This window comes from Pseudomonas sp. IT-P44, from assembly GCF_949768225.1.
Lineage (GTDB): Bacteria > Pseudomonadota > Gammaproteobacteria > Pseudomonadales > Pseudomonadaceae > Aquipseudomonas > Aquipseudomonas migulae.
In genome coordinates this window covers 1-47,624 of the sequence record NZ_CATKQM010000032.1, presented here as the reverse complement: position 1 = coordinate 47,624, position 47,624 = coordinate 1, and the positions used below count along the sequence as shown (strand labels likewise).

General features: G+C 58.8%; 50 protein-coding genes. 26 read left to right on the top strand and 24 right to left on the bottom strand.

Going from position 1 to position 47,624, the window contains the following annotated elements; all coding sequences use genetic code 11:
* Nucleotides 1-178: 178 nt before the first annotated feature.
* Nucleotides 179-1,765: a winged helix-turn-helix domain-containing protein gene (locus ACM6IO_RS17695; RefSeq protein ID WP_414911950.1), complete on the bottom strand. Its 1,587-nt coding sequence runs from the start codon at nt 1,763-1,765 to the stop codon at nt 179-181.
* A 233-nt stretch (nt 1,766-1,998) separates the two neighbouring features.
* On the opposite strand from ACM6IO_RS17695, the gene ACM6IO_RS17690 reads away from it, so the two are divergent.
* The 4 genes from ACM6IO_RS17690 to ACM6IO_RS17675 all read left to right on the top strand — a co-directional run bounded on the left by ACM6IO_RS17690 (nt 1,999) and on the right by ACM6IO_RS17675 (nt 5,986).
* Nucleotides 1,999-2,742 carry an SDR family oxidoreductase gene (locus ACM6IO_RS17690; protein ID WP_414911949.1) on the top strand — a complete coding sequence of 248 codons (744 nt, stop codon included), beginning with the start codon at nt 1,999-2,001 and terminating at the stop codon, nt 2,740-2,742.
* A gap of 45 nt (nt 2,743-2,787) precedes the next feature.
* Entirely contained in the window at nt 2,788-3,198 is a 411-nt protein-coding gene (locus tag ACM6IO_RS17685; protein WP_008042324.1) for a cupin domain-containing protein, read from the top strand.
* A gap of 98 nt (nt 3,199-3,296) precedes the next feature.
* Nucleotides 3,297-4,394, top strand: a complete 1,098-nt coding sequence (locus tag ACM6IO_RS17680; RefSeq protein ID WP_008042326.1) for an HlyD family secretion protein — start codon at nt 3,297-3,299, stop codon at nt 4,392-4,394.
* Nucleotides 4,391-5,986, top strand: coding sequence for a DHA2 family efflux MFS transporter permease subunit (locus tag ACM6IO_RS17675; protein WP_192228796.1), 1,596 nt, complete (start codon nt 4,391-4,393; stop codon nt 5,984-5,986). Before ACM6IO_RS17680 ends, ACM6IO_RS17675 begins: the two co-directional genes overlap by 4 nt.
* 83 nt (nt 5,987-6,069) lie before the next feature.
* Here ACM6IO_RS17675 and ACM6IO_RS17670 read toward each other — a convergent pair whose 3' ends face one another.
* Nucleotides 6,070-6,510, bottom strand: a complete 441-nt coding sequence (locus ACM6IO_RS17670; protein ID WP_145316151.1) for a phage infection protein — start codon at nt 6,508-6,510, stop codon at nt 6,070-6,072.
* Nucleotides 6,511-6,729: 219 nt separating this feature from the next.
* On the opposite strand from ACM6IO_RS17670, the gene ACM6IO_RS17665 reads away from it, so the two are divergent.
* Both ACM6IO_RS17665 and ACM6IO_RS17660 read left to right on the top strand, forming a co-directional pair.
* On the top strand, nt 6,730-8,277 hold the full coding sequence (locus ACM6IO_RS17665; protein WP_414911951.1) for a T6SS phospholipase effector Tle1-like catalytic domain-containing protein: 1,548 nt from the start codon (nt 6,730-6,732) through the stop codon (nt 8,275-8,277).
* Nucleotides 8,277-8,936: a DUF2931 family protein gene (locus ACM6IO_RS17660; protein ID WP_414911948.1), complete on the top strand. Its 660-nt coding sequence runs from the start codon at nt 8,277-8,279 to the stop codon at nt 8,934-8,936. The genes ACM6IO_RS17665 and ACM6IO_RS17660 overlap by 1 nt, the downstream gene beginning before the upstream one ends.
* 65 nt (nt 8,937-9,001) lie before the next feature.
* On the opposite strand, the gene ACM6IO_RS17655 is transcribed toward ACM6IO_RS17660, so the two are convergent.
* Nucleotides 9,002-9,694 carry an RES family NAD+ phosphorylase gene (locus ACM6IO_RS17655; RefSeq protein WP_414911947.1) on the bottom strand — a complete coding sequence of 231 codons (693 nt, stop codon included), beginning with the start codon at nt 9,692-9,694 and terminating at the stop codon, nt 9,002-9,004.
* Nucleotides 9,688-10,092, bottom strand: a complete 405-nt coding sequence (locus ACM6IO_RS17650) for an antitoxin Xre-like helix-turn-helix domain-containing protein (protein WP_414911946.1) — start codon at nt 10,090-10,092, stop codon at nt 9,688-9,690. Before ACM6IO_RS17650 ends, ACM6IO_RS17655 begins: the two co-directional genes overlap by 7 nt.
* 132 nt (nt 10,093-10,224) lie before the next feature.
* On the opposite strand from ACM6IO_RS17650, the gene ACM6IO_RS17645 reads away from it, so the two are divergent.
* Nucleotides 10,225-10,617 carry a GFA family protein gene (locus ACM6IO_RS17645; protein WP_414911945.1) on the top strand — a complete coding sequence of 131 codons (393 nt, stop codon included), beginning with the start codon at nt 10,225-10,227 and terminating at the stop codon, nt 10,615-10,617.
* A 395-nt stretch (nt 10,618-11,012) separates the two neighbouring features.
* On the opposite strand, the gene ACM6IO_RS17640 is transcribed toward ACM6IO_RS17645, so the two are convergent.
* Entirely contained in the window at nt 11,013-11,870 is an 858-nt protein-coding gene (locus ACM6IO_RS17640; RefSeq protein WP_253402867.1) for a hypothetical protein, read from the bottom strand.
* A 118-nt stretch (nt 11,871-11,988) separates the two neighbouring features.
* Nucleotides 11,989-13,167: a GGDEF domain-containing protein gene (locus tag ACM6IO_RS17635; RefSeq protein WP_414911944.1), complete on the bottom strand. Its 1,179-nt coding sequence runs from the start codon at nt 13,165-13,167 to the stop codon at nt 11,989-11,991.
* A 193-nt stretch (nt 13,168-13,360) separates the two neighbouring features.
* On the opposite strand from ACM6IO_RS17635, the gene ACM6IO_RS17630 reads away from it, so the two are divergent.
* Both ACM6IO_RS17630 and ACM6IO_RS17625 read left to right on the top strand, forming a co-directional pair.
* Nucleotides 13,361-13,975, top strand: a complete 615-nt coding sequence (locus tag ACM6IO_RS17630; protein WP_192228804.1) for a dihydrofolate reductase family protein — start codon at nt 13,361-13,363, stop codon at nt 13,973-13,975.
* A 32-nt stretch (nt 13,976-14,007) separates the two neighbouring features.
* Entirely contained in the window at nt 14,008-14,487 is a 480-nt protein-coding gene (locus ACM6IO_RS17625) for a VOC family protein (RefSeq protein ID WP_008035586.1), read from the top strand.
* A 29-nt stretch (nt 14,488-14,516) separates the two neighbouring features.
* Here the strand turns inward: ACM6IO_RS17625 and ACM6IO_RS17620 are convergent, their stop codons facing one another.
* From ACM6IO_RS17620 to ACM6IO_RS17610, 3 genes are all read right to left on the bottom strand, one after another.
* A complete protein-coding gene (locus ACM6IO_RS17620; protein WP_414911943.1) occupies nt 14,517-15,860 on the bottom strand; it encodes an MFS transporter in 1,344 nt (447 codons plus the stop codon).
* 116 nt (nt 15,861-15,976) lie between these two features.
* Nucleotides 15,977-18,106, bottom strand: a complete 2,130-nt coding sequence (locus ACM6IO_RS17615) for a TonB-dependent receptor family protein (RefSeq protein ID WP_414911942.1) — start codon at nt 18,104-18,106, stop codon at nt 15,977-15,979.
* Nucleotides 18,107-18,322: 216 nt separating this feature from the next.
* Nucleotides 18,323-18,805 carry an isochorismatase family protein gene (locus ACM6IO_RS17610; protein ID WP_414911941.1) on the bottom strand — a complete coding sequence of 161 codons (483 nt, stop codon included), beginning with the start codon at nt 18,803-18,805 and terminating at the stop codon, nt 18,323-18,325.
* A gap of 110 nt (nt 18,806-18,915) precedes the next feature.
* On the opposite strand from ACM6IO_RS17610, the gene ACM6IO_RS17605 reads away from it, so the two are divergent.
* Nucleotides 18,916-19,068 (top strand): hypothetical protein, encoded by a 153-nt coding sequence (locus ACM6IO_RS17605; RefSeq protein WP_414911940.1) that lies wholly within the window; start codon nt 18,916-18,918, stop codon nt 19,066-19,068.
* Here ACM6IO_RS17605 and ACM6IO_RS17600 read toward each other — a convergent pair.
* The gene (locus tag ACM6IO_RS17600; protein ID WP_008035576.1) at nt 19,065-19,682 is read right to left on the bottom strand and encodes a LysE family translocator; all 618 of its coding nucleotides are present in this window, start codon (nt 19,680-19,682) and stop codon (nt 19,065-19,067) included. The genes ACM6IO_RS17605 and ACM6IO_RS17600 overlap by 4 nt on opposite strands.
* A 147-nt stretch (nt 19,683-19,829) precedes the next feature.
* Between ACM6IO_RS17600 and ACM6IO_RS17595 the strand changes: the two genes are divergently transcribed.
* From ACM6IO_RS17595 to ACM6IO_RS17570, 6 genes are all read left to right on the top strand, one after another.
* Entirely contained in the window at nt 19,830-20,282 is a 453-nt protein-coding gene (locus tag ACM6IO_RS17595) for an Lrp/AsnC family transcriptional regulator (RefSeq protein WP_414911939.1), read from the top strand.
* 178 nt (nt 20,283-20,460) lie between these two features.
* Nucleotides 20,461-20,802 (top strand): hypothetical protein, encoded by a 342-nt coding sequence (locus ACM6IO_RS17590; protein ID WP_414911938.1) that lies wholly within the window; start codon nt 20,461-20,463, stop codon nt 20,800-20,802.
* Nucleotides 20,803-20,901: 99 nt separating this feature from the next.
* Nucleotides 20,902-22,158: a TolC family protein gene (locus tag ACM6IO_RS17585; protein ID WP_414911937.1), complete on the top strand. Its 1,257-nt coding sequence runs from the start codon at nt 20,902-20,904 to the stop codon at nt 22,156-22,158.
* Nucleotides 22,155-23,453 carry an efflux RND transporter periplasmic adaptor subunit gene (locus ACM6IO_RS17580; RefSeq protein ID WP_414911936.1) on the top strand — a complete coding sequence of 433 codons (1,299 nt, stop codon included), beginning with the start codon at nt 22,155-22,157 and terminating at the stop codon, nt 23,451-23,453. Before ACM6IO_RS17585 ends, ACM6IO_RS17580 begins: the two co-directional genes overlap by 4 nt.
* A complete protein-coding gene (locus ACM6IO_RS17575; protein ID WP_414911935.1) occupies nt 23,450-26,608 on the top strand; it encodes an efflux RND transporter permease subunit in 3,159 nt (1,052 codons plus the stop codon). The genes ACM6IO_RS17580 and ACM6IO_RS17575 overlap by 4 nt, the downstream gene beginning before the upstream one ends.
* The gene (locus ACM6IO_RS17570; RefSeq protein ID WP_414911934.1) at nt 26,605-26,952 is read left to right on the top strand and encodes a copper-binding protein; all 348 of its coding nucleotides are present in this window, start codon (nt 26,605-26,607) and stop codon (nt 26,950-26,952) included. Before ACM6IO_RS17575 ends, ACM6IO_RS17570 begins: the two co-directional genes overlap by 4 nt.
* Before the next feature lie 59 nt (nt 26,953-27,011).
* On the opposite strand, the gene ACM6IO_RS17565 is transcribed toward ACM6IO_RS17570, so the two are convergent.
* Complete coding sequence (locus ACM6IO_RS17565) at nt 27,012-27,437, bottom strand: hypothetical protein (RefSeq protein ID WP_414911933.1); 426 nt, start codon at nt 27,435-27,437, stop codon at nt 27,012-27,014.
* Nucleotides 27,438-27,566: 129 nt separating this feature from the next.
* Here ACM6IO_RS17565 and ACM6IO_RS17560 point away from each other — a divergent pair, with 129 nt between their 5' ends.
* From ACM6IO_RS17560 to ACM6IO_RS17550, 3 genes are all read left to right on the top strand, one after another.
* Nucleotides 27,567-28,223 (top strand): TetR/AcrR family transcriptional regulator, encoded by a 657-nt coding sequence (locus ACM6IO_RS17560; protein ID WP_414911932.1) that lies wholly within the window; start codon nt 27,567-27,569, stop codon nt 28,221-28,223.
* Between the two features lie 294 nt (nt 28,224-28,517).
* Complete coding sequence (locus ACM6IO_RS17555) at nt 28,518-28,901, top strand: hypothetical protein (protein ID WP_414911931.1); 384 nt, start codon at nt 28,518-28,520, stop codon at nt 28,899-28,901.
* Nucleotides 28,902-29,151: 250 nt separating this feature from the next.
* Nucleotides 29,152-29,631, top strand: coding sequence for a hypothetical protein (locus tag ACM6IO_RS17550; RefSeq protein ID WP_414911930.1), 480 nt, complete (start codon nt 29,152-29,154; stop codon nt 29,629-29,631).
* 603 nt (nt 29,632-30,234) lie between these two features.
* Here the strand turns inward: ACM6IO_RS17550 and ACM6IO_RS17545 are convergent.
* The 3 genes from ACM6IO_RS17545 to ACM6IO_RS17535 form a co-directional block, all read right to left on the bottom strand.
* Nucleotides 30,235-30,534: a MafI family immunity protein gene (locus tag ACM6IO_RS17545; protein WP_192228818.1), complete on the bottom strand. Its 300-nt coding sequence runs from the start codon at nt 30,532-30,534 to the stop codon at nt 30,235-30,237.
* A 116-nt stretch (nt 30,535-30,650) separates the two neighbouring features.
* Nucleotides 30,651-31,112, bottom strand: coding sequence for a hypothetical protein (locus tag ACM6IO_RS17540; RefSeq protein ID WP_414911929.1), 462 nt, complete (start codon nt 31,110-31,112; stop codon nt 30,651-30,653).
* 180 nt (nt 31,113-31,292) lie between these two features.
* Nucleotides 31,293-32,327 carry a GlxA family transcriptional regulator gene (locus ACM6IO_RS17535; RefSeq protein ID WP_414911928.1) on the bottom strand — a complete coding sequence of 345 codons (1,035 nt, stop codon included), beginning with the start codon at nt 32,325-32,327 and terminating at the stop codon, nt 31,293-31,295.
* 118 nt (nt 32,328-32,445) lie between these two features.
* On the opposite strand from ACM6IO_RS17535, the gene ACM6IO_RS17530 reads away from it, so the two are divergent.
* From ACM6IO_RS17530 to ACM6IO_RS17515, 4 genes are all read left to right on the top strand, one after another.
* Nucleotides 32,446-33,087, top strand: coding sequence for an HD domain-containing protein (locus ACM6IO_RS17530; RefSeq protein WP_414911927.1), 642 nt, complete (start codon nt 32,446-32,448; stop codon nt 33,085-33,087).
* 113 nt (nt 33,088-33,200) lie between these two features.
* Nucleotides 33,201-34,082, top strand: a complete 882-nt coding sequence (locus ACM6IO_RS17525; RefSeq protein WP_414911926.1) for an NmrA family NAD(P)-binding protein — start codon at nt 33,201-33,203, stop codon at nt 34,080-34,082.
* An 89-nt stretch (nt 34,083-34,171) separates the two neighbouring features.
* Nucleotides 34,172-34,795, top strand: coding sequence for a glutathione S-transferase family protein (locus ACM6IO_RS17520; protein WP_414911925.1), 624 nt, complete (start codon nt 34,172-34,174; stop codon nt 34,793-34,795).
* Between the two features lie 286 nt (nt 34,796-35,081).
* The gene (locus ACM6IO_RS17515) at nt 35,082-35,831 is read left to right on the top strand and encodes a hypothetical protein (RefSeq protein ID WP_414911924.1); all 750 of its coding nucleotides are present in this window, start codon (nt 35,082-35,084) and stop codon (nt 35,829-35,831) included.
* 216 nt (nt 35,832-36,047) lie between these two features.
* On the opposite strand, the gene ACM6IO_RS17510 is transcribed toward ACM6IO_RS17515, so the two are convergent.
* The gene (locus tag ACM6IO_RS17510) at nt 36,048-36,689 is read right to left on the bottom strand and encodes an FMN-dependent NADH-azoreductase (protein ID WP_414911923.1); all 642 of its coding nucleotides are present in this window, start codon (nt 36,687-36,689) and stop codon (nt 36,048-36,050) included.
* A gap of 96 nt (nt 36,690-36,785) precedes the next feature.
* On the opposite strand from ACM6IO_RS17510, the gene ACM6IO_RS17505 reads away from it, so the two are divergent.
* Nucleotides 36,786-37,640, top strand: coding sequence for a LysR substrate-binding domain-containing protein (locus ACM6IO_RS17505; RefSeq protein ID WP_414911922.1), 855 nt, complete (start codon nt 36,786-36,788; stop codon nt 37,638-37,640).
* 156 nt (nt 37,641-37,796) lie between these two features.
* Here the strand turns inward: ACM6IO_RS17505 and ACM6IO_RS17500 are convergent, their stop codons facing one another.
* The 5 genes from ACM6IO_RS17500 to ACM6IO_RS17480 form a co-directional block, all read right to left on the bottom strand.
* The gene (locus ACM6IO_RS17500) at nt 37,797-38,195 is read right to left on the bottom strand and encodes a hypothetical protein (RefSeq protein ID WP_414911921.1); all 399 of its coding nucleotides are present in this window, start codon (nt 38,193-38,195) and stop codon (nt 37,797-37,799) included.
* 350 nt (nt 38,196-38,545) lie between these two features.
* Nucleotides 38,546-39,082 carry an AAA family ATPase gene (locus ACM6IO_RS17495; protein ID WP_414911920.1) on the bottom strand — a complete coding sequence of 179 codons (537 nt, stop codon included), beginning with the start codon at nt 39,080-39,082 and terminating at the stop codon, nt 38,546-38,548.
* 110 nt (nt 39,083-39,192) lie between these two features.
* Nucleotides 39,193-39,822, bottom strand: a complete 630-nt coding sequence (locus ACM6IO_RS17490; RefSeq protein ID WP_192420910.1) for a LysE family translocator — start codon at nt 39,820-39,822, stop codon at nt 39,193-39,195.
* Nucleotides 39,823-39,981: 159 nt separating this feature from the next.
* On the bottom strand, nt 39,982-40,200 hold the full coding sequence (locus tag ACM6IO_RS17485) for a DUF4287 domain-containing protein (RefSeq protein WP_192228828.1): 219 nt from the start codon (nt 40,198-40,200) through the stop codon (nt 39,982-39,984).
* A gap of 154 nt (nt 40,201-40,354) precedes the next feature.
* Entirely contained in the window at nt 40,355-40,591 is a 237-nt protein-coding gene (locus ACM6IO_RS17480; protein ID WP_008035512.1) for a hypothetical protein, read from the bottom strand.
* A gap of 209 nt (nt 40,592-40,800) precedes the next feature.
* On the opposite strand from ACM6IO_RS17480, the gene ACM6IO_RS17475 reads away from it, so the two are divergent.
* Nucleotides 40,801-41,142, top strand: a complete 342-nt coding sequence (locus tag ACM6IO_RS17475; RefSeq protein ID WP_008037788.1) for a hypothetical protein — start codon at nt 40,801-40,803, stop codon at nt 41,140-41,142.
* A 389-nt stretch (nt 41,143-41,531) separates the two neighbouring features.
* Here the strand turns inward: ACM6IO_RS17475 and ACM6IO_RS17470 are convergent, their stop codons facing one another.
* Entirely contained in the window at nt 41,532-42,044 is a 513-nt protein-coding gene (locus ACM6IO_RS17470; RefSeq protein WP_414911919.1) for a GNAT family N-acetyltransferase, read from the bottom strand.
* 220 nt (nt 42,045-42,264) lie between these two features.
* On the opposite strand from ACM6IO_RS17470, the gene ACM6IO_RS17465 reads away from it, so the two are divergent.
* Nucleotides 42,265-45,162 (top strand): EAL domain-containing protein, encoded by a 2,898-nt coding sequence (locus ACM6IO_RS17465; RefSeq protein WP_414911918.1) that lies wholly within the window; start codon nt 42,265-42,267, stop codon nt 45,160-45,162.
* An 8-nt stretch (nt 45,163-45,170) separates the two neighbouring features.
* Here ACM6IO_RS17465 and ACM6IO_RS17460 read toward each other — a convergent pair whose 3' ends face one another.
* The 3 genes from ACM6IO_RS17460 to ACM6IO_RS17450 all read right to left on the bottom strand — a co-directional run bounded on the left by ACM6IO_RS17460 (nt 45,171) and on the right by ACM6IO_RS17450 (nt 47,300).
* Nucleotides 45,171-45,332: a DUF2986 domain-containing protein gene (locus ACM6IO_RS17460; protein WP_008037782.1), complete on the bottom strand. Its 162-nt coding sequence runs from the start codon at nt 45,330-45,332 to the stop codon at nt 45,171-45,173.
* Nucleotides 45,333-45,519: 187 nt separating this feature from the next.
* Complete coding sequence (locus ACM6IO_RS17455; protein ID WP_008035503.1) at nt 45,520-45,810, bottom strand: hypothetical protein; 291 nt, start codon at nt 45,808-45,810, stop codon at nt 45,520-45,522.
* Nucleotides 45,811-46,022: 212 nt separating this feature from the next.
* Nucleotides 46,023-47,300, bottom strand: coding sequence for a flavohemoglobin expression-modulating QEGLA motif protein (locus tag ACM6IO_RS17450; RefSeq protein WP_008037779.1), 1,278 nt, complete (start codon nt 47,298-47,300; stop codon nt 46,023-46,025).
* Nucleotides 47,301-47,624 lie beyond the last annotated feature (324 nt).

The following is a 47,624-nucleotide window of genomic DNA, read 5'->3' as shown; positions in this document are numbered from 1 at the left end:
GCCCACGGAGCAGGACCGGAGCGAGGGCATGGCGAGCCTTAGCGAACCACCGAACGAAAGGGGCAAGAGCCCTTGGTTACTTGGGGCTCTTCCAAGTGACTCGCCGTAAGGGCGAAACCATAAGTGGCCGTTACCGCAGAAACGGATATACCCCCAAGCGAAGTAACCCGCACCACACTCACTCAGGCAACCCAGCCATCCGCAACCCCTGCGCAAAACGAGCAAGATCCTCTGGCCGCTGAATAGGCAGCCATTCTTTCAAATTGGAAACACGCAATGCAGGATCCAGCTCGCGCAAGCGCTGCATCGCCTGTTTCGCATTATCCATTTGTCCCCTCAGCGCATGACTGGCCGCCAGCAGCGCGACCGGAGGCAGCAGGGTGGGCAGGTTGCGTAATGCCTTATCCGCCCAGTCCGTCGCACAGTCATAGCGCCCGGCAACGAAGTGCGCGAGCGCCATGCCCACCTGCATCCTGAACATCTCCGGGTCCAGCGGGCTCAAGCGCACGGCATGGGTCAAAAACTCGATGGCGGCGTCTGTTTCACCGCGCAGTGCACGCAAAATACCGCCCAAAAACCAGGCAGGAGCGAGGTTCGGATTGAGCAGGCGCGCCCTGTCGAGCAGGGCAATGCCGCCATCGACATCACCAGTGAGATGGGCCAGCGCATGCCCGCTTCGCGTCAACGCCACCGCATCGTCCCGACCGAGCGCCATGGCCAGTCGCGCCAGCCGCGCACCTTCGGCGATCTCTTGAGGTCGATCGGTCATCCAGCCATTCAACTTGCGCCAGAAATGACACCACGCCGCCATGCCATAGGCCGACGCAAACTCCGGGTCGAGTTCGATGGCCTTGTAGAACATCACCAGCGCCTCCTCGATGGCTTCCCGTGTGCCGTTGTGCAGTTTCGCCATTCCCCGCAGGTAATAGTCGTAGGCACAAAGGCTTTCCGTCGGCTTGCGCTTGGCCCGTTCGATTTCCGCCCGTTCGAGCTGTGGCGCGATGGCACCGACGACGCTTTCAGTGATTTGATCCTGTAACTCAAAGATGTCGTCGAGCGTGCCTTCGAAGCGCTCCGCCCAGAGATGGGTTCCGGTCGTTGCATCAATCAGTTGCCCGGTGATGCGCACCCTGTCGCCGGACCTGCGCACGCTGCCTTCCAGCACATAACGCACGCCGAGCTCCTGGCTGACACCCTTGACGTCCACGGAGCGGCCTTTGTACGTGAAGCTCGAATTGCGCGCGATCACGAACAGCCAACGGATCCGCGACAGGGCAGCGATGATGTCCTCAACCACGCCGTCGGCGAAGTAATCCTGCTCCGGGTCGCCGCTGAGGTTCTGGAAGGGCAGGACAGTGATCGAGGGTTTGTCCGGCAGCACGAGGGGTTCATTCCGGTCGGCGGGCATGCCTGCGTCGATATCGTGTCCGTCAGGTTGCCGGGCCTCGGCGGTCTCGCCTGCCTCGACCAGGCCAATGAAGCGGTAACCCTTGCGCGGCACCGTGCGAACCAGACGCTGTTCCTCACCGGTATCGCCGATGGCCTTGCGCACCGCATTGATGTGGCTGGTGATCGTCGATTCCGAAACCACCCGGCCGCTCCACACTGCCCTGAGCAAGTCATCCTTGCTGACGACGCGATCGCGCTGGCTGACGAGCTGCAGCAATAAATCGAAAACCTGTGGCCCGATGGGCACGACTTGCCCGCGCAAGGTGAGTTCCCGGCGCTCTTGATCGAGTACGTAGTCTTCAAACACGAATGGCAAGGTAAATATCCCCTGGTCGAGCGGGTAATGGGTACGAGCAGTCGATAATACGGCAGCGCGTAACCGGCTGCACCGCCGAGTCAGGATGACATTCAAACGGCGGTTTTTTTGGACGAAAAACCAAGCGTGAGCGAAGGTAAATCCAAGGCCTGCGCAAGGACTTCGCTTACGCACGGGGGCACTCTTTGCTCATACCGACAGCAATGGTTGCCGTCGTGAAGCGGAGAGAACCCATGAAGATCGTCGTCATTGGAGGCACTGGCCTCATCGGATCGAAACTTGTGAACAACCTCCGCGAGCGCGGCCATGACGTGCTCGCAGCCGCCCCCAGTACCGGCATAAACAGCATCACCCGCGAAGGCCTGGCCGAAGCGATGGATGGCGCTGATATCGTCGTCGATGTGGCGAACGCACCGTCGTGGGAAGACCAGGCCGTCCTCGACTTCTTTGAAACCTCGAGCCGCAACCTGCTGGCGGCTGAAGCGGCCGCCGGCGTTCGTCATCACGTGGCCCTGTCAATCGTCGGTAGCGAACGGCTTCCCGAGAATGGCTATTTCCGGGCCAAGGTCGCCCAGGAAAACTTGATCAAGGCGTCCGGCATTCCTTACACCATTCTGCGGGCTACGCAGTTCTTCGAATTTGTCGGCGGTATCGCGCAATCGGCCGCCGTCGGTGAGGAGATTTGCCTTTCGCCTGCGCTGATCCAGCCAATGGCGTCCGACGACGTAGTGGCGGCGCTGACGGAGGTCACGCTGCAAACACCGGTCAACGGCACGCTCGAAGTCGCGGGGCCCGAGGCCATGCCGCTGGACGAACTGGTCAGGCGCTTTTTGCGGGCAACCGGGGACTCCCGCAAAGTCGTTCCGGACGTGCACGCACGCTACTTCGGCGCGGTGCTCGACGATCAATCGCTGACCCCCGGCACGCACCCGCGCCTGGGCGCGATTCGTTTCGAGGACTGGCTCGCCCGGTCCTGACACCGGGTTGCGCCCTCATCAAACAGACGCATAAGGAGATTTGCCATGTTCACCCGATATCTTCTGGCCGCTGCTTTCGCAGCGCTCTCGATCACCGCGTCGGCCGACGACAAGCCCGCGGGCAAGGTGACGGTCGTGTTCGACCGGCCCATTCCCAATATCCCCGGCAAGAGCATGAAAGGCGTGGTTGTCGAATATGGGCCTGGTGCCGCGTCGCCGGCCCACACCCATCCGAAAACGGCCTTCATTTATGCAACGGTCCTGGAAGGCTCGTTTCGCATCAAAATCAAAGACAAGCCGGAAAAGATCTACAACGTCGGCGAAAACTTCGTAGAGGAGCCTGGCTCCGTGCACGAAGTCAGCGCCAACGCCAGCGATACCCAACCTGCGCGTTTGCTGGCGGTGTTCGTCCTCGACTCCGATGAAAAGGTGCTCGTCACGCCCATCGGCAAGTGACCTCACACACGCGCTGATCGACGCGCGATAGCCGGGCGGCAGGCCACTGCCGCCCTTTGGCTGCTGCGTTTCCCGGCATTGAACAGGTAATGAGAGAAATGAACTCGCTCCAGGACAAGGCCGCCATTGCCGCCGGCGCAAGCGCCGAAATCCCTGTCGCCGTGACGCGCCGCAGCAAGAAAAAAATCATTGGCCGATTGCTGTGCGTCGCCGCCGTTCTGGTCCTGGCTGCCGGAGGGGCCGTGGCTGTTTTCAGCGGCGCGACCTCCACCGATAACGCTTATGTGCGCGGCGACGTGACCTCGCTCGCCGCCAAAGTGGCCGGGTACATCACGTCGGTAGAGGTCGAGGATAACCAGACCGTCCGGGCGGGTGATGTCCTGTTTCGCATTGATGATCGAGACTACCGCGCTCGGCTGGCGCAAGCCGTGGCGAATGTCAGTGCGGCCCAGGCTCGCCTGAGTCATGTCGATGCCCAGACCCAGCTTCAGCGTGCCCTGATCCGCCAGGCCGAAGCCCAGCGGCGTTCAGCTTCCGCCGAGATGAATCTGGCGACCAAGACCCATGATCGCAATCGCAAACTGATCGTCAGCAACGCGGTCAGCCACGCCCTTGTCGATGAAACCGCCGCCGCACAATCCAGAGCCGAGGCGACGGTATCGGCCGCCTCGGCATCGGTCGAGGCGCAACAGCAACACATCGCCGTGCTGGTCACCGAGCGCGAAGCAGCCGTTGCGGCGGTGAATCAGGCGCAGGCGGCGCGGGATCTCGCCCAGATCGATTTCGACAGCACCGTGGTCCGCGCGCCTGTCGATGGCGTTATCGGTAACCGCCAGGTTCGCGTGGGTCGGTATGTGACGACGGGCGTGTCGTTGCTCGATATCGTGCCGGTTCATGATGTGTGGGTCGTGGCGAACTTCAAGGAAACCCAACTCGAGCATATTCGCCCCGGTCAACGCGTGCGCATCACAGTTGACGGCTATCCGAACGAGGCACTTGAAGGCGTGGTCGACAGCTTTGCACCGGGCAGTGGTTCGGCATTCAGCCTGCTGCCCACGGATAATGCGACCGGCAACTTTGTTCGTGTCGTCCAGCGAGTGCCGGTGAAAATCCTGTTGGCCCACAACCCGTTGCCGGGCCGCATCGTGCCGGGCCTGTCAGCGCGGGTCGAGGTTGCGCAAGGAAGTGGCTCGTGAGCACGGTGGCCACCGCCACGCCGGGCAATGCCAGCGTGACGAACGGCCTCCTGCTCATGGCGGGCATTCTGCTTGCCGCGCTGACGGAAGCGCTCGCCGGCACCGTCCTGTCGCTTGGACGCAGCGACATCATCGGCGATACCTATGCAACCCCCGATGAGTTCGCCTGGCTGGACATTGGCTACACCGCGTTCAAGCTGATCGGGTTCGTGACCGCTCCTTGGTTGGTGAACCGTTTCGCTCCGCGTCAGGTCCTCATCAGCGCCACTTTGGTCATGGGTCTGGCGTGCGCCGTTGCCGCCATGACGGCTCGGCTGGATCTGCTGGTAGCGCTTCGAATTATCCAGGGCTTCGCCGGCGGCGCGCTGCTCGTCGGCGGGCAAGTGATCATCTTTCGCGCCTGGCCGCGATCACATCAACCCATCCTTCAGGCGCTGTTCGCCATGGGCGCGGTTGTCGCGCCCGCCACCCTCGCGCCGGCCCTTCAAGGGTGGTTGATCGATAGCCAGTCCTGGGCCTGGATTTTTTTCAGCGTTGTTCCGCTCGCCCTGGCGGCCAGTGGACTTTTGCTGACCGCCGACGCCCCGATGCCGACCAAGACACGGCATCGTCCGTTTGACGGGGTCGGCTTCTGCCTGGTCTGCGTCACCTTGTTGTGTTTTACCTATGTGCTCAGCCAGGGCAGCCGATGGGACTGGTTCGAGGAACCGCGCATCCTGTGGCTGACCGTGATGGGTGCAGCCGCGCTGCTGGCTTTTCTTGGCCAGCAACTGTTGACCCAAGGCCAGGGTGTGCTCGATTTCACCCTGTTCAAATCGAACGATTTTACCTTCGCCTTTATCGTCAGTTTTGTCGCCGGTGCGGCCTTGTTCGGCAGTGCGTTCCTGATTCCGGCGTTTGCACTGTCAGTCCTCGCGTTCACACCCACCGATGCCGGCCAGCTGCTGTTGCCCAGTGGTGCCTTTTTTATCGGGGCGTTGCTCATTTCGGCCTGGCTCATGCAGGCCCGCCGCGTTCCGCCGTTCGCTACCGTGCCCTTCGGCATCCTGATGATCATGGTTGCGATGTGGATGCTGTCCGGTTCCACCCATGAAAGCGGCGCCGACGACATGATGGCGGCCATCCTGTTGCGCGGGTTGGGTCTTGGTTTTCTGTTTCTGTCGATCACCCTGATCGCGTTCAGTGACCTCAACAGGCGCAACCTCGCCAGCGGCATAGGGCTTTTTAATACGGGGCGCCAGTTGGGTGGCCTGATGGGCGTCGCAGGGCTTCAGACGCTGATCGAGCATAACGTTGTCGCCAACTCGGTGGTCCTTGGCGCCAGCGTCACTCCGGGCGGGGGCGCGGTCATCGAACGGCTGACCACCACGACAGCGATGTTGTCGGCCAAAGGAATGGACGCAGTGGCTGCGGGTAGGGCGGCGATGAGCCTTCTGGGTCGTACCGTTACGGGTCAGTCCACCGTGATTGCGTTCGACAGCGCATTTGTTGCAGTGACGCTGCTTTTCGCAGTCGCCGCGCCCATGCTGGTCGGCATCAAAATCGGGTTGGGGCGATACGCGAAGCGGCGTGCTGCGGTGTCAACTCAATGAAGGCCCCTCATTTGTTTGACGCAAGAAAAAGCCCGGCTGATTAGGCCGGGCTTCTCGTTGAGTACCGCGATAGAGCCATTCATTCATACAGCGCGGCTTTCGATCAGACGGTCGGAACCACCTTCGGCAACGCGGTTTTCGATCAGGCGGTCGGAGCCACCTTCGGCAACGCGGTTTTCGATCAGACGGTCGGAACCACCTTCGGCAACGCGGTTTTCGATCAGGCGATCGGAGCCACCTTCGGCAACGCGGTTTTCGATCAGACGGTCGGAACCACCTTCGGCAACGCGGTTTTCGATCAGACGGTCAGAGCCACCTTCGGCAACGCGGTTTTCGATCAGACGGTCGGAACCACCTTCGGCCACACGATTTTCGATCAAACGATCCGAACCACCCTCAGCCACACGGCTTTCAATCAAACGATCCGAGCCGCCTTCAGCGACAACCGGGTGAGCGGACGAAGCGGCAAAAGCGTTAACTGCAAAAACCGAGAAAGCGATGCTGAGGAAGAGTTGGCGTTTCATGGTGGTGTGCTCCGGGGTGTAGTTGTTTGGTATGGAGGCGATGTTACGCCGCACAATTTTTAAGAGAACTTCATTGAATTAATGGTGACCATTGACGAAACCAATACATGGAAGAAGGTCCATGTTGTCCCAGTGATGGCATCTGGCTACGCGTTGCTTGATTGGATCCACAGTGGCACCCTCAGCGCCCGTTGCACCAAGGAGCCAGGTGATCAAGGAATGAGTGGATACGTACCCAACCCCCCGAAAAACTTCCGATACGACGAAGCCAAACCCGTCGACATCCACGCCAGACGCTGGGCCGAGTACGAGAAATACGGCAAGGCACCGGCGGCAGCGAAGGAGAAAGTCCGCGTCGCATTGCGCATTGGCGTGTTCTTCGACGGGACGCTGAACAATGCGAGCAACTCGGCTTCAGGATTGCTGTGTGGCGCCCATCATCCGATTTCGCCTGCGGATGTAGATGCGAGCTGCAAGCCGTATATGGCGGATCCGGAGGGGAGTTATGGGAATGATGTGAGTAATGTTTCGAAGTTGTTTGACCTCTATCCGGAATCGAAAGACGTACAGGGCGCAGGCTCGGTCAAACTAGCGCTGCGAAGCCTTTACGTTGATGGGATAGGCACAAGTGCCGGAACCGAAGACAGCCTCCTGAATGCAGCCACTGGGCGAGGAGCAACGGGTGTAGCGAGTAAGGTGCAGCAAGCGTTCGCGGACCTGAAAACATTGGTCAAGCGAGTAATCGAGAGTAATCCTGACAGCGAGATCACCTCGCTCACCTTTGACACGTTTGGTTTCAGTAGAGGCGCCGCTGCGGCACGGCATTTTGCAAACGAAATCGTCCGTTGCAAACAAGGGCCATTGGGAGAAGTGCTTCGAAGTAACCCCAAGGGTTTCAGCTCCAGCTTTGGCAGCCAATACAACAGCGAAATCATCATGGGTTTTGTCGGCCTGTTTGATACTGTTCCCTCTGTCGCGGGCTTTACAAATATGGGCGATATCAAAAGCCCGGTGGCTCCTGGCATTAACCTGTACCTGGACCGAAAATACTTCACCGATGTCGTGCAACTGACGGCTCGTGATGAACATCGTGCGAATTTTGCGTTGAGTAGTGTCGTTCCTGCGCATCCGGAAATTCCCCTGCCCGGTGTGCATTCCGACATTGGTGGTGGTTATCGCGAGGAAGTGGAAGAGTGTGTATTGGTGAGCCCAATGCAGGCCCTCACAATCAGTAAAGGTGAAGACATCCGTACCACCTCCATTTATCGAGACGCCCTTCAAGAGAAAGCCAAGTGGATTGCCAGCGGCTGGCCAGATGCAATGCTGGAGGTTGTTACTCCCGCGCCATCTGAGTTACCGGTGGCGGAGCAGGATCGTTTGGGGGGCAAAAAAGTCCGAGCCTATGCGGGTTTGCAACTAAAAAGATCGGTGAGTGGAAAGTTGTCGGTGGTATCTCTGCGCTTGATGCACAAGTTGGCGAAGGAGAAAGGCGTCCAGTTTGATGATGTTCCGCAAACTCCTGAGTACGCTGTCCCGGCAGAGCTTCAATCGTTCTGTGACAACGTCCTCGCAGGTCAGTACAAACCATCACCTGAAGAAGAAAGGTTGCTTAGGCTTAAGTACATCCACATGTCTGCTAACTGGAACAACCCGATTGGCGGCAGCCGTGAACGTGGGATGAAAATCCGCTACACCAATGCTCCAACGGATGACGGAGTCCGTGTTCGCCACCCACATATTGCTGACCCAGGCTGGAGATTATTTTGATGCGAGCAATCGTCATTTTGTTGTGCGCATTGCTGGCGGCAGGTTGTCAGGCATCCGAGCCGTTATCGGGCAAGGACGATCCGAAAAATCCTTGGTGGAGTCTCAGTTTCAACGAGCCGTTCTACATGAAGGTTTGGGTAGAGGACAGCGCTGTTGAAGACATCAATGGCAAGCTGTTCAACCGCACGGGCGGAGGTCGTGCATCCGGGGGAGAACCTGAGAATGGAACCGAAGCGGCGCGTGGATGGGGTGAGCATATCGGTGGCAGTATTCGGGGAGTGGTCGGCGCTGACTTGCCTAAGCGCATATATGTACGTTGGCAGTCCATCGTCGAGCCACAAACCTATCATGCGTGGGTGGATATTCCCGAGGAGGCGCGTCAAATCATGCACGCCTCTGTGAATGAGCGTTGCGCGACAAGACCGCAGGAGGCTGCCAATTACCGGGCGGCGATGTATGTCGGATTGGCTCCCGGCGGCATTGTGCAAGTGTGGGTAGAGGATAAATGCCTGAAAACGATCAAGGTCGCACGGGCCCAGGCTGAGATAGAACCGTTAGGACCGAGTCAGGGAAAGAGTGAAGGAAAGTATGCCTATCCAGTCAGTGAAAAGGCGAAGCGCTACATCGAACAATTCGGCATCCCCTACGGCAGTTGGTAACCCCCCCCACACAAACAAAAACGGGCGCCTATCAAGGCGCCCGTTTTCATTTCGGCATAACGCAATCAAGCCTCACTAATCTGACTGACACTCGTCACCTGCCCATTCCAGACCATCTCGTAATGCGCCGCCTGAATTACCGATAAAACCGGTTTCGGCGTCATCAGCGCCCAGCAATTACTGCCGTGCATTCGCACCGAGTGGTAACGAAGCCCGGGACAACCCGCCTCTTTGACTGACTTCCCTAAACGACGGGAGTGCGTGTAATCGTCCGGATCGTAAACAGGGTCCGTCATCGAAAGGGAGGTCGCATCTTTCATCCCGGCTTCCACAAAAGAGCAGGACAACCCGCGGAAGACGAACCGCTCGTAGTTGAGGCTCGGGACGTTCGACCAGTACAGGCTCTGATGATGCTTCACTTCAGCCAGTGCCGTTTCCAGGGTGTCCGCCAGATACAACACCCCAAAACTGCCATCGCTGAACCGCGAGCCTGCCGGGTTGACGTGGGTAAAGGGGGCCGTCGCATAGGAGCAGCCCGGAATGCCGAACGGGATTTCACTGCGGCGAATCAGCTCAAGGCGACCCACTTCATTTTTCAGCCTCGGGTTGGTGAGCTCCTGGATCTGATACAGCACTTCAAACTCGTCCGCGTCCGCCACGTCATCAAACAAGGCCACCGGGGGGAACTTGGAATTGACCAGTCGATAGGCTTGCAATGGCTCGCCGGCAAGTGCTGCCAGTTCGCTCAGCCTCACCATTGCGCGCCCCGCAGCACGTCGATGCGCCGGAAGGTCTCATACAAGGAAATCATATCGCCCTGAGCCATGATCTCGAGCGGGGAGCGGCCGTTGAAGAATTCGTTGTCGTTGGCCATCGACGGGAAGCCGTAGACGTTTTCCGGGTTGTCGAACACCAGGCGCAGCGCTGCGTGGATGTTGAGCACGAAACTGATGCGCTGCATCTGGTCCGCGTCCAGCGCCACGGCCCAGTCGGGATCGTGTTGGCGGGCGCGGGTGTAGGTGCTGCGGGAGATGCGCAGGATACGGCAGGCCTGATCGCTGGAGGCGCGCCATTTGTCGAGAATGCCGACAGCGGCGCGCAGGCCGGTTACGCACTGGCTTTTGGTGAAGGCTTGTTGCTGGAGGGCAACGGCCATGTTCATGACCTCAAATTGAATCTATAGAATCAAAATTAGGTAAAAAGCATCTGTAGAGCAAGTTCGTTGCGACCAGTGGTGGCTGCTATCGTAATAAGCCTTCCGGTCACACGAATTCAGAGGAGGCGCACCATGGACTCTTTTACCGGCGGTTGCCTGTGTGGCAACGTGAGAATCGAGGCATCCGGGCGGCCATACCGGGTCGGCCTCTGTCACTGTCTCGATTGCCGCAAGCATCATGGCGCGCTGTTTCACGCCTCCGCGATATTCCCCGAGCGTGCGGTGACGATCACCGGCGAAACCCGCGACTATGCCGGGCGTTTTTTTTGTCCGCGCTGTGGCTCCTCGGTTTTCGCCCGCACCGACGACGAAGTCGAAGTGAACCTGGGATCGCTGGATGCCCCGGACCAACTGACGCCCACCTATGAAAGCTGGATCATTCGCCGCGAGCAGTGGTTGCCGCCGTTTCCATTGACCCGCCGATACAAGCACGACCGCAAAGGCACGGGACGTTTTGAAGGGTAGCCCCCAAACCTGTAGGAGCCGGCTTGCTGGCGATGGCGGCCTCAAGGGCTGCGCAAAAGTCCGGATTGCTTCGCCAGCAAGCCGGCTCCTACAGGGGTTGTGTTCTACCAGCGGCCTCAACGTTGTGAATGCCACCGACCAGGCACCCCGGAACCTGTAGGAGCTGGCTTGCCAGCGATGAGGCCCACGAAATCAACGCAATATTCAAGGCCCAATCGCCAGCAGGCTGGCTCCTACAGGGGTTGTGTTCTACCAGCGGCATCAGCGTTGCGAATGCCTCCGACCAGACACCCCGGAACCTGTGGGAGCTGGCTTGCCAGCGATGAGGCCCACGAAATCAACGCAATATTCAAGGCCCAATCGCCAGCAAGCCGGCTCCTACAGGATCGGCGGTGTCACGAAACCAGTGATTGCAGCTTTTTCATAATCCCGACGCTCGGATCTGTGTTTTTGGCCGAGCCGGATTGTTCGTTGTCGGATCCGTCCGTCACGATACCCGCGAGGATTTCAGCCAGGTTGTGGAAATGCCCGGTCTTCTTCTCGGCGGGGTCCAGGCTCGAACTCTGATTCAGCGCCGCTTCCAGCGACAAATGCTGGGACAGCCACTCAGGCTTGGCTTTCTCTTCGGGGCTCATGTTGTCCATGAAATCCAGGGCGGCGCGGGCCCGACCGTAAGGGTCGTTGATAAACGGGTCTTTCCAGTTTTTTTGCTGGTCTGCCGGGCCACTGTAGTAACCGGTGGCGAGGCGCGCCTGTTGGCGCATCAAGGCTTGTGCCGAGGCTTGTTCCTCTGCGGTGAAGGTCCCGCCCTGATTGGTGGCGACGGCGTTCAGCGAACGTCGATCCAGATCGCCCATCAACGCATTCCGGTCTTCATCGCTGCCGGTATACGGTTTGCCGCTGGCTTTCATCAGCGCGTATTTTTCATCCATGCGCTTGCGGGCATCGGTGGCCACTTCGGCAAACGTCTTGTCCTTGGAACTGGAGACCGCGCCAGGCTTGGAGGCACCGAGGACGAGTGCGTCAGCGTTCATTCCCGAACGCACCGGAAAGAACGGCGCGTTGCCGGCGATCGAATTGCTGTAGGCGGTGGAGGTGCTGGACAGGCTCACCGAATCGTCGTTCGGTGTCTTGGCCGGATCATCCTGAGCCACGCGTTGCTGTTGCGCAGCCGCCGCAGCCTTCGCCTCGGCGGCAGAGGTGTAGGCCGACATCGCCGCATTCGTTGAAGTCGAAGTTGAAGCAGTGATCATTGTTCTTCCTTGACGAGAGCGGCTCGTAAATGGCCGCATTGGATCGCTTTGTATCGGACAAGATACGCAGTATTTGTGAACCTATCACTCATGCATGCGTATCAACACAACTGGCGAGTCAGCGGGTAGGTGACAGCTCGTCGCTGGCCAGGGTCCGATCCACCAGGCGCAGGCTGTTGCGTCCGCCGCGCTTGGATTCGTAAAGCGCGGCGTCGCCTTGCTCGATCAGGGCGGCCAGGCTCGACGGCGGCTGGTCGAACAGGTTGGCGCCGATGCTCAATGTGACCGGTTCAGGCGTGGTGAATGCCTGTGCGGCGGCCTGGTGAAACCGGTCCCGCAGCGCGTTGCCCAACCCGACGACTCGCTCACTCGATGCGTCATTCAGCAGGATGACAAATTCGTCACCGCCCAGCCGGGCCGCCAGTGCACCGCCGGGCAAAACCGCGCGAATCATCTCGCTCAGCGAAACCAGCAATCGATCGCCGGCCGTGTGGCCGTAGAGGTCGTTGACCAGTTTGAAGTTGTCGATGTCGATCAGCAGCAGCGCGCCCGGTCGCGTGCCCGAGACGTTCTCCAGCAGGCGCGGTGCCCGTACTTCGAGGGCGCGGCGGTTGTACAGGGCGGTCAACGGATCGCGTGCCGCCAGTCGTTCAATCTGTTTCTCCCGCCGGTAGCGCTCGGTGCCGGTCATCGAGAGCGCGATCAGCATGATCGCCATCGCGCCCTCAACCAGCGAAATCTGGATGATCTCGCCACGAAAGGCCGCCAGATCGATCAGCGTGCCTGGCACGACCACCGATATCGCCTTGGCCAGATAAAACAGCCCGTGGGTCAGCAGCACATAACGCAGTTGCACCGCGCCCACGCTCAAAGACTTGCCATGAGGACGCAAGAGGAAGCTGGCCCTGAGCGTCGGCAGGGCGACCAGCAGCGAATTGGCCACCAGCATGATCTTCGACCACGACGCTTCGTCCGGCAGCAACAACATGGCAAACCAGGCTGCAAAAATCAGGTACCAGGCACGAGACAGGCGCACCTGCGTAAAACGCGCGACGCCCAACAGGAACAGAAAGTGCGCCGTCACCAACAGGCCGTTGGCGAACCAGATACCGATCAGCAACAGGCCGCTGATACGCAGCAAGGCGAGGGTCGAACCCACGGTGATCGTGGCAAATCCTGCGCTCCAGAACAGCAGCGAGGGTTCGCGAATGCTGCGCCACTCGATCGCCAGATACAGCGCGGCGGCCGCTGCGAGGGCGATAGAGAGTGTCAACATCGTTGGAGGGTCGAGCGCCATAGCCGGACGGGTCTGCCTGATCTGCGGGAGAGGGCTGTGATTGTAGCGTTCAAGACTGTTTTTCGCAGGGCTCGTCATCCGTATATCGCACTGTCGATTTCCGGGCGTCTCGTTCGACTACGGTTAAGGAATGCGCCTGATCGTCGGTGTTTCCTGCAAGAGCGCTGTCACGAAGACCAACCGGGAGAAGACCATGCGCACGCTCACCGTTGCCGCTTTCATCAGTCTTGATGGCGTTATTCAAGCACCCGGCGGGCCCGAAGAGGATCCCGGCGGCGATTTCCGTTTCGGTGGCTGGATCGTGCCTTACGCCGACGAAGCCTCCGGCCAGGCCATCAACGAACTGTTCTCGCAGCCGTTCGAGTTACTGCTGGGGCGCCGAACCTACGACATTTTCGCGGCGTATTGGCCCGGTAAAAACGGCCATCCCATCGGCGACCTGTTCAACCGCGTGGCAAAGCACGTCGCCACGCATCGACCCGATACGCTCGACTGGCAGAACAGTCATGCACTGAAAGGCAACCTTGCTGACGCGATACGCGTGCTCAAGCAGCAGGACGGCGCCCGTTTGTTGACCCAGGGCAGCAGTGATCTGGTGCGCCAATTGCTGGCCGCCGGGTTGGTCGACGAGCTGCGGCTGATGACGTTTCCCGTGGTCCTGGGGCGCGGCAAGCGCCTGTTCGGCGACGATGCGCTGGCGTCGGCGTTCACCCTGGCGCACTCGATCACCACGCCAGCGGGTGTATTGATCAGCCGCTACGAACGCAGCGGCGAAGTACGTACAGGAACGTTCGAAGACGTTGACTAGGAAAAACCGCCACATTCATTTGGAGAACAAAAATGGTCAGCAAAAACACGATTTGCCTGTGGTATGACGGCACCGCGCTGGACGCCGCGACGTTCTACGCCGAAACATTTCCGGACAGCGCGGTGAACGCTGTCCACCGCGCCCCCGGCGACTATCCGGCGGGCAAGAAGGGCGACGTCCTGACGGTGGAGTTCACGGTGATGGGTATCCCGTGTCTCGGGCTGAACGGCGGGCCGTCGATCAAGCACAACGAGGCCTTCTCGTTTCAGGTGGCGACCGACGATCAGGCCGAGACGGACCGCTTGTGGAACGCGATAGTGGGGAACGGCGGCGAAGAAAACGTCTGCGGCTGGTGCCGGGACAAGTGGGGTTTGTTCTGGCAGATCACCCCTCGGGTGCTGACGGCGGCGATCACTGATCCCGATCCCGCCGCGGCCAAGCGTGCATTTGAGGCGATGATGCAGATGGGCAAGATCGACGTCGCGGCGATTGAAGCGGCGCTCAGGGGTTAGCCGGGTTAAACAGACCACGAGGGTGAGTTTCACCCTCGTGCCACCGCCGGCACCTCTGTTTGCTTTTCGCCCGATGAAACATCGTGCAGGGAGATCTTCGAAGTCTCCGGCAACGCCAGGCCGCCAACCAATGCCAACACCGCAATGGCAATCAGGTAGAACGCCGGCGAGAGATTGCTGCCGGTGGTACTGATCAGCCAGGTCGCCATCAGCGGCGCGGTGCCACCGAACAGGGTGTAGGCCATGTTGTAGGTGATCGCCGATGCGGTGTAGCGAGTGCGCGTCGGGAAGGTTTCCGAGAGCAGGGCGGCGGTCACCACGTTACACAACACGGCGCCAATCGCCAGGAGCATGACGCCAACGATGGAGGCTGCGAACGAGCCGGAACTGGCCATCATGAACGATGGATACACCGCCACGATTAACAGCGCGCAGGCCGTCATCACCGTCATGCGCCGCCCGACCCGGTCCGAAAACAAACCGGCCAACGGGCACATCAGTGCGGCGAAGATCAGTGCAATCAGCGACACCAGCAACGCCGTTGCGCGACTCAGGCCGCCCGCGACCTGCAAGTAAGTCGCGAAGTAGGTGGTGAACATGTAGAACGACAGGGCCGTCAACGAGATGAACGCACCCAGGTAGCAGATGGCCGAGCCATGGTTGCGCAGGGTCTCCTTGAGCGGGGAGTGCGCGACGGCATGTTGCTGGGTGACGGCCTGGAACGCCGGGGTTTCATCCATCTTCCAGCGCAGGTAGAGACCGACCAGGCCCAGTGGTGCGGCAATCAGGAACGGCAGGCGCCAGCCCCAGCTGCCCATGGCTTCGGCCGACAGTGATGCCTCGAGTGCGTAAGCCACCACGGCTGCCGATGCAAACGCGGCAAAGGTCGACACCGGAATGAAACTGCCATACCACGCTCTTTTATCGCTGGGGGCATGTTCCATCAGGTACGCGCAGGCACCGGCATATTCGCCGCCTGCGGAAAAACCCTGGGCGCAGCGGATCAGACTCAGCAGCACCGGTGCCGTGACACCGATCGCGGCGTAGGTCGGCAACAAACCGATCAGGGTCGTCGCGCCCGCCATCAGCAGGATGGTCATCGCCAGGGTACGCTTGCGACCAATCCGGTCACCGAGCATGCCGAAGAAAATCCCGCCCAGAGGCCGAAACGCAAAGGCCACGGCGAATACCGCAAAGGTTTTCAGCAGCGCAGCGCTGGCATCGCCGCTGGGGAAAAACTGCTGGGCGATGGTCGTCGCCAGAAAGCCGTAGACGGCAAAGTCAAACCACTCGACGAAATTGCCGATACCGGCGGCGACAATCACTTTTCTCAGGGTTTGCGGGCTGACCTGCTCTGTCGCGGCGCTTGTCATGCTGAACCTCGATGTCTCATGGGTTTAGCGTTCGATTATCGCGGCAGCCGCTGAAACGTCTCAGCTCAAAAGTGTCGTCGGCATAGTCAGGACCGACTCAAAAGCATGCCCAGGCCTCAGCGCAAACTCCACGACACCCCGACATACGCCGCCATACCTTCGCCCGGCGTCGACCGTGCCGCGTCCAGACCTTTGTCGTCGTAGCCCGGCGTGACGGTGGCGGCGTAGTGCTTGTTGGTCAAGTTGCGCAGGTCCAGCCAGGTCTGCCAGTCACCCTTGGGCGCGTTGTAGCCCACAGTCGCGCCGAACAGTGCGTAAGGGTCGGCGTAATAGCTGTTGGCGTAATCGACCGCAGTTTTCGACACCCACTGCGAATTGAGCCCGGCGAAGAAACCCTGGGGCCAGTCGTAGCGCAGTTCGCCCTGGTAGTAGTGCATCGGCAAGCCCGGCAGGCGGTTGTCGCCGAAGCGGTCGTCATCGCGGTAGTGGAAGTCGCTGAAGGTGTAGCTCTGGCGCAAGCTCAGTTGGCCGCCATCGCCGGACGACCACAGGTTGCTTTGCAGGCTGGCTTCCACGCCTTGGTGCACGGTCGGGCTGGCGTTGAGTTCGTAAGGCGTCACGGCATTGGCATCCGGCAACACCGAAAGCAATTCGTGCTGCACCTGAGCGTAGTACCAGGCCAGGCTCCATTGCCCCATCGTGCTGTCGCCGCGGCCGCCGAGTTCCAGGGTGGTCGCGGTCTGGTTCTGCAGTTTGATCGGGTCGCGCTGGGCGCCTGTGGCGACACCGCTGCCTGCCGGGAAGCGAATGTTGGAGCTGTAGATCAGCGACCACGGGTGCGGCGCTTCGACCGAGCGGCTGAGATTGCCGAACAGCTGCAAGTCCGGTGTGAGTTGGTAGCGCAGGCCCACGCGTGGTGCGTAGTCCCAGTCGTTGAGGCTGGTTTTGCCGCCACCTTCCGGGAAGGTCACGGCGCTTTCGCGGCGGGTGTAAATGGCTGCGAGGCCGGTGGTCAGCCAAAGGTCGTCGGCGATCTCCAGGTCATTGCCCATATGCAAGACCGTGTCTGAACCCTGGTAGGTGAAGTTGCGAATGGGCGTGCCCGGCGCATAGCCGGCGGTGTTGCCGGTGGGGATGCGCACTGATTCGCTGGCGCCGGCATTGGGCAGGTGCTTCGTCACGCGCAGGCCCAGCGTGCTTTGGCTTTCCAGGCCCCAGAGGGTGTCGCGACGCTTATAGTCGAAGGTGCCGCTGACGTCCGTGTACGCCACCTTCAAGCGGTTCGGGCCCTCACGCAAATCCATCGGGTAGTCATGGTAGACAAGGCCGGTCTGGATACTCGAATCGTCATCGATGTAGTAGGTGGTCTTGTTGCCGAAGAAGGTGCTTCCCGGTTGTTCGCGACGATCATCCCGCGTCACGTAAGCAGGGTTGGCCGCCCGTGGGTCGTGCTCGATGGAGTGCTTGGTCACCCGCCCGGCGAGGTCGTTGTCGGTCTGGCGATAGCGCAGATAAAAGCGCGTTTCCAGCTTCGGGTTGAAGCGATAGCCGAAGTTGGCAATGACGCCCTGGCTCTCGCTGGCCGTGTGATCCTGATAGCCGTCGGCGCGCGCATCGGTCGTGGACACGTAGTAGTCGAAATCCCCCAGCACCTGCCCGGAACTGACCTGACGCTGCTGATAACCGTGGCTGCCCATGGCGTAGCGCACTTGCAACAGCGGTGCGTCGTAGCCGGTGTGGCTGATGTAATCGATGGCTCCGCCCAAGGCCAGCGCGCCCCTGTCAAAACCGTTGGCGCCGCGCAGCACTTCCACATGATCGAGCCACAGCGGCTCCAGCAACTCGTAGGGCGTGCCGCCCGGGCCGGTCAGCGGCAGACCGTCGAGCATGGCGTACAGCCCCGAGGCATGGGCGCCCGGTGCACGGTTGATCCCCGAGCCACGGATCGAAATCTTCACCCCTTCATTGCCCGCAGACTGGGCATAGACCCCCGGCTGATAGGCCAGCACATCCTGGTTGCTGGCCACGCGACCCTGAAGGGGGCGGCGCATATCGACCACATTGGTGCCGCCGGGCACCTGGGCAAGCCGGGCCTCGGCGTCCTCGATCGTCTGGTCTTCGCCGCGCTGCTCCTCAGCCTGAATCAGCACCTGTCCCAGCTCCAGGCCTTGGGCTTCCTCGGCCATGGCCGGACAGGCAAGCGCCAGCCCCAGCAGCGTAGCGGGCAGGGATTTGGGCGAGGGCATCGAGAGAACTCCAGACAGATAGAAACGGGCAGTGAGAACTGCGACGTATGAACTAACGAGTGGAACACATGGCAATTTTGCTTTTTTGCCAGCTCAACGTTCATCCGCTTCGGTGCAGCCATCCTGACCATGCGCCGACAGGCTGCCGCACAAGAGACGTGCGCCTATCCACGAATGCCTGCTGCGGTGGATTTCCTGTTCGTGATCACGTCACTTTTACTCGGCGATCAATCCTGAAAGAACTTCAGCTGAGGTGGTGGTGTGCCGAAAATGGTGGGTCCAGAGGCTGATACCCAGTTGCCCGGAGCGGTCCAGGGATGAACCCACCGTGAGGTCGGTGACGAGCGTTGGATAAAGGCCGGCGTCAAACAGTGCAAAGCCTGCGGCCAGGACACAGGTATCCGTCTGGATACCGCAAACCAGGACACGGTCCGGCTTCAGGCGCTTCAAATAGTCCATGGTCTCTGGCGAAGGTGCATAGCCGTGCTTGACGAAAACCTGCTCTGTTTTTACCGCGCTGCTGTCGAGCGCCGCAGGGTGCCAGCCGAGCTGTTGATGGAACGGCGTGCGCTGTTCGTCATGCAGCTCGACGGTCGCCACCGCCGGGACAACGTCCGCGAGTTTTTGAATACCCTTCACGAGCCATTCAGACGGCGAGAAGGTGGATTGAACATCCACAACGAGAAGAACTTGGCGCATGGTCTGGATTCTCCATTCGGCGCGCTACATTATCACCCCGTGCACTCAGCGCCAGTGCACAGCAGGTGTCTGAGTGACAGGACTGCTACTCATATCAAGGAGACACCAAGATGGTCGAAGAGATTTTGAAATCGAAGCTGGTCAATTTTCTGGTGCCCGACGCCCGAGTGGACTACGACACCGTGAGTGATCTGTACGACGAGGCGGGGAGTGTTGGCGCGGGGCAAAAGCGCTGTGCAATGCTGGCCTTGTCAATGGCTTAACCCAACAGCTGCTCGCCGAGCAAAACGACCGCGATGATGATCATGGCCGTTCCGGAGAAACGACTGACACACCGGGCCGCGGCGGGGCGTGCTTGCAGTACGGCCTGTGAGCCGAATCCCACGAGCAAATAAATCACGCCACAACTGACCGTGTGGATGAGCCCCAGCGCAATCATCTGCATCGGCACAGGCCAGGCCGCTGCCGCGTCGGTGAACTGAGGCAACAGCGCCAAAAACAGCAAAAACACTTTCGGATTCAGCCCGCTCACACAAAGCCCCTTGATCGCCCAACGCTGCCAGGAGCCCGGCGCCTGAGCATCATCTGAGTGCGGTGTAGCGGGGCGGGCGAGCATGTTGATGCCCAACCACAGCAGATAACCGGCCCCGGCAACGGTCAGCACCGACAAGGCAACGGGGTGGTTGGCCACCAACGTGCCGACGCCCGCGGCAACGATCATCGTGGCAATCAAATGACCGGACAACAGCCCGCCCACGGCGGGTATCACGACCCGGCCCTTCAACCCCGCCGAAATCGCGTAAGCCCAATCTGCACCCGGCGTGATGACGAACAGAATCGACACCGCCCAAAAAGCCACGAAAACACTCAAGGTCATGGCGCTAACCACTTCTGCTGCTGATACACCGTGCTCTGCATCGTCCCGCTCCGAAAAATATGGATGCGAGGAAGAATAAGGAAATCTTGTTAGAATTTACTTTCAAAGATGATCATCAGAATGCGCAGAGTTAGGAGAAAATTCTAAATGGACAGGATTGATCGCAAGATTCTTTCTGAGCTGCAAACGGACGGTCGCCTGTCGGTCACCGAACTCGCCGAGCGCGTGGGCCTGAGCCTTTCCCCTTGCCATCGACGCGTCCGGGCATTGGAGGAGTCGGGTGTGTTGCTCGGCTACAGAGCCCAATTGGACCCAAGCGCATTGGGCCTTAACTTTTCCGCAATGGTGTTTGCCACGTTGCGCGAGGGCGACCGCAAAGCGGTCGAGGCGTTCGAGACGGCGCTCGTCGACATCCCGCAGGTGGTCGATGCCCAGCGGTTGTTCGGCGAACCGGATTATCTGCTGCACGTCATCACCCAGGATTTGCCGGCCTTTCAACGGCTCTACGATGAAAGCCTTTCGACCTTGCCCAATGTGCAGCGGCTGACGTCGACGCTGGTCATGAAACGGGTGGTGCAGGACAGGCCTTTGCCCCTGTGATGTGAGAGGCGGGCAATGGAAAGCACACGATCCCGCGTGGATTTCAGGATGGTCGATGAACACGTAATGCTGGCTTAATTCATGTCCGGTGTTATCGCCTGCGTCGGAACCTGACGACGGGTTGCTGACGACTCAAATCCCATCGTAAGAGCCATTTGCAGCGACTACACTCCAGCCCATGAAACGCTATCTGCGGTTTTGCATCATTTTCATGATCAGCCTGGCGCTTCCCCTCAGCGGGATGGCGGGTGTTCAGGCACCGACAGAACCGTGCCCCATGAAGACGATGGGCATGGCGATGATGGACGGCATGGGGATGGACTGCTGCAACGACATGAAAAGCCCCACCGAGCACGGCAAGCCTTGCAAACCAGGCCAGGAATGCAAGACGGGCGGCATGCTGCAAGTCTCGATTATCAAGCCTCCCATAACCGCATTCAGCCCCGTAGCGATTTCCTTCTTTAGCGATTCCCTGCCCGTGCAAACCCCGTCCGGGGTATGGCGACCGCCCCGCGTTTGATTCCTGTCCCACATCGAACCTCATTCCGCATTAGCGGGATGACCTGGCTGTGCGCATGTCTTTTGACGCGCGCAGTTGATGATCACAGGAATCGTAGACATGAACTCCAAGTGCTATTGCACAGGCTGGCCCCTCGTGGTCGGCCTGGCGGCAAGCGTACTGGCATTGCCGAGCTTCGCTGCCGCACTGACACTCGATGAAGCGTTGCGGCTGGCCGAAAACAATGCGCCGTCACTGACCGCACAAGACGCCAGGATTCAGGCTGCCAGCAGCGCAGCCATCCCGGCGGGTGAACTACCTGATCCCAAGCTGCTTCTGGGAGTGCAGAACTACCCCATAGGCGGTCCGGATCGCTGGAGCCTCGACCAGGATTTCATGACCATGCAAATGGTCGGGGTCCGGCAGGAGATGCCGAACAGCGACAAACGCAAAGCGCGTATCGAGGTCGCCGATGCGGCTGTTGATCGCGCCGCCGCCGAGCGTCGGGTCGAACGTCTGAAGGTCCGCCAGTCCACCGCACTGGCCTGGATCAGCAGCTATTCAATCGAACGTAAAGATGCGTTGTTCCAGGACTTCTACAAAGAAAACCGCCTGCTGAGCGATACCGTCCGGGCCCGGATTGCTGGCGGCCGCGCCCAGCCCGCCGATGCGGTGACACCCAAACAGGAAGCCGCTCAGTTGGCAGAGCAGCAGGACGATCTGATTCTGCAGCGAGCCCAGGCCCGAGCCGCCCTCAAACGCTGGATTGGCTCAGCCGCCAACGACAAGCCTGTGGGCAGCCTGCCTGAATGGCCCGTCGATAGCTCAAGCTACTCCCATCAACTGCAACACCATCCGGAGCTGGCAGCGTTTGCGCCGATGACCCGCGAAGCGCAAGCCAGGGTTCGTGAAGCCGAGTCGGAGAAGCAATCGGATTGGAGTTGGGAGCTTGACTATCAGCATCGTGGCCGAGAGTTCGGCGACATGGTCAGCGTGCAGTTTTCCTGGGATCTGCCGTTGTTTCCTGACGCTCGCCAAAACCCGAAAATCGCCGCCAGACACGCTGAACTCAACCAGCTTGAGGCCGAGCGCGAAGCCTTGTCGCGCGAGCACACCCAGCAACTGGAAAACCAACTGGCTGACTATGAGCGCCTGAATCGTGCCGTGCACCGAAACCAGGAAAGCCTGTTACCGCTGGCCAAGGAAAAGGTCGAACTCAGCATGGCCAGCTACCGGGCCGGCAAAGGTGATTTAGACACCGTTGTGAGCGCCCGACGTGAACTCATCGAAGCCCGGCTCAAACAAATTGACGTGGAAGAGCAGCGCGCGCTGACCAGTGCGCGATTGTATTTTGCTTACGGGGAGGCCAGCCAATGAAACTTGAAAAATGGAACGGGGCATTGCTGGTTAGCCTTTCGCTGGCATTGGGTGTTGCCGGCGGTTACGGGGTCGCGCACCAGCGTATGAGCGCAGCGCCAAATGCGGTGGCGGAGCAAGACATCAATGCTGTGCCCGAACGCAAAGCCCTGTATTGGTACGACCCGATGTACCCGCAGCAAAAGTTCGACAAACCGGGCAAGTCCCCCTTCATGGACATGCAACTGGTTCCCCAATACGCCAGCGGCGCAGGAGATCGGGCGACTGTCAGTATCGACCCGGGGGTGACACAGAATCTTGGACTGCGTTTTGCGACTGTCACCCGTGGAACCTTTCATTCCAGCCTCGACGTGACAGGTGTCCTGGCGCTCAACGAACGTGATGTTGCGGTGATTCAGGCACGCACCGCTGGCTTTGTGGAGCGAGTCTATGCCCATGCTCCCGGAGATGTGCTGAACGCCAACGCAGCGTTGGCGGATATTCTGGTGCCGGATTGGGCTGCGGCTCAGACAGAGTTCCTTGCCCTGAAGCGTAACGGCGACGCGGAGCTGTTGGCTGCGGCCCGCCAACGACTGCAGCTCACCGGAATGCCGGCAGCGCTGATCACTCAGATAGAGCGTAGCGGTAAGGTTCAGCCGTACCTGACGCTGACCAGTCCAATCGCCGGTGTGCTGCAAGCCTTGAACGTACGCACGGGCATGACCGTGGCGACGGGCGACACGCTGGCACGCGTCAATGGCTTGAGCAGTGTCTGGCTGGCCGTGGCCGTTCCAGAGTCGCAGACCGGATCGATCACAGTGGGGCAGACGGTCGAAGCACGGCTGCCAGCCTTTCCGGGGACCGTGCTCAACGGCGAGGTCAGCGCTATTTTGCCCGAGACCAGTGCCGACAGTCGCACCCTGCGTGTACGGGTGGAACTGCCCAATCCGGACGGACACCTCAGGCCGGGTTTGACGGCGCAGGTGCGCCTGAACCGTTCGAGCGAACACAGTGTGTTGTGGGTGCCGAGCGAGGCGGTTATTCGCACGGGGCGACGGGCCTTGGTGATGCTCGCCGAAGACACCGGCCACTACCGCCCGGTAGAGGTGCAACCCGGACAGGAGAGCGATGGCAAGACGGCCATTTTGAAAGGTCTGGAAGAAGGCTGGAAGGTGGTTACGTCTGGCCAGTTCCTGCTGGACTCGGAGGCCAGTCTCAAGGGCATTGTCGCCAGCACTGAGGACGAGTCGCCACCCAGCGCAGCAGCCTCCGGTATTCATGAGGCGGATGGGGACAAATCGGGGAGCCAGCCATGATTGCGGCCCTGATTCGTTGGTCAGTCGTCAACCGGTTCCTGGTGTTGCTGGCGACACTGTTCGTCACGGCGTGGGGCATTTGGTCAGTGCAGAGCACACCCATCGATGCGCTGCCGGATCTCTCGGATGTTCAGGTGATTATCCGCACTCCCTTTGCGGGGCAAGCGCCGCAGATTGTCGAGAACCAGGTGACCTATCCGTTGGCCACCACCATGCTCTCAGTGCCGGGAGCCAAGACGGTGCGTGGTTATTCCTTCTTCGGTGACAGCTTCGTTTACGTGCTGTTCGAAGACGGCACTGACGTGTACTGGGCCCGTTCGCGGGTGCTGGAATACCTGAGTCAGATACAAAGTCGATTGCCGGCCAGCGCCAAACCGGCGTTGGGTCCGGATGCAACGGGAGTTGGCTGGATCTATCAGTACGCACTGGTGGATCGCAGCGGTGGACACGACCTGGCGCAACTGCGCGCACTTCAAGACTGGTTCCTCAAGTTCGAACTCAAGACCCTGCCCAACGTTGCGGAAGTGGCCACGGTGGGGGGCATGGTCAAGCAATACCAGGTGCAACTCGATCCGCTGAAACTGGCCAGCCTCGGCATCACTCAGACAGAGGTGACCGAGGCTATCGGCAAGGCCAATCAGGAAACGGGTGGCGCGGTACTGGAGATGGCAGAGACCGAGTTCATCGTGCGCGCTTCCGGTTATCTGAAAACGCTCAACGACTTTCGGGCGATCCCGCTCAAGTTGGGGGCGGATGGTGTGCCGGTGACCCTTGGCGATGTCGCCACTATTCAGTTGGGGCCGGAAATGCGGCGGGGCATTACCGAACTCGACGGCGAGGGCGAAACCGTCGGTGGCGTGGTGATTTTGCGCAGCGGCAAGAACGCTCGCGAGACCATTGCGGCGGTCAAGACCAAACTCGACGAACTGAAAAGCAGTTTGCCGGCCGGAGTGGAAATCGTAACCACCTACGACCGCAGCAAACTGATCGACCGCGCGGTGGAAAACCTCAGCCATAAGTTGATCGAAGAGTTCATTGTCGTCGCGCTGGTTTGCGGGATTTTCCTTTGGCACTTGCGCTCATCACTGGTGGCGATCATCTCCCTGCCGGTGGGCGTGCTGATGGCCTTCATCATCATGCGTTACCAAGGGATCAACGCCAACATCATGTCCTTGGGCGGGATTGCCATCGCCATCGGCGCCATGGTCGATGCTGCCGTGGTGATGATCGAGAATGCCCACAAGAAGATTGAGGCCTGGCACGCGGCCAATCCGGGGGAGGAACTTAAGGGCGAGCGTCATTGGCACGTCATGACCGAAGCAGCGGCAGAGGTCGGCCCGGCGCTGTTCTTCTGTTTGTTGATCATCACGTTATCGTTCATTCCGGTGTTCACCCTGGAAGCTCAGGAGGGGCGACTGTTCGGCCCGTTGGCGTTCACCAAAACCTATGCGATGGCCGCGGCGGCGGGGTTGTCGGTGACCTTGGTGCCCGTGCTGATGGGGTACTGGATTCGCGGGCGAATTCCCGGTGAGCAACAAAACCCGTTGAACCGCTGGTTGATCAGGATCTACCAGCCGGCCCTGGAGGCGGTGCTGCGCCGTCCCAAAGTCACCCTGCTGGTGGCACTGGTGGTGTTTGTCAGTGCGTTATGGCCGATGTCGCGCCTGGGCGGTGAGTTTCTCCCGCCTTTGGACGAAGGCGATCTGCTCTATATGCCTTCCGCTCTCCCGGGGTTGTCGGCACAGAAAGCTGCGCAGCTGCTGCAACAGACCGACCGCCTGATCAAGACGGTGCCCGAAGTCGAGCACGTGTTCGGCAAAGCGGGGCGTGCCGAAACTGCCACCGACCCGGCACCGTTGGAAATGTTCGAGACCACCATTCAATTCAAGCCACACGAGCAATGGCGGCCAGGCATGACTCAGGAAAAACTGGTGGAAGAACTGGATCGCGTGGTTCGGGTTCCAGGGCTGACCAATATCTGGATACCGCCGATTCGCAACCGTATCGACATGCTTGCCACCGGCATCAAAAGTCCGATCGGAGTGAAAGTCGCCGGCACCCAATTGACGGACATCGATGCTGTCACCCAGGCGGTCGAGCGGGTGGCCAAAGGCGTACCCGGTGTCAGTTCAGCGCTGGCCGAACGCTTGACCGGCGGCCGCTATATCGACGTGGATATCGACCGCAAGGCCGCCGCTCGCTACGGGCTGAATATCGCTGATGTGCAGTCCATCGTGGCCGGCGCTATCGGTGGTGAAAATGTCGGGGAGACCATTGAAGGGCTCGCACGTTTCCCGATCAACGTACGTTACCCACGGGAGTGGCGTGACTCGCTCGGTGCCCTGGAGCAATTGCCGATCTACACGCCGTCAGGCATCCAGATCACCCTGGGGACAGTGGCCAACGTCAAAATCAGCGACGGCCCGGCGATGCTCAAAAGTGAAAACGCGAGGCCTTCAGGCTGGGTGTATATCGATGTGCGTGGCCGGGACATTGCCTCGGTGGTCGCTGATTTGCGCCATGCCGTAAACGAGCAGGTCAAGTTGCAGCCTGGCATGAGCTTGAGCTACTCAGGGCAGTTCGAGTTTCTCGACAGAGCCAATGCACGACTCAAACTGGTGGTGCCAGCCACGCTGTTGATCATCTTCGTGCTGCTCTACCTGACGTTTGCGCGCTTCGATGAGGCGTTGCTGATCATGGCCACGCTGCCATTCGCGCTGACTGGCGGGGCATGGTTCATCTATCTGTTGGGATTCAATCTGTCGGTCGCCACCGGTGTCGGCTTTATCGCCCTGGCCGGTGTTTCCGCCGAGTTTGGCGTGATCATGCTGCTCTACCTGAAAAACGCCTGGGCAGAACGTGAAGACCTCGGCGACAGCACTGAGCGCGGGCTGGTTGCGGCAATTCGTGAAGGCGCTGTGCAGCGGGTTCGCCCCAAGGCCATGACCGTGGCCGTGATCATTGCCGGCCTGTTACCCATCCTGTTGGGCAGCGGAACCGGCAGTGAAGTGATGAGCCGCATTGCCGCGCCCATGGTCGGCGGCATGATCACGGCTCCCTTGCTTTCCCTGTTTGTCATTCCGGCAGCCTATCGCCTGATGCGCCGCCGACATCTCGTCATTGAATCCACTCACCTTAAAGGAAACGTCGTATGAAACTGACCCATATTGCAGTGGCAGGAACCTTGGTTGCGTTGTCTTTCCTGGCTCGAGCAGAGGACATGCCGAGTATGAAAATGGACGGTATGGAGGGCATGCAGACAAAAGAGACAACGCAGGCGCCCGTCGCTAATGCCAACGGAACGATCAAGGCTATCGATGCTGCCAGGCACACGGTGACCATCTCCCACGGCGCTGTACCCGCCGTGCAATGGCCGCCGATGACCATGGCCTTTTCCGTGACGGATGATCAGCTCGCCGGGCTGTCGGCCGGAGACCGTGTGTCGTTTGTTTTCCGGGTCGAGGGTGGCAGCGCGACGATTGTTTCAATCAAAAAATAGGGCAGCGGTGGTGCAAGTGGCCGGCACATTTTGTGTGCCGGTCGTAAGGACAGCTGACTTCAAGACGTGCGCGACTCACGTGTTGCGCTGCTCAAACCCATAGCCGTTACACCGATGCGCGAGAACACCAGCCACACAAACAACAGCACACTGCAACCAACAAGAATGGAAGCGACGCCAATCAACGGCTCGATGGCCGCAAAACCCTTGAGCCGCAACGTCAGTGCGCCAAGCATCACCGGGACGCCAATGTTGTACATCCAGAACTGTGCGGCAGCCGCGCGCCCTTCGGTGATTGACGGGTGCGCTGTGCCGATGATGCCGAACAGGGCCATCGACACCCATCCCAACAGATTGACATGAGCATGTACCGCGAAAAGCGAGTGGTCGCCGGAAGCGCCCATCGCCACGCCCAGCATCACGCCAATGGCGAAGTAGAGCGCAGCGAGCCGAAACCAGGTCCGTGGACGGGGGTTGTGATTCATGGCATTCACCTCATGCGCCCAGAGGCGCGCTCAGTTGCTGTAATATAACGGGCGACCTCTTGTCGGTTGATTGTCGCGTGCCTATTATGAGACTCAAGTCTCATGAATAGACAGAGTCTCATATATTCCATGTCGATCCCGAAGTCAACCCCGTCTGAACCCGGCGGCGATCCGCAAGGCCGCGCCAACCAGAAGCTGCGAACGCGTCAGGCGCTGATCGATGCCGCCATCGCCTTGCGCGACGAGGGCCAAAACCCGACGGTGGCGCAAGTGGCAGAGCGCGCGATGGTCTCGCGCGCCACGGCCTATCGCTACTTTCCCTCGACCGAGGCATTGATCAGCGAGACGGCGGCGGATCGTGAAATGAAGCCGCTGGAGAGCTTCTGGCGACCGGGAGACGACCCGGTCAAGGGCATTGGCCTGGCCGCGAGCGCGTTGAACAAACTCTTGATCGACGACGAGATCGGCCTGCACGTGATGGAGCGTTCGTTCATGTCGGTGTGGCTCGACAGCGAGACCCACGAGCCCCTGCGACCAGGCCGCCGGATGAGCTACATCGAACCGATCGTCGACTCGCTGAAGGACGTGCTCTCGCCCCGCGCACGCAAACGACTGAAGCAGGCGCTGTCGATCGTTATCGGCACCGAGGCGTTGATCGCCGTGCGCGACATCAGTGGCGCGAGCGTTGAAGAATCACTCGACACCGCTGCGTGGGCGGCGAGGGCGCTTGTTCGACAGGCGTTGCAGGAGAATGAAGAGGCGCGGCGCAAGCGCAATTCCGTGTAGGCCGGGTTGCGGGTTTCTTCTGCGCGACACTGAGTTGCCTGTGTTTGCTCAGGTAATGTGGGTGGCGGCTTTTGCCAAAAACAGCCAGTCAACAGCCTGTCAGCAAGTCCATAGCCCGCTACTCATTGGCTGCGAACGTTCAGCAATTTGGCCAGTTTCGTATCACGTTTTTCTCTGCTCGGCTCCGTATTTACCATGATAGGATCTAAGAAAAGTAACGTCTTAGCGTGTAGCAAGGGATTTTATGCAACAACGATGTCCTTAATAGGAGTTATAGGGGTCAGTGGAAGTACGATGAACATTACGAAAAAAACAACCTTGCCCTTTATTGGAATCAGTGCGGCTGTCGTTGGGGCATTACAGGTGCTTTTGTACGAACCCTTGATTGCAATTGCGCAAGCACAATTTGGCGGCGTTCCTCTTCGACTGATCATGGAGATACTTTTAACGACTGCAGCTCACACGGCTATAATTTCAATAGCTCCGTTATTTCTGGCAGCATTTAACAAGGTCGCCATAAGCTACGCAGTCCTTATCTTGTTTATATCTATATATATACAAATCGCAGTAGGTATAAATCCCGTCGGTCCGACGGTGGCTGCTATAGTTTGTTCAGTTTTAATTTTTTATGCATCCACAAAGGTAAGTGAACTTATTCGGCATTTTCGTGCGAAGTGAATTCCTATAACAAGTCGTCCAAGTGATTCCTCTTGATCTCCGGGATCTCGTTCTGCGGCTCCGCAAGCTAAGCTTCAGCGAGTGGCTGCTTTGGGTTTTGGATTCAATCGGTCGCGACAGGCAAAAAACGGCCAGAAGCGGACTGGTTTTATCTTGAGCCGGCATCGCCGATGCACCAAGAATGACCGGCAACCTGCTCGCCTAGTTAAGTCATGCCGTATCCATGTGCAAAACCAACGCTGAGGGGAAGATGATCATCAATAGTCGGCAGTTTCGCCTGGTAATTTCCATTACTGATCTATTCCAGTGGTCGGATGACGACACCCCCTCCCTTTTGGGCACCTGGACGCAAATGATCGAACTGTTGGGTCTCAATGAGACTGAGATAGCTGCGCTGTACTATCTTTATTTCGACAGTACATCGATCGGCCAAGGTAACGTTTACGCGTTCATCAGCGATGCTCAACCTGAGAACAGGTTGGTCTTCGATTTGTACCGAGGACTGACCGATCAGTTGGACATTATTGAAATAATGGTTAGCGTTTCAAGAGAGCTGGTCATCCCTACAAAGTCGCTACTACGGCATGCATTCGATCTGGCTTCCCATCAGATTCATTACGAAGAGGGAAATTTTTTGAAAGCCTTCAAGGATGCTATCGATGTTGAAGGCTACCCAAAAATGATCGAAGAAAGCAGCTATTGCCAACAACTTCTAATCACACGCTGCTAACGACTCCTTACGCTTCACTGGCTCTGTCAGTGGCCTGAGAGGCATCCCCTGCCCCACGTTGGGGATTGAAAACGATGTGCGCACCTTTTTGTCGATTCTGACCCTCCTTTCAGTCGTCCGTTGGCTCTTGAACGTGCTGGCGATGTCTACTTCCGGCCAATTTCAGCCATTGCTGACCGGCAGCAATGGGGCGTTTTCTGCCCTTCTTCACAGGCCGCACTCGGGCAGGAGCGGACACACCGGTTTGTGTTGCATCGCAAAACTATTAGAGATTATTAGAATGCCAATTGAATGCCAAAGATGCCGTCAAGGTTCAGTCCAAGCGATGCGTATCCGATCCACGCACATTTTGCTGTGGGTCTGCGACGAATGTGAAGCGACATGGAAAAGCAAAGATAAGGTCAACATCGATCAATTTGAAGACTATGGAACGCTAATGATGGGAATCGGACGCAGTCCTTTGTGGTCGGAACTGGAACCCCAGTAAAAAGCGGCGCGAGCATTCGCTTCACGCACTCTGAAACCGTCCGCTATGGGTCGATAGCGGTCTGTCAGAAAGGGCAAAAAACGACCCAAAGCAGTCCATAGGTGGGTTAGTCCTCGTTACCCCGTGAATGGCATCTCCAAGGCTTTTGCGATCCGAGCTAAAACTGTTATGCATTTCTCAGAAACAACGAGCGTTGGTTCTTTAATCATATAAAGCAGGTGTTCGAACGCTACTCCAGCCTCGTTGTGATCTACATAATCCAGAACAATCTCACTCCCATTCTCTAAACCTGCCTGGGCTAATGCATGGTCCTCCGGTACAGGGCCGAGTTGCTCGTATGCTATGGACATCAGCGTCGAGATTTCCTCAAGTGCCTCTACGAAATCGGCCCTCAAGTCGTTGTTAAAATGGTGCATGACAAACATTCCTTCGATTACGGTGACCCGCGGTCCGTCCGCGCCTGGTCGATTGTTGCGCAACACCTGGTTTTTGCGCGCGCTTCGGGAGCTAAGGTCGATTGTCCGCTCTTGGGTCACGCTCTACCCATTTCCTCGTACGAGGCATAGACGACCGTGATGCGCTCACCCCAAGCTGCTTCAGCGACATCCCGGATGATTTCCGCAAGCGTCTCAATACCCACATCCTGGGCCTTGATGCAGGCCAGGCGTCCAGGCGACCAATCGATAACGGTGCACTGTGGGTACTTCCCTAGCTGTGCGGAAAGGGCTTCCTGAGGTGGCTCATTGCGGGTGTACATGAAGTCAAAGTACGGGTCACTGGCACCCTGAAGTGAGTACACAGAAGTCCAAGCATTTGATGGGCCGGGAAAGCATATGTTGACGTTACGATGCGCCCATTCTGGCCCACCGTGTTTGATGCGGCGAAGTACTTCGATGATCGAGTGACAATCGGAGATTTGGATCATGCGATCAGGATCAGACGTCCTGCCAGGGCCAGGTTGGGCGGCTGCTTTAGTGGCCAGAAGCGCGGTCATTCTTGCTTTTCTCTTCATCGTACTATTCAACGCAGACTCCCGACGCTGCGGGCAAGCTATCTAGAAAGGCGTCAATCTGCCGGATAACGCGCAAGTGCACCACAGGAATGTGCGGGCCTACGGCCAGGCATCCGTTGCGATCGCTTTGCGGACCTGTGCGCGGAACTGCTCAACGTCGGGTTATATCTGAGCCAGCGTGCTGTCCGGCGCAAAGCGCAGCGCATATTCCTTGGGGCTGATACCCAGGCGTCTTACAAACGCTTTGCGCAGCACATCGACGCTGTTGTAACCGCATCGACGTGCAACCGCCTCCATTGAATGTCCACCCAGCTCAAAGTCCCGACAGGCTGCTTCGAGGCGAACGTCTTCAACGTACTTCGCCGGCGTGGTCTTCAAATCCCGTTGAAACGTCCGTATCAAGGTCCTGACACTGGTCGACATCTGGTCTGCCAGCCTCTCGACCGTAAGGTCTGTGTGCAGATGCTCACTGATCCAGAGGCACAGTTCATCCAGGCTTGAACCAGGCGCACGTTGCGATTGAAGCGTGACGCTGAACTGCGCTTGTCCACCGGGACGCCGCAGGAACAGGACCATGTTTTTCGCAATCTCCATCGCGACGTGATCCCCCAAGTCCTCGCTGACTAGCGCGAGCGCGAGATCGATTCCCGCTGATATTCCTGCCGATGTATACACGTTGCCGTCTTTCACCCAGATAGGGTTCGCATCGACCTGAATCTGCGGATAGCGCTCCGCCAACTCGCGCGCCATCTGCCAATGGGTGGTTGCCCGACGACCATTCAGAAGTCCGGTCTCAGCCAGGGCAAACGCTGCGACACAGATCGAGCACACGCGCCGCACGTTTCCAGAACGCGTCCGTATCCACTCGATAGCCTCCTCGTGCTGGCGGCCCACTGACTGGCGGCCCGCAGCGACAATCAACGTGTCAATTGGCGCGCTCCCACGACGCTCTTGCTCAAGGGTTTTATGCGCCGTGAGGTTAATGCCTGTGCTGCTTTTCAGGTGCACGTCGTCGCCCGATGAAACCAGGTCAATCTCGTAGGGAAGGGGGGCGCCGTCGTGCAGGCTATTGGCGAAGGCAAAGACCTCTGCAGGACCGATCACATCGAGCGCATCTACCGGGGGCAACCCCAGAATCACCACTCGTTTTTGCGTTTGCCCGGGGAGCAAATGGCGGGTGTGCGTTTGTTTTTTCACCGTTGCGCTCCGCGAGTGACCGAAAATTATTTTGGCACGAATCAACGGAAAATAGTCAATTTGGACAACTCAGAATCATTAGATTGGAGCGAGGTCAACCTCACCCTCGGGAAGCAAAATGAACACACCGGTTACTGTCGGCGGCATCATCGCCCCGGATTCCGAACTCACCCGCAAGGCGGCTTCGCTCGTTGATCGGGTCCACTCCAGGGCGATCCTGAATCACGTGCATCGCACTTGGTGGTTCGCCGATTTCCTCGGTAAGCAGCGTGGGCTGAAATACGACCGGGAAACCGTTTACCTCGCTGCGCTGTTGCATGACCTGGGGCTCACCAGCGAGTTCTGCGCCGAGCAACGCTTTGAAGTCGATGGCGCCGATGCGGCCAGCCGATTCCTGCTATCGAACGGTTACCCGCAAGCGAAAGCGGAGCTCGTCTGGGATGCGATCGCTCTTCACTCCAGCGCCGGCATTGCAGACCGCAAGCAACCAGAAATCGCCCTGATCTACATGGGCGCTCATGTTGATGTCATGGGCCTCTTTATAGAAGAAATCACGCCATCACTGATTGACGACACGCTCGCGCTCTATCCCCGCGTCGGCATGAAGGCCGCGTTTACTCAAGCGGTGGCCGAAGTTGCCAGGAAAAAACCGCACACAGCCATTGGTACCGGGCTGGCGGACGTTGGACGTCGCCACCTGCATGGATTCGATTGCCCGAACGTGTGCGACCTGATTGAAAACGCCCCCTTCGATAGCTGAGAGACAGCACTGCGCAGTGTCTGCGGTTACCAGGCTCTTCGACCCGTCGAGCGGTCGTTGAAGTCACTGGACATCAGGAGCGTAAGCTCTAATTACTTGAGAGGAACACAGTCATGAACGAAGCAGAAATTCTGGTCAGCGGCGCAACCGGGCGTACGGGTGGGGCTGCCATCGATGAGTTGCTCAAGATGGGCAAGCGCGTGCGAGCTTACGTGCGCACGGACGATGAGAGGGCTGCGGCTCTGCGCGAGCGCGGCGTTGATATTGCCATTGGTGATTTCACCGATATCGATGCTATCCGTGCGGCGATGGAGGGCATCCGCTCGGCCTATTTCCTTTATCCGCTGGCACCGGGAATCATCGACGGTGCGGCCTATTTTGCCCAGGCAGCGAAGGAGGCCGGGGTACAGGCCATCGTGAACATGTCGCAGATCTCCGCGCGGCGTGAGTCCAAGAGTCATTTGGCACAGGATCACTGGATCTCCGAGCGCGTTTTCGACTGGTCGGGCGTACCGACAACGCATCTGCGCCCCACATTCTTCGCGGACTGGCTCGTCTACCCTCACTTCGCCAAAGAGATCTGGGCCAGGAAAAAAATCGAGTTTCCCTTCGAGAATGGCCGTCACGCGCCCATTGCTACTGACGACCAAGGACGGGTGATCGCCCACATCCTGGCCAACCCCGCGGGGCACGAGGGGAAGATTTACAGTCTTCATGGCCCGGTCGAAATGAATCACAGCGAGATCGCGGCTGCCATGAGCGAGGTGCTGGGTGTGGAAATCCAGTACGCGCCAACCTCGATCGAAGCGTTCCAGTTCAAGATGGAGCAGGAATACCAGTTTCCGCCAGCCTTGGTACAACACCTGGTTGAAGTCGCTCAGAACTACCGGGAAGGCATCTTCGCGGGTGTGAACGACGTAGTGGAGAAAGTCACCGGCACGCCCGCGTTGTCTGTGCAGGCTTTCATCGAAAAAAACCGGGACGTCTATGCGTGACGACTCGCAGCGTCGGGCCTGGCTTGTGTGACAGTCGGCACGCTTTAGCGGATGACTGAACTGAGCCCGCAAGGAGGAAGAAATACGTCATGAACGCCTTACTGGAATTACACGGTGCGCCCACAGGCAATTGCATCCGGGCAGCCATCGCCCTCGAAGAAGCGGGGCTGGCGTACACGGTTCGACTGGTGGATCTTTCAAAAGGCCAGCAAACAGGGGCGGATCATCGCTCCCTGAATCCGGCCGGAAAAGTCCCGGTATTGGTCGAACGAAAGGGCGATGAGCCTGCCTTTGTGCTCACTCAGTCGAACGCGATCATTTTCTACGCTGCCGAAAAGGCTCCAGAACGGCTCTTGCCCAGTGCCGCTGACCACAGAGCTACGGTGTATGAGCGATTCTTCTTCTTTTTGACCGATGTCATCGCACCGGGCCATTCGGCGTTCTTGCTTCGCGGCCAAGGGCTCAACGATGGCTCTGCGCGGCTGGTCGAGCGCATGCTTTCGTCAATTGAGTTGGCTGAACAGTTCGTCAGTGCTGATGCTTATATGGCGGGAAGCTGTTTCTCCATCGCGGATATCGCGGCCTACAGCATCATGTCGTCAGTGGAGGCAGACATCCCGTGGGGGCGTTTGCCCAAGCTTCGCCGCTGGTATGAAAGGGTAGGCGCTCGACCCAGCGTGGTCAGGGGATTTCAGGCATTCAGCTCGCGGTGAACTGCTGGCGTCCGGAAGTTTTAGAGGTTTTTGCTCAACGCATGCTTCAGTCCAGATATTCGTTTGTTGAACTCGGGCTGACAGCACCTATCTAAAAATGTGGGGTAACGTCCCACACAAAGATGCTGACTGGCTCTCAGGGATCGTGCGGAAACCGCAGTTGCTGGTTAATGCTGCAGATTTATGGCCGTGCCGGTTGGCTGGCCGCTCCAATGGGCGGCCGGGAACTCACTGGATATTGCGTTCGATAGGGACATGACTGCGCAACTCCAAGCGGAGGTGCATCATGCTGATCAAGAAATGTTTGTTGGCCCTGGCAATTGGCGGGGTCCTGTCGGCATCGACTGTTCTAGCGCCCGATTACATCAGTAGTTTCTCCAGCGTGTATGCCAAAGATGGCGGCAGCGGTGGTGGCGGCGGTAACAGCGGAGGCGGAGGCGGTCACGGTGGCGCCGGCGGTGGTTCCGGTAGTGGAGGCTCCGGAGGCAGTGGTCACGGTGGCAGCGGCCATGGAGATGGTGGTGGTCATGGTGCATCAGGCCACGACGGTGACGGTCATGGTGGTGTTGCCGGGAACAGAGGCTCAGGCAACGCGCATGACAACGATGCCGCAGATGCAGCCAGGGACGCTGCCAGAAACGATGCAAATGCAGCCAGAGATGCTGCCAGAGCTGATGCAGATGCAGCCCGGGATGCTGCAAGGGCTACTGCAAATGCAGCCAGAGATGCCGCCAGAGCTGAGGCGGATGCAGCCAGGGACGCTGCAAAAGCTGCTGGCATACCGGGCGCAGATGCAGCCAGAGATGCAGCTCGGGCCGCTGCCGACGCAGCCAGGGACGCCGCCAAAGCAGAAGCCGATGCAGCCAGAGATGCCGCCCGTGCTGCTGCAGATGCGGCTAGGGACGCTGCCAAGGCTGAGGCAAACGCAGCCAGAGAGGCTGCCAAAGTCGAGGCGAGGGCCGCCAGAGAGGATGTGGCGGACGCCCCGGATGCCCCAGACGCGCCGGATGTCGACGTGGTTGAGGTACAAAACTAGGCCTGCACGTTGTTTCGCAATGAACACGGCAGGCATTCCCGTAGCAAACGTCCGAGAGTTTGAAGGACGTATTGGAAATAAGTCGCAAGCCCTGAAGTGTCACGGGACTTGCGACTTTTATTGGCCGATTTCTGCCGGCCTTCATCGGCGGCATTGGGTCGAAAACTGCCTCTGGCTCTCATGCCTAGGTGGGCGCCCGCACCTTATAAATACCCGTCAGCGACAAAGAGTATCTGCCAATCCTCTGGCTTGCTGAGTCGCAGCCTCACGCGCGCCAAGATCAACGTCTTCCCCCAGGATGGTCTTCTCCACAATCACCGAATGCACATCGGTCACGCCAATGAATTGCAGCCAGGCTTCCACATAGGGCTTCTGGAAGTCGAAGCGTTCCGCCGGCGTGATCGACTGCGCCGAAAAATCCAGGCCTCGGGCGTACGCCACTACGGCGATTTTGTTGTGCAGCATGCCTTCCAGACCGCGTTCCGGATCGAAGCTGAACAGGATGTCTTTCTGCGATACCAGGTCGATGAAATGCTTGAGCTTGTACGGGATGCTGAAATTCCAAAGCGGTACGGACATCACAAGTACATCCGCGCGATGCAGGTGTGCAGCCAGGTCCTTCAAGGTGTTCCAGGCCTCCTGTTGCGCCGGGCTCAAGGCCGTGCCGCTGAGTCCTGCGTATTTGGCTTCCATTGCCAGCTCATCGAATTCCGGCAACGCCATGTTCCAGAGGTCGAGGGTGATGATGTCGGTGTCCGGAGTGTTTTCTCGATAACGCGCAATGAAGCTGCGGGCGACTTCAAGGGACGCCGAGCGCTGCTTGCGTGGAGAGCATTCAATATGGAGCAGGGTAGTCATGGCACGCCTCGAGTGGTGGGGTAGGGAGGCATTGCAACATAGTTATATTTGAAATATAAATCGTAAATTATTAGTCGATTAATCACGTATAAAACTATGTTCGATTCGCTGCTACTCAAAACATTTGTCGCTGTGGTCGACGAAGAAGGCTTCAGCCGTGCAGCGCAAAAGCTGCACCTGACTCAGTCTGCGGTCAGCGGTCATGTGCGGCGATTGGAAGAACAGATTGGTAAACCCCTGTTGACGCGTACCACCCGTTCCCAGCAACTGACGCCCGATGGCGAGCGCTTGCTCTCTTATGCGCGCACGATCCTTGTGCTGAACCGTGACGCCTGGGCGGAACTGACGCGTACGCCATTTCACGGGCGGCTGCGGATCGGGGTGTCCGAGGATTTTGTCGAGTCCCGACTACTGCGCGCTTTTCAGGAATTCGCGGCGCAGTACCCAGGGATGGAGATCGACGTGCAGGTGAGCATTCCCGGCACGTTGCTGGCGCTGATGAAGCAAGGGCATCTGGAGTTGGTCATCGGCTCACTGTGTGAAACCAGCGAAGCGGGGACATTGCTGTGGCAAGAGCCGCTGGTGTGGGCCTGGTCGGCGCAACCCGTCACCCGGTTACCGACGCCGTTGCCGCTGGCCCTGTTCCCCGAGCCGTGCCCTTATCGCGAGGTTGCGTTGAAGCGACTGGCTCAGGCTGGGATCACCCAACGCACCGCGATGTTATGCAGCAGCACCGCCGGGTTGCGGGCGGCGGCGCTTGCAGGTTTCGCGGTTGCGCCCATGACACTCAGTCAGTTGGGGCAAGGGCTGGTGGTTCTTGGGGCTGAACAAGGGTTACCGGAGTTGCCGGATGCAGAGTTTCGGCTGTTTACCTCGCCTGAAGCGGATCAGGCGATGTTGGCGGCGGTTACTCAACTCATCGTGGAGTATTGCTCCACGCGCAGGGCTTAACGGTTATTTCAATGGCCAGTATTGAATGCGCTTGGTCGATAACCTTCATTGGTTGCGGACGCTCAGACTTCGTTTGGGAAGCACTGAGCGAACAGCCAATTCATACCTCGTCGAGGTTTTCAGCCTGATTTCTACAGCCTGGTGTTGCAGGCGGATTTAGCGACGATAGTAGCGGCGATCGTCCTCGTAGCGGTGCCGCATGGACCGATCCTGGTGACGCTCCCAATAACGATGGCGTTGGGCATCCCGGCGGGCTTGCTCTCTACGCCACTGTTCTCTACGCCAGTCGTCTCGGCGCCAATTGTCTCTACGATCATGCCAACGGTCGTCATGCCAGTACCGGTCATCATGGGCAAGCAACGACCCTGGCTGGTTGCCGGCCATACTGGCCACGGTCGGCCAAGGGCTGCCGGCAGCCTGGACCGGCGCCTGAACGGCCGCCACTTCAGTTGCGAAAACAGGGGTTGAGGTCTTCATCTGTGTTGCTGATGCCGAGCCCACTGCCGCGAACGCGAACAGGCCGAAGAGCACCATCCGTAGGTCATGGAATTTCATGAGCGAAGACAACCTCTGAATTGACATGTTGATGTGTAGCCATCTGGCTGCGGGAAGTCTGCGGGTCAGCGCTTACCGAGCGAATGTGCCTGTCCACATAGACCTGTAAACAGGGAAAAGTTCTAGAGCGCCGCTGTTTAATTAGCCAACGGCCTGAGTGTTCGGCCTCTTTGAGGTTTGCGCGTGAGCCCCATGAAGGCGTCGGAGCCCGTGATCCATCTGACGCCACGCCATAAACTTTCATTGGCATTCGTCAGCCTGTTTTCCGTTTTGGAAAGAGTCGGTTGATTCACCGTCAGGTTTGCCTGTGCTCACGTTCGTAATCGGGGATAGCGAAAGTCCCCCTCCCTTTATTCAAGGCAGACGCCCGACGCTACGGGCAAGCTATCGAGAAAGGCGCGAATCTGCCGGGAACCGTGCAAGTGCACCACAGGAATGTGCGGACCGATGGCCAGGCGCACCGCGTCGATTCCTGGGCGGTAGCCACGATCGAAGTTCCACACAAAGTTGAGAAACGTCAGGAATGCCCGGTCGAGCTTCTCTGTACAACCTGCTGCAAGGTCAGCGCGAGGGCGGTTCATGACGCTGCGCCTGATCACCCGGGTGAAACAGGTGAGCCGCGAGGTGTCGAGCCAGATGATCAGGTCGGTCCGGGGCAGGCGAAGGTCGAAGGTTCGCCGCGCATAATTGCCTTCACAAATCCAGGCCTCTGGTGTGAGCGCTTTGCGGACCCGTGCGCGGAACTGCTCGGCGTCGGGTTCGACCCAGCCGGGTTCCCAGAACAGCGTGTCGAGGTGCACCACGGGCAGGTTCAGGCGCTTGCCGAGGGCGCGGGCGAGGGTGGATTTGCCGCTACCGGCATTGCCCAGAATGACAATCCGTTGCATGGGGAGACTTCCTGTCGCGAAAAAAGCCGACAAGTGTGCAGGTTTTGGTTGGCGCAGTAAAAGGCGGCCTCGGCGAGTGACAACTATTGAGCGATATCGATGCGACCGCTTCAGGCTGTCCGGTTCAGCACCAGCAAACGTACCGCCAGCGCCGTCATTACGACAGCGAAGCCATAAGCACCCAGGCGGCTGGAGATTTTGCCCCCACGCAGGCGCCCATGCAGCTGCCCGGCACAGACGCTGAGCAGGGAATGAAAGATCAAAGCGATCAGCGCAAGCAACACACCTAATACCATCAGTTGCACCGTGACGCTGCTGGTTCCCAGGGTGACGAATTGCGGCAGGAATACCATGAAGAACAACAGCGCCTTGGGATTCAACAGGCTGTTGAGGGTCGCCCGGATGAAGATCTTGCGCCGCGATGCCAATGCAGGTTGAGCATCAGCGTCCGCTGGTGGAGTGCTCAATGCCTTCCACGCCAGCCACATCAGATAGCAAGCCCCGGCCCACCGCAGCAAATCAAATGCCGGCGCCCAACTCATCACCAGCGCACCGAGCCCCGCGCTGACCATGGCGGTCATCAGCACGTCGGCCAGGGTTATTCCCAATGCGGCGGCGAAACCGGCACGCCAGCCATGGGCAACGGCATGGCTGGTGACGATGGCCATGTTCGGGCCAGGCACGATCAGCAACAGCAGGGCGGCGACAGTGAACAGGTAAAGGTTGGTGGCGTCCGGCATAGCGCAAACTCCCCTGGATGAGAAACAAGGCTAACCGTAGTCATTGGGTTGAAGCAGATACAGTGGAGGTGGATTTGATAGCAACAGTCAGGTGTATGGCGCCCGGTTGGCTTGAGCCGCAAGCGGGTGCATCGAGCGCCCTGTGCTACATCAGTCTAGTCAGTCGGTTTTAGTGCTCGCTAAAAAGTACGCAACCAACGCGTTGGCATGGCCATGGCCCATGCCGTGTTCAGTTTTGAGCAACGCAACCATCTCCATATGCTTCTTGCCGTTGACTGTCTTGAGCAGGGTTAGCCAGTGGGTGATTGGCTGCCCATACTTTTTTTCAATAGAGGGAAAGTACGACGCTGGTCCTTTTACTTTTGGATCGTCGGTCATGACGCAAACTCCTTTTTTGCTTGAGAACTATCGGGAGACATTACCCAGAGAGAACCACGACTACGATGACGGCAAATCCTGCGTCTTTCCGGATTCGACAGCAGTATAGAAAGTCATTCGATGGATGCCGATCCGCCGGTCGAGGCGTGCGGCGCTAAAGCCACGTGTTCACCACCCGCCGATCCAGTTCCTCCCAGTCCGCCATGCCCAGCACCCGCGTGGTGTTCAACCCGCGTAAATAACCGCGCAACTGATTGGCGGTGGCCCGCACAAGTTCCGGGTCGGGCGCGTGTTCGCCCAACAATACGGTTTCGTACTGGATCAGGTACTCGGCCACCCGGTCGCGGAAATCGGGCAAAACGGCATCGCGGATCAGGTCAAAAGTTCTCAAGGATAGATCCTCATCAATTTTTTTAGTGGTGATTCAGAGTGTGTACCCATCTGCACGGCGCGCAACTATTGCTAGAGGTAATAGTGACCATTACGAAACACAAGTTCTGCTTTGTTGGTTATAGGCGGAAAATCACCTCCAACGAACACGCACCGTGACGCAGTCCCGCTGCTGGATGAACCGAAGCTTTTATTTTCTGGATAAGACCGATGCGCTCTTTATTTGTACCCGCCATGGCGATTGGCTCTTTGTTGCTCGCCGGTTGCGCCTCCGCGCCGAACGACCCGACCCTGACCTTGCAGACCAGCAAGACCCCAGCCCAATACGCCGATTGCGTCGTACCGAAATTGCAGAGCCATGCGTTGAACCCGACCGTCTCGCAAACCCAGCGCAGCTACCGGATCGTGGTGCCGAGCAAAGTCTCGGCCGACAACGTGCTGGAAGCCTACAAGGCCGGGAATGGCGGCAAGGTGTTCATCTACGAGCGGCACTTGCTGGCTTCGAACCTGCTGCCTTCAAGTTTTGAACGCGCCGCACAGGACTGCATCTGACCCCGGCCCGTAACGCTTTCTACAGAGCTCCTTTGGTTGGCCGCAACCAACCAATTTTTTACCCCGCAACCCATTTGGTTGCGGGGCTTTTTTTGTTCTACACGAAATCCCGGGTACAGAAACAAGAACGGCGAAATACTAGCTCCCGCAAATTCGACGTCGTTTAGCTGAACTGGATTTGGGATAAGCGCAAAACCTGTAGGAGCCGGCTTGCTGGCGATGGTCGTTAACGATAACGCGTAAGAGCTGGTTAAACGCGGGGCACTTGAGTCCATCGCCAGCAAGCCGGCTCCTACAGGGGAACGCATACACCCTCAAACAACGAGGTCGAGCGTTAGTTCGCCTCGCGGCCTGAATCTTGAGACGTTTCCGGGACTCTTATTGACCCTTCATTCACTCGTCTGAATCGAAAGGCCAAACCGATACTCCTGGTCTGCCCCTGCTTGCCGAGATGTCTGTTCAATTACAAAGCCACAGCGTTCGAGCACTTTTGCCGAGCCGATATTGTCGACGTAAACGTTGGCAACCAGTTGATTAAGGTCCCAACGCAACTGCGCTTGCTCGATCAAATGCCTCACCGCCCGCGTTGCCAGTCCTTTTGCGCAAGCACTTTGAGCAATCCGATAGCCGACTTCTGCCGACCGCGCGGATGTGTCGATGTCTTTGAGGTTCGCCCGGCCCACTATTTTCCCCCCAGCGTCTACGATGACAAAGGGGTGCCAGGTGCCGGCGGCATAATCAGATAAATAGGCTGCAATGTGCTCGGTGACACCTTGCACCGAATAGAAAGCAGCACCGCGTGCGTCAATGTGGCGCTCGAACCACTCGCGATTGTCCCTTTCAAACGTCAACAATGCCTCAGCATCAGTGTTTTGCAGGGTACGAATTGTGACGGTCTCCATAAGGACGCTCCTTTTCCTGGTGGAACTACTTGGATAAGGGTGCAGAGGCACACTTGTCAGTCGTTGGCCGAGTTGGCGCCCGTAAAGAATGACCTGTTGAGCAAGCAACTCACAATTCGAAAAAACCTATTGAATAAAAACTCTATAAACGGGAAGCTCACTGGCGCATTGCTAGTAACCAGTAAGTGAGTATCGCCAGTTTCTGGCTCAGGGAGCGTTGATGAGTTTTCGTCCTTTGACCGACTTCCCGCGGCAATCGAACGATTGCGATATTGTCGCCTCTGAGCTTAAAGGGAATTCGGATACTGTCGGCATGACCTGCGCTGGCAACGAGGATACGATCGAACACTTACTGAACTCGGCGCGTAACTGGACGCACACCACCGCGTGGGTCGTTTACCGTGCCGGTGAACAGATGCATTTGGTCGGGCAGGGCGACCCTCAGGCGCAGTGGCCGTCAAGTGTTGCGAATGAACAGTTCGACGCCTTTTGCCAGACCCGACACTTGCACCGCTGGCCGACCGGCAGCGGCGAAAGTGTGCTGGGTTGGCTGCTTGCGCCAATCGCCGAGGCCGAAGAACCGGCGCTCGCCGGTTTTGCCCAGCGCCTGGGCATTGAGGTGCAGACCAATACCCTGGCCCGCGCGCAGATTACTCAACGTGTGCTGTATGAAATTACCTACCTGGCCAGTTCGACCCGCGACCGGTCAGTGTTCCTGGTGGGGGTTCACCAGTTGCTGGCGAGCCTGATCGACGCCGAGAACTTCTATCTCGCGCTGTATGACCCGCACAGCGGCAAGATCGACTACCCGTATTACGTCGACATCATTGACGTTGATGCCGTGGAGTCCTCGCACTACGAATACCTTGACCCTTCGCATCTTTCGTTGACCGGCCAGGTATTGACCAGCGGCCAGCCGTTGCTGATCGACGCCGCCGGCATCCTCGCGGCTCAGGCCGAAGGCCGTTTTTACTGCGTGGGAGATCGTCCCGAATTCTGGATGGGCGCACCGTTGAAAAATGCCTCGGACGAGGTGTTTGGCATGCTGGCGATGCAGGTCTACGACGTTTCTCGTACCTACAGCGCCGAGGACCGCGCGTTGTTTCTGGTGGTGGCCCGCCACGTGGCCATGGCGCTGGACCGGATTCTGCACCGCGAGGATCTGGAAGCGACGGTGATGCGTCGTACCCTGGAGCTCTCGGCGCTCAACGACGCCTTGAGGCAGGAAGTTGCAGAGCGAGAGCGCGCCGAACATCTGCAGAGCGCGCTGTTCCAGATCGCTGAACTCTCCAGCCGGCCTGGTGACATGGCTGAGTTGTTTCAAACCTTGCATGGCATCGTCGGTGATCTGCTGTTCGCGCGGAACTTCTATATTGCGCTGTTCGACGACGCGACCAGTGAAGTGACCTTTCCGTATTATGTCGATGAGCGGCAGACGGCCTGCCCGGTGGCACGGCGAGGGCGCCGGGGCTTGACCGAATACGTTATCCGACAGCGTCGACCTTGCCTGATTGACGCCGACGAAGCTGAGCGATTGTCTGCGCACGGCGACATCGAACTGGCCGAAGCGTACTTCCGATCCTACTCCTGGCTGGGCATTCCATTGTTCGATGGCGATGTGGTGCGTGGCGTACTCGCGGTGCAAAGCTATACCTCGCAAGTGCGCTATACCCTGCGCGACCAGGAACTGCTGACGTTCGTCTCCCGGCACATCGATACAGCCTTGTCGCGCCGCACGGCCGCCGAAGCGATCCATGCCGCCAACCTCAAGCTGGAAGCCCGGGTGCAGAACCGCACCCGCGAGCTCGATCACGCCAATGCCAAGTTGCAACACGAAAACTCCCACGATGCGCTGACCGGGCTACCCAATCGTACCTACCTGCAACAGCGCCTCAATCTGGCCTGGTCGCAGTTCGGCAGCGAAGGCGGGCACCTGGCAGTGATGTTCATCGACCTCGACCGTTTCAAGATGGTCAACGACAGCCTCGGTCACCATTTTGGCGACCTGCTGTTGATGCAGGCCGCCCACCGTTTGCGTGGTTGTCTGCGCGACAGCGACATGCTCGCGCGCCTGGGGGGCGATGAGTTTTCCGTGCTGGCTCCCGAGGCGCCGCTGGAGGTGGTAATCGACATCGCTGAACGGATTCTGGTGGCGTTTGACCTGCCGTTCCTGATCAATGGCTATGAAGTGTTTTCGTCCTGCAGTATCGGTATTGTCAGCGCCGACAGTCAGTTCCATCAGGAACCCGCCGACTTGCTGCGCGACGCCGATGCGGCGATGTACCGGGTCAAGAGCGCCGGGCGCGACAGCTACGCAGTGTTCAATCAGGAAGTGCGCCGTGAAGTCTCGGACCAGGTTGAGCGGGAAGGGGCCTTGCGCAACGCACTCAAACGTACCGACGAACTGTTGCCGTATTTCCAGCCGATTGTCAGCGTCGAAAGCGGCGAGCTGTTGGCCCTTGAAGCACTGATCCGCTGGCATCAGCCGGGCGGCCGGGTGATCGCGCCGGGCGAGTTTCTGCCGGATGTCGAGGGGCTGCGCCTGATTGGTCGACTGGACCTGTACATGCTGACCAGCATCGCCGCGATCCTCGCCCAACCCGAACACGCCAATTGGCCTGCGGTGCACGTCAATTGCTCCAGCTACAGCATGACGCGCCCGGACTTTGCCAATGATGTGCTTGCGCTGTTGGCGCGATACGGGGTCGAGCCCTCGCGGATCTGCCTGGAGTTGACCGAAGGGGCACTGGTGGCGGAGCCGGCGATTGCCCGACTGACCATGCAGCAATTGGCCGACAACGGCATGTCGGTGGTGCTCGATGACTTCGGTGCCGGGTTTTCATCCCTGAGCTACGTGCATCAGTACCGCTTCAGCGGTTTGAAGATCGACAAATCGTTCATCCTCGAACTGACCACCAGCCCTCGCAGTCGCGCGATCGTGCGGGCGATTGTGCGGATGGCCGAATCGCTGGACCTCAGCGTTGTGGCCGAAGGTGTCGAGGATGAAGCGACGCTGGTCTTGCTACGCGAAATGGGCGCAGGGCAGGCTCAGGGTTATTATTTTGCGAAGCCGATGGGTTTGGAGGCGCTATTGGCGAGTTCGTTGATGGTTCGTTAGGGGCTGGATCAGCCCTCAGAGGGCGTGATTGCGTCTTGAGCGGACTCAGCGGCCAGTTTCAATCGGTCAGCCTTACTGATGTATTTGGACTTGTTTTGCGGTGCCAGTTTGGCACTGGCCTTTTTGGCGTGAGCCTTTAATAGCTGCTTTATTTTTTTCTGACGATTCATGTATTTCTACTCGGCTTGTGAATGCCTGAATGATGGCAGAGGTTTGCACACGAAGCCTAGGGGTGAGACACGGGCTTGCACCGCAATCAAACCCAACCTGATGGTTTGCGGATGATCACATTTGCGCCAGGCAAGCATGCAAAACCTGCGACAACGACGGTGTCGCGAGATCAATCGCAAGGGCGCGTTATTTGATCTGCACGATGACCGGACCTTCCGTTACGATCGGCGGGGACGCGTGGATACTTGATGCATTTTTCTTGATCCACTCGCTTGCGACTTTCAAGCTCGCATCGCTGCCGGCCTTGTCCGTGCAAACCGTTACCGACGTACCACCATCACCCGTATTCAGCAGCGTGTAGCTTACGAGGCCCGGTACTGTCCGCAGGGTCGCTTCAACGTCGGTCTTGCGCTCTTCCAAAAGCTCGAAAAGCTGCTTTGCTCCAGTACCCAAGTAGGTTCTTATCACCGCATACATAGTCGTCTCCTATGGGGCGCCGTCTTGATGCCTGTCCAGATTCGCTGATGGCCGCTATCTCTCAGGTTTCAATTCACCCCGATTAATTAAGCTTAGCCACACGCCGGCGACTGGCGAAGTGCAACGACCACCGGCCGCTTCTGGCTGATTGCTGCGCCGCGGTCAGGATATTTCCGTGAAACTCAATCGAGTCAATTGGCAGGTGCCCATGGTCACAGGGCGCTGGCATCGTTTTCGTGTTCGTCTGCAAATGTCATGAGCACCTCCAGATCGAGCACATCCAGTTTTATCTGGGCAATAAAAGCGGAGAAGGCCAGGTTGGCGGCGAGCAGACGTAAATCGCAGGCCCAGGCCGGTAGATGGGTGGGGCCCTGGAGCCAGCCAGATTCAAATAGAGGCGCCAGGCGTACGGTGTCGGCCAGGCTGAGGCGTCCGGCAAACAAATGCCCCACCAGTTCCGGTCGATTGTCGCGGATCGCGATGCGCAACAGGGTATGGACGCCCAGCAATCCCGTCAGGTAGGCGGCATCCTTGGTAAATGCCGAGCCACCACGCAGGTCGGCGCCACGGAAGACCCGCTGGGTTGAGCGGAAGGACTCCTCTTGTGACTGGCCTGCGGCGAGAAACCCCTCGAATACCTGTATGAAATCGGCGCCGTCCAAAGCCTGCTGGACCGCAAGCACGCGCAGGGCCAGGCGGCGCAGGCGGTTGATGTCCATGCTGCCAGTGAACAGTTCTGCCAGGGTGGCAATGCCTTCCTGGGTTTGGGTTGTGCGTGGAGCCCCCAAACCCAGGCTTTTGAGGTTGGGCTGGAGCGCGCCATTTTGTGCGGTAGCAACATGCACGAAGGCCTCATGCTGCAATAACTGATTCTTGTCCAGTTCAGAGAACAGGGCACCGGTACGCAGGCGTATACGGCTTGCCCCGGCGATCGCCTTGGCAGCCAGCGTCGGGTCGAGCACGACCGTGACCCGGCCCTCGCCGAAGAAACGGTCCAACTCCGGCTGCATCCAGGCGGCGAACACCTCGGCCGGGATCTCAGCCTGAGTCGGTGGAATCCGGGCGCCACCCAATAGGGCGTCGGTGGTGGTGAGAAAAAAATTGGCCGCGTCCAGCATGCTGAGTTTCTGGCTCGGATAATAGAAATCCGGGCGTCGGTACAACGCGGATGAGTATTGAGTGAAGGCGGGAGTGCCAATCGCCCCCAGCATGCGTCCGGCCGTGGCATAACTGCGCGCTGTCATGGCGAGATAGTGCCCGGCTGGGTGCCCCTGATCGCAGCGTCCTATAAAGGCTTCCAGAGCGGCGATGTCGGCACTGTGATCGCGGGGGCGCAATTCGACTCTGGGCAATTCGGCTTTCCCGTTACGCCAATGCGCCAGGAAAACGTCCTCGACGCCATCCGGCCAGGACAGGGCATTCAGTACGCGGATCTTGCGAGCCAGACCGGGTAGAGCGGCATCGAGTTCAGACAGGGGGGCGCTGCTCATGGAGTCACCCTTGAAAGACGAGGATCATTCGAAAAAGCTTAGTCGTTCCGATGCGGTGCGTTGTAACCGATCAGGAGGCCCCCTGTTGTTCACAGGCGACGGAACCTTCCTGCTTCTATATAAGACGATTATCGGGCCAGGGCTGGCGGTGGCAGCCAGGGATCTTTGGTGTGGAAAAAGAATTTTCGCTCGGGGGTTGACCACGTATTTTAATACTGTACTATTCGCCTCCCGCTAACGAGCAGTTCGCTGCTGGTTCTGGTTTAAGTTGTTGATTTGGTTAAGAAAAATCATCAACTTTTAAGGTTGCAGTTTGATGAAAGG

Coding starts and splice junctions, on each gene's coding strand:
- ACM6IO_RS17450 (WP_008037779.1), bottom strand. CDS start 47,300: ATGAGCAGCGCCCCCCTGTCTGAACTCGATGCCGCTCTACCCGGTCTG.
- ACM6IO_RS17500 (WP_414911921.1), bottom strand. CDS start 38,195: ATGAAATTCCATGACCTACGGATGGTGCTCTTCGGCCTGTTCGCGTTC.
- ACM6IO_RS17460 (WP_008037782.1), bottom strand. CDS start 45,332: ATGAATCGTCAGAAAAAAATAAAGCAGCTATTAAAGGCTCACGCCAAA.
- ACM6IO_RS17630 (WP_192228804.1), top strand. CDS start 13,361: ATGCGCACGCTCACCGTTGCCGCTTTCATCAGTCTTGATGGCGTTATT.
- ACM6IO_RS17465 (WP_414911918.1), top strand. CDS start 42,265: ATGAGTTTTCGTCCTTTGACCGACTTCCCGCGGCAATCGAACGATTGC.
- ACM6IO_RS17510 (WP_414911923.1), bottom strand. CDS start 36,689: ATGACTACCCTGCTCCATATTGAATGCTCTCCACGCAAGCAGCGCTCG.
- ACM6IO_RS17610 (WP_414911941.1), bottom strand. CDS start 18,805: ATGCGCCAAGTTCTTCTCGTTGTGGATGTTCAATCCACCTTCTCGCCG.
- ACM6IO_RS17690 (WP_414911949.1), top strand. CDS start 1,999: ATGAAGATCGTCGTCATTGGAGGCACTGGCCTCATCGGATCGAAACTT.
- ACM6IO_RS17640 (WP_253402867.1), bottom strand. CDS start 11,870: ATGATCACTGCTTCAACTTCGACTTCAACGAATGCGGCGATGTCGGCC.
- ACM6IO_RS17475 (WP_008037788.1), top strand. CDS start 40,801: ATGCGCTCTTTATTTGTACCCGCCATGGCGATTGGCTCTTTGTTGCTC.
- ACM6IO_RS17470 (WP_414911919.1), bottom strand. CDS start 42,044: ATGGAGACCGTCACAATTCGTACCCTGCAAAACACTGATGCTGAGGCA.
- ACM6IO_RS17485 (WP_192228828.1), bottom strand. CDS start 40,200: ATGACCGACGATCCAAAAGTAAAAGGACCAGCGTCGTACTTTCCCTCT.
- ACM6IO_RS17595 (WP_414911939.1), top strand. CDS start 19,830: ATGGACAGGATTGATCGCAAGATTCTTTCTGAGCTGCAAACGGACGGT.
- ACM6IO_RS17550 (WP_414911930.1), top strand. CDS start 29,152: ATGATCATCAATAGTCGGCAGTTTCGCCTGGTAATTTCCATTACTGAT.
- ACM6IO_RS17575 (WP_414911935.1), top strand. CDS start 23,450: ATGATTGCGGCCCTGATTCGTTGGTCAGTCGTCAACCGGTTCCTGGTG.
- ACM6IO_RS17580 (WP_414911936.1), top strand. CDS start 22,155: ATGAAACTTGAAAAATGGAACGGGGCATTGCTGGTTAGCCTTTCGCTG.
- ACM6IO_RS17670 (WP_145316151.1), bottom strand. CDS start 6,510: ATGAAACGCCAACTCTTCCTCAGCATCGCTTTCTCGGTTTTTGCAGTT.
- ACM6IO_RS17605 (WP_414911940.1), top strand. CDS start 18,916: ATGGTCGAAGAGATTTTGAAATCGAAGCTGGTCAATTTTCTGGTGCCC.
- ACM6IO_RS17665 (WP_414911951.1), top strand. CDS start 6,730: ATGAGTGGATACGTACCCAACCCCCCGAAAAACTTCCGATACGACGAA.
- ACM6IO_RS17680 (WP_008042326.1), top strand. CDS start 3,297: ATGAACTCGCTCCAGGACAAGGCCGCCATTGCCGCCGGCGCAAGCGCC.
- ACM6IO_RS17515 (WP_414911924.1), top strand. CDS start 35,082: ATGCTGATCAAGAAATGTTTGTTGGCCCTGGCAATTGGCGGGGTCCTG.
- ACM6IO_RS17660 (WP_414911948.1), top strand. CDS start 8,277: ATGCGAGCAATCGTCATTTTGTTGTGCGCATTGCTGGCGGCAGGTTGT.
- ACM6IO_RS17545 (WP_192228818.1), bottom strand. CDS start 30,534: ATGCACCATTTTAACAACGACTTGAGGGCCGATTTCGTAGAGGCACTT.
- ACM6IO_RS17635 (WP_414911944.1), bottom strand. CDS start 13,167: ATGGCGCTCGACCCTCCAACGATGTTGACACTCTCTATCGCCCTCGCA.
- ACM6IO_RS17525 (WP_414911926.1), top strand. CDS start 33,201: ATGAACGAAGCAGAAATTCTGGTCAGCGGCGCAACCGGGCGTACGGGT.
- ACM6IO_RS17565 (WP_414911933.1), bottom strand. CDS start 27,437: ATGAATCACAACCCCCGTCCACGGACCTGGTTTCGGCTCGCTGCGCTC.
- ACM6IO_RS17600 (WP_008035576.1), bottom strand. CDS start 19,682: ATGACCTTGAGTGTTTTCGTGGCTTTTTGGGCGGTGTCGATTCTGTTC.
- ACM6IO_RS17560 (WP_414911932.1), top strand. CDS start 27,567: ATGTCGATCCCGAAGTCAACCCCGTCTGAACCCGGCGGCGATCCGCAA.
- ACM6IO_RS17655 (WP_414911947.1), bottom strand. CDS start 9,694: ATGGTGAGGCTGAGCGAACTGGCAGCACTTGCCGGCGAGCCATTGCAA.
- ACM6IO_RS17625 (WP_008035586.1), top strand. CDS start 14,008: ATGGTCAGCAAAAACACGATTTGCCTGTGGTATGACGGCACCGCGCTG.
- ACM6IO_RS17570 (WP_414911934.1), top strand. CDS start 26,605: ATGAAACTGACCCATATTGCAGTGGCAGGAACCTTGGTTGCGTTGTCT.
- ACM6IO_RS17455 (WP_008035503.1), bottom strand. CDS start 45,810: ATGTATGCGGTGATAAGAACCTACTTGGGTACTGGAGCAAAGCAGCTT.
- ACM6IO_RS17650 (WP_414911946.1), bottom strand. CDS start 10,092: ATGGCCGTTGCCCTCCAGCAACAAGCCTTCACCAAAAGCCAGTGCGTA.
- ACM6IO_RS17505 (WP_414911922.1), top strand. CDS start 36,786: ATGTTCGATTCGCTGCTACTCAAAACATTTGTCGCTGTGGTCGACGAA.
- ACM6IO_RS17555 (WP_414911931.1), top strand. CDS start 28,518: ATGAACATTACGAAAAAAACAACCTTGCCCTTTATTGGAATCAGTGCG.
- ACM6IO_RS17530 (WP_414911927.1), top strand. CDS start 32,446: ATGAACACACCGGTTACTGTCGGCGGCATCATCGCCCCGGATTCCGAA.
- ACM6IO_RS17685 (WP_008042324.1), top strand. CDS start 2,788: ATGTTCACCCGATATCTTCTGGCCGCTGCTTTCGCAGCGCTCTCGATC.
- ACM6IO_RS17520 (WP_414911925.1), top strand. CDS start 34,172: ATGAACGCCTTACTGGAATTACACGGTGCGCCCACAGGCAATTGCATC.
- ACM6IO_RS17645 (WP_414911945.1), top strand. CDS start 10,225: ATGGACTCTTTTACCGGCGGTTGCCTGTGTGGCAACGTGAGAATCGAG.
- ACM6IO_RS17615 (WP_414911942.1), bottom strand. CDS start 18,106: ATGCCCTCGCCCAAATCCCTGCCCGCTACGCTGCTGGGGCTGGCGCTT.
- ACM6IO_RS17540 (WP_414911929.1), bottom strand. CDS start 31,112: ATGACCGCGCTTCTGGCCACTAAAGCAGCCGCCCAACCTGGCCCTGGC.
- ACM6IO_RS17590 (WP_414911938.1), top strand. CDS start 20,461: ATGAAACGCTATCTGCGGTTTTGCATCATTTTCATGATCAGCCTGGCG.
- ACM6IO_RS17620 (WP_414911943.1), bottom strand. CDS start 15,860: ATGACAAGCGCCGCGACAGAGCAGGTCAGCCCGCAAACCCTGAGAAAA.
- ACM6IO_RS17495 (WP_414911920.1), bottom strand. CDS start 39,082: ATGCAACGGATTGTCATTCTGGGCAATGCCGGTAGCGGCAAATCCACC.
- ACM6IO_RS17490 (WP_192420910.1), bottom strand. CDS start 39,822: ATGCCGGACGCCACCAACCTTTACCTGTTCACTGTCGCCGCCCTGCTG.
- ACM6IO_RS17585 (WP_414911937.1), top strand. CDS start 20,902: ATGAACTCCAAGTGCTATTGCACAGGCTGGCCCCTCGTGGTCGGCCTG.